The sequence below is a fragment of the Kitasatospora sp. NPDC092948 genome (genome assembly GCF_044754805.1).
In the GTDB taxonomy this organism is placed as follows: domain Bacteria; phylum Actinomycetota; class Actinomycetes; order Streptomycetales; family Streptomycetaceae; genus Kitasatospora.
The window spans coordinates 1-57,671 of the sequence record NZ_JBIVPU010000015.1 but is presented as its reverse complement, the minus strand read 5'-3'; the positions used below and the strand labels follow the sequence as shown (position 1 = coordinate 57,671).

The 57,671-nt window shown below is 72.8% G+C and carries 44 protein-coding genes (1 of these 44 running past the window's edge); 29 read left to right on the top strand and 15 right to left on the bottom strand.

The window, feature by feature from the left end; translation table 11 throughout:
• A protein-coding gene (locus ACIQF6_RS30890; RefSeq protein WP_400900897.1) for a Clp protease N-terminal domain-containing protein crosses the window boundary here: on the bottom strand, window positions 1–129 show its 5' end (the start). It extends 504 nt beyond the left edge of the window; the window shows 129 of its 633 coding nt (coding positions 1–129); the start codon lies at window positions 127–129; its stop codon lies off the left edge, out of view.
• A gap of 79 nt (window positions 130–208) precedes the next feature.
• On the bottom strand, window positions 209–787 hold the full coding sequence (locus tag ACIQF6_RS30885; RefSeq protein ID WP_400900895.1) for an EF-hand domain-containing protein: 579 nt from the start codon (window positions 785–787) through the stop codon (window positions 209–211).
• Window positions 788–1,018: 231 nt separating this feature from the next.
• Here ACIQF6_RS30885 and ACIQF6_RS30880 point away from each other — a divergent pair, with 231 nt between their 5' ends.
• Window positions 1,019–2,068 (top strand): protein kinase family protein, encoded by a 1,050-nt coding sequence (locus ACIQF6_RS30880; protein WP_400900893.1) that lies wholly within the window; start codon window positions 1,019–1,021, stop codon window positions 2,066–2,068.
• Window positions 2,069–2,075: 7 nt separating this feature from the next.
• On the opposite strand, the gene ACIQF6_RS30875 is transcribed toward ACIQF6_RS30880, so the two are convergent.
• Entirely contained in the window at window positions 2,076–2,744 is a 669-nt protein-coding gene (locus ACIQF6_RS30875) for a transglycosylase SLT domain-containing protein (protein ID WP_400900891.1), read from the bottom strand.
• Between the two features lie 602 nt (window positions 2,745–3,346).
• Here ACIQF6_RS30875 and ACIQF6_RS30870 point away from each other — a divergent pair.
• Both ACIQF6_RS30870 and ACIQF6_RS30865 read left to right on the top strand, forming a co-directional pair.
• Window positions 3,347–3,700 (top strand): DUF6542 domain-containing protein, encoded by a 354-nt coding sequence (locus ACIQF6_RS30870; protein ID WP_400900889.1) that lies wholly within the window; start codon window positions 3,347–3,349, stop codon window positions 3,698–3,700.
• On the top strand, window positions 3,693–5,276 hold the full coding sequence (locus ACIQF6_RS30865) for an LCP family protein (protein WP_400900887.1): 1,584 nt from the start codon (window positions 3,693–3,695) through the stop codon (window positions 5,274–5,276). The genes ACIQF6_RS30870 and ACIQF6_RS30865 overlap by 8 nt, the downstream gene beginning before the upstream one ends.
• 116 nt (window positions 5,277–5,392) lie before the next feature.
• Here ACIQF6_RS30865 and ACIQF6_RS30860 read toward each other — a convergent pair whose 3' ends face one another.
• The gene (locus ACIQF6_RS30860; protein WP_400900885.1) at window positions 5,393–6,325 is read right to left on the bottom strand and encodes a M56 family metallopeptidase; all 933 of its coding nucleotides are present in this window, start codon (window positions 6,323–6,325) and stop codon (window positions 5,393–5,395) included.
• A gap of 3 nt (window positions 6,326–6,328) precedes the next feature.
• Window positions 6,329–6,778, bottom strand: coding sequence for a BlaI/MecI/CopY family transcriptional regulator (locus ACIQF6_RS30855; protein WP_400900883.1), 450 nt, complete (start codon window positions 6,776–6,778; stop codon window positions 6,329–6,331).
• A 221-nt stretch (window positions 6,779–6,999) separates the two neighbouring features.
• On the opposite strand from ACIQF6_RS30855, the gene ACIQF6_RS30850 reads away from it, so the two are divergent.
• From ACIQF6_RS30850 to ACIQF6_RS30840, 3 genes are all read left to right on the top strand, one after another.
• Entirely contained in the window at window positions 7,000–8,082 is a 1,083-nt protein-coding gene (locus tag ACIQF6_RS30850; RefSeq protein WP_400900881.1) for a glycoside hydrolase domain-containing protein, read from the top strand.
• A gap of 66 nt (window positions 8,083–8,148) precedes the next feature.
• Window positions 8,149–8,781, top strand: a complete 633-nt coding sequence (locus ACIQF6_RS30845; RefSeq protein WP_400900879.1) for a class I SAM-dependent methyltransferase — start codon at window positions 8,149–8,151, stop codon at window positions 8,779–8,781.
• Window positions 8,782–8,953: 172 nt separating this feature from the next.
• On the top strand, window positions 8,954–9,241 hold the full coding sequence (locus ACIQF6_RS30840; protein ID WP_400900877.1) for a hypothetical protein: 288 nt from the start codon (window positions 8,954–8,956) through the stop codon (window positions 9,239–9,241).
• 46 nt (window positions 9,242–9,287) lie between these two features.
• Here the strand turns inward: ACIQF6_RS30840 and ACIQF6_RS30835 are convergent, their stop codons facing one another.
• Window positions 9,288–11,258: an alkaline phosphatase family protein gene (locus ACIQF6_RS30835; RefSeq protein ID WP_400900875.1), complete on the bottom strand. Its 1,971-nt coding sequence runs from the start codon at window positions 11,256–11,258 to the stop codon at window positions 9,288–9,290.
• 768 nt (window positions 11,259–12,026) lie between these two features.
• Between ACIQF6_RS30835 and ACIQF6_RS30830 the strand changes: the two genes are divergently transcribed.
• The 3 genes from ACIQF6_RS30830 to ACIQF6_RS30820 all read left to right on the top strand — a co-directional run bounded on the left by ACIQF6_RS30830 (window position 12,027) and on the right by ACIQF6_RS30820 (window position 12,959).
• Window positions 12,027–12,320: a hypothetical protein gene (locus tag ACIQF6_RS30830; RefSeq protein WP_400900873.1), complete on the top strand. Its 294-nt coding sequence runs from the start codon at window positions 12,027–12,029 to the stop codon at window positions 12,318–12,320.
• A gap of 163 nt (window positions 12,321–12,483) precedes the next feature.
• On the top strand, window positions 12,484–12,645 hold the full coding sequence (locus ACIQF6_RS30825; RefSeq protein ID WP_400900871.1) for a hypothetical protein: 162 nt from the start codon (window positions 12,484–12,486) through the stop codon (window positions 12,643–12,645).
• Window positions 12,642–12,959, top strand: coding sequence for a hypothetical protein (locus tag ACIQF6_RS30820; RefSeq protein ID WP_400900869.1), 318 nt, complete (start codon window positions 12,642–12,644; stop codon window positions 12,957–12,959). Before ACIQF6_RS30825 ends, ACIQF6_RS30820 begins: the two co-directional genes overlap by 4 nt.
• A 51-nt stretch (window positions 12,960–13,010) precedes the next feature.
• Here the strand turns inward: ACIQF6_RS30820 and ACIQF6_RS30815 are convergent, their stop codons facing one another.
• On the bottom strand, window positions 13,011–13,418 hold the full coding sequence (locus ACIQF6_RS30815) for an NTP pyrophosphohydrolase (protein WP_400900867.1): 408 nt from the start codon (window positions 13,416–13,418) through the stop codon (window positions 13,011–13,013).
• A gap of 171 nt (window positions 13,419–13,589) precedes the next feature.
• Here ACIQF6_RS30815 and ACIQF6_RS30810 point away from each other — a divergent pair, with 171 nt between their 5' ends.
• The gene (locus ACIQF6_RS30810) at window positions 13,590–14,390 is read left to right on the top strand and encodes an MHYT domain-containing protein (protein WP_400900865.1); all 801 of its coding nucleotides are present in this window, start codon (window positions 13,590–13,592) and stop codon (window positions 14,388–14,390) included.
• A gap of 635 nt (window positions 14,391–15,025) precedes the next feature.
• On the opposite strand, the gene ACIQF6_RS30805 is transcribed toward ACIQF6_RS30810, so the two are convergent.
• Both ACIQF6_RS30805 and ACIQF6_RS30800 read right to left on the bottom strand, forming a co-directional pair.
• Window positions 15,026–16,345 carry an MFS transporter gene (locus ACIQF6_RS30805; protein ID WP_400900863.1) on the bottom strand — a complete coding sequence of 440 codons (1,320 nt, stop codon included), beginning with the start codon at window positions 16,343–16,345 and terminating at the stop codon, window positions 15,026–15,028.
• 162 nt (window positions 16,346–16,507) lie between these two features.
• On the bottom strand, window positions 16,508–18,286 hold the full coding sequence (locus ACIQF6_RS30800; RefSeq protein WP_400900861.1) for an oleate hydratase: 1,779 nt from the start codon (window positions 18,284–18,286) through the stop codon (window positions 16,508–16,510).
• Between the two features lie 210 nt (window positions 18,287–18,496).
• Here ACIQF6_RS30800 and ACIQF6_RS30795 point away from each other — a divergent pair, with 210 nt between their 5' ends.
• The 4 genes from ACIQF6_RS30795 (at window position 18,497) to ACIQF6_RS30780 (ending at window position 23,151) form a co-directional block, all read left to right on the top strand.
• Window positions 18,497–19,363: an NUDIX domain-containing protein gene (locus tag ACIQF6_RS30795; RefSeq protein WP_400900859.1), complete on the top strand. Its 867-nt coding sequence runs from the start codon at window positions 18,497–18,499 to the stop codon at window positions 19,361–19,363.
• A 210-nt stretch (window positions 19,364–19,573) separates the two neighbouring features.
• Window positions 19,574–20,143, top strand: coding sequence for a hypothetical protein (locus ACIQF6_RS30790; protein ID WP_400900857.1), 570 nt, complete (start codon window positions 19,574–19,576; stop codon window positions 20,141–20,143).
• Between the two features lie 411 nt (window positions 20,144–20,554).
• Window positions 20,555–22,528: a putative Ig domain-containing protein gene (locus ACIQF6_RS30785; RefSeq protein WP_400900855.1), complete on the top strand. Its 1,974-nt coding sequence runs from the start codon at window positions 20,555–20,557 to the stop codon at window positions 22,526–22,528.
• Between the two features lie 158 nt (window positions 22,529–22,686).
• Entirely contained in the window at window positions 22,687–23,151 is a 465-nt protein-coding gene (locus ACIQF6_RS30780) for a hypothetical protein (RefSeq protein ID WP_400900853.1), read from the top strand.
• Window positions 23,152–23,216: 65 nt separating this feature from the next.
• On the opposite strand, the gene ACIQF6_RS30775 is transcribed toward ACIQF6_RS30780, so the two are convergent.
• Window positions 23,217–24,623 carry an amidase gene (locus tag ACIQF6_RS30775; protein WP_400900851.1) on the bottom strand — a complete coding sequence of 469 codons (1,407 nt, stop codon included), beginning with the start codon at window positions 24,621–24,623 and terminating at the stop codon, window positions 23,217–23,219.
• A 132-nt stretch (window positions 24,624–24,755) separates the two neighbouring features.
• Here ACIQF6_RS30775 and ACIQF6_RS30770 point away from each other — a divergent pair, with 132 nt between their 5' ends.
• Both ACIQF6_RS30770 and ACIQF6_RS30765 read left to right on the top strand, forming a co-directional pair.
• A complete protein-coding gene (locus tag ACIQF6_RS30770) occupies window positions 24,756–25,340 on the top strand; it encodes a TetR/AcrR family transcriptional regulator (protein ID WP_400900849.1) in 585 nt (194 codons plus the stop codon).
• A 357-nt stretch (window positions 25,341–25,697) separates the two neighbouring features.
• Entirely contained in the window at window positions 25,698–26,837 is a 1,140-nt protein-coding gene (locus ACIQF6_RS30765) for a serine hydrolase domain-containing protein (RefSeq protein WP_400900847.1), read from the top strand.
• 228 nt (window positions 26,838–27,065) lie between these two features.
• On the opposite strand, the gene ACIQF6_RS30760 is transcribed toward ACIQF6_RS30765, so the two are convergent.
• A complete protein-coding gene (locus ACIQF6_RS30760) occupies window positions 27,066–27,323 on the bottom strand; it encodes a hypothetical protein (protein ID WP_400900845.1) in 258 nt (85 codons plus the stop codon).
• Between the two features lie 511 nt (window positions 27,324–27,834).
• Between ACIQF6_RS30760 and ACIQF6_RS30755 the strand changes: the two genes are divergently transcribed.
• Together ACIQF6_RS30755 and ACIQF6_RS30750 are read left to right on the top strand one after the other, a co-directional pair.
• Complete coding sequence (locus tag ACIQF6_RS30755; protein ID WP_400900843.1) at window positions 27,835–35,007, top strand: LPXTG cell wall anchor domain-containing protein; 7,173 nt, start codon at window positions 27,835–27,837, stop codon at window positions 35,005–35,007.
• Between the two features lie 214 nt (window positions 35,008–35,221).
• Window positions 35,222–35,722 carry a peptidylprolyl isomerase gene (locus ACIQF6_RS30750; RefSeq protein WP_400900841.1) on the top strand — a complete coding sequence of 167 codons (501 nt, stop codon included), beginning with the start codon at window positions 35,222–35,224 and terminating at the stop codon, window positions 35,720–35,722.
• Between the two features lie 202 nt (window positions 35,723–35,924).
• Here the strand turns inward: ACIQF6_RS30750 and ACIQF6_RS30745 are convergent, their stop codons facing one another.
• Both ACIQF6_RS30745 and ACIQF6_RS30740 read right to left on the bottom strand, forming a co-directional pair.
• A complete protein-coding gene (locus ACIQF6_RS30745; RefSeq protein ID WP_400901065.1) occupies window positions 35,925–36,290 on the bottom strand; it encodes a VOC family protein in 366 nt (121 codons plus the stop codon).
• 229 nt (window positions 36,291–36,519) lie between these two features.
• Window positions 36,520–37,356, bottom strand: coding sequence for a hypothetical protein (locus tag ACIQF6_RS30740; RefSeq protein WP_400900839.1), 837 nt, complete (start codon window positions 37,354–37,356; stop codon window positions 36,520–36,522).
• A 246-nt stretch (window positions 37,357–37,602) separates the two neighbouring features.
• On the opposite strand from ACIQF6_RS30740, the gene ACIQF6_RS30735 reads away from it, so the two are divergent.
• From ACIQF6_RS30735 to ACIQF6_RS30710, 6 genes are all read left to right on the top strand, one after another.
• The gene (locus ACIQF6_RS30735; protein WP_400900837.1) at window positions 37,603–37,950 is read left to right on the top strand and encodes a DoxX family protein; all 348 of its coding nucleotides are present in this window, start codon (window positions 37,603–37,605) and stop codon (window positions 37,948–37,950) included.
• A gap of 444 nt (window positions 37,951–38,394) precedes the next feature.
• On the top strand, window positions 38,395–39,003 hold the full coding sequence (locus ACIQF6_RS30730; RefSeq protein ID WP_400900835.1) for an AAA family ATPase: 609 nt from the start codon (window positions 38,395–38,397) through the stop codon (window positions 39,001–39,003).
• 445 nt (window positions 39,004–39,448) lie between these two features.
• Complete coding sequence (locus ACIQF6_RS30725) at window positions 39,449–41,014, top strand: hypothetical protein (protein WP_400900833.1); 1,566 nt, start codon at window positions 39,449–39,451, stop codon at window positions 41,012–41,014.
• Between the two features lie 383 nt (window positions 41,015–41,397).
• A complete protein-coding gene (locus ACIQF6_RS30720; protein WP_400900831.1) occupies window positions 41,398–41,709 on the top strand; it encodes a hypothetical protein in 312 nt (103 codons plus the stop codon).
• A gap of 160 nt (window positions 41,710–41,869) precedes the next feature.
• A complete protein-coding gene (locus ACIQF6_RS30715) occupies window positions 41,870–42,622 on the top strand; it encodes a phosphotransferase (RefSeq protein ID WP_400900829.1) in 753 nt (250 codons plus the stop codon).
• Window positions 42,623–42,810: 188 nt separating this feature from the next.
• A complete protein-coding gene (locus tag ACIQF6_RS30710; protein WP_400900827.1) occupies window positions 42,811–45,282 on the top strand; it encodes a hypothetical protein in 2,472 nt (823 codons plus the stop codon).
• A 609-nt stretch (window positions 45,283–45,891) separates the two neighbouring features.
• Here ACIQF6_RS30710 and ACIQF6_RS30705 read toward each other — a convergent pair.
• Window positions 45,892–46,824 carry a LysR family transcriptional regulator gene (locus ACIQF6_RS30705; RefSeq protein WP_400900825.1) on the bottom strand — a complete coding sequence of 311 codons (933 nt, stop codon included), beginning with the start codon at window positions 46,822–46,824 and terminating at the stop codon, window positions 45,892–45,894.
• 70 nt (window positions 46,825–46,894) lie between these two features.
• Here ACIQF6_RS30705 and ACIQF6_RS30700 point away from each other — a divergent pair, with 70 nt between their 5' ends.
• From ACIQF6_RS30700 to ACIQF6_RS30680, 5 genes are all read left to right on the top strand, one after another.
• Window positions 46,895–47,782: an SDR family NAD(P)-dependent oxidoreductase gene (locus ACIQF6_RS30700; protein ID WP_400900823.1), complete on the top strand. Its 888-nt coding sequence runs from the start codon at window positions 46,895–46,897 to the stop codon at window positions 47,780–47,782.
• Window positions 47,783–47,821: 39 nt separating this feature from the next.
• Window positions 47,822–48,751, top strand: a complete 930-nt coding sequence (locus ACIQF6_RS30695; protein WP_400900821.1) for an SDR family NAD(P)-dependent oxidoreductase — start codon at window positions 47,822–47,824, stop codon at window positions 48,749–48,751.
• 439 nt (window positions 48,752–49,190) lie between these two features.
• The gene (locus ACIQF6_RS30690; protein ID WP_400900819.1) at window positions 49,191–49,817 is read left to right on the top strand and encodes a hypothetical protein; all 627 of its coding nucleotides are present in this window, start codon (window positions 49,191–49,193) and stop codon (window positions 49,815–49,817) included.
• Window positions 49,818–49,863: 46 nt separating this feature from the next.
• The gene (locus ACIQF6_RS30685) at window positions 49,864–51,873 is read left to right on the top strand and encodes a flotillin family protein (protein WP_400900817.1); all 2,010 of its coding nucleotides are present in this window, start codon (window positions 49,864–49,866) and stop codon (window positions 51,871–51,873) included.
• Between the two features lie 260 nt (window positions 51,874–52,133).
• On the top strand, window positions 52,134–56,882 hold the full coding sequence (locus tag ACIQF6_RS30680) for a DNA repair ATPase (RefSeq protein ID WP_400900815.1): 4,749 nt from the start codon (window positions 52,134–52,136) through the stop codon (window positions 56,880–56,882).
• A gap of 236 nt (window positions 56,883–57,118) precedes the next feature.
• Here ACIQF6_RS30680 and ACIQF6_RS30675 read toward each other — a convergent pair whose 3' ends face one another.
• Complete coding sequence (locus tag ACIQF6_RS30675; protein ID WP_400900813.1) at window positions 57,119–57,418, bottom strand: hypothetical protein; 300 nt, start codon at window positions 57,416–57,418, stop codon at window positions 57,119–57,121.
• Between the last annotated feature and the right edge of the window lie 253 nt (window positions 57,419–57,671).

The window sequence follows — 57,671 nt, the reverse complement described above, 5'->3', positions numbered from 1 at the left end:
CAGCCGGTGGCCCAGCTCGGTCAACTCCTGCGCCAGCCGGTGCGCGTGAGCGATCCGCCCGACGTCCCCGGCCCCGGCCGTCTCGGCGTCGACCCGGGCCACCCACCCCGCAAGATCCAGATCTGTCATGTCCACCAGGCTGCCCGGGCCGCCGCCGCCCGGTCAAACCGGGGTGAGGAAAGGCCAACGGCGCCCCGCCGCAGTGCCATCACAGCGTGGTCGGGTCCGGATTGCCCTGCGGGCTGCCCGTCCACCAGTTCCCCGGCGCCTGCGGATCGCGGCTGCTCCAGTACTCGACGATCGCGGTGACGAACTCCTGCGGGGACAGCGCGCCGTCACCGTCCCGGTCCAGATGCGCGAACGCGGTGTCCGCGTCCACCCGGCGCAGCTGCGGGAAGTGGCCGCGCTGGAAGAGGAAGAACTCGTCCGCGTCCACCAGCCCGTCGCCGTCCGCGTCCGCCACCGCCAGGAACGCCCGGGCCAGCCCGCCGAGCGCCGCCTCGGCCGCCACTGGGTCGTCCGCCAGCGCCGCCGTGGACTCCAGGAACTGCGCCCGCCCCATCGCCTGCGCCCCGCCGGGCAGTTGCGGCAGGTGGACCTCGCGCCAGATCGCCAGATACCCGTCCACGATCCGCCGCTCCTGCGGCGACCCGGCCGGATGCCCGAGCGACCGCGCCACCGACTGGCCCATCAGGACGTGGTCCTGCTCGGTGAGCAGGCCGTCGCCGTCCGCGTCGAGATGGTCGAAACCGTGACTGATCTTGGCAATGAGCAGGTCCTCGGACACTGATGACCCTCCGTTGGCGAAGAATTGACGGAGAGTCAGTTTAGGGGAGCGCCTGCGCGGGCGGGGAGCGAAGGAGCGATCGGCGTTCGACCTCGAGCGACTTCGATTCCCGGGTCGAGGCACCGCCACCGCACCAGTGCCGTCCGGTGTGCGCCCGCCGCCCGCTCGCCGTCCGGTGTGCGCCCGGCGGTAGGGTCGGGCGGACACCGCCACCGCAGCAGGGAGCCGACGATGTGCCGCACCGAGGACCCGACCGGCGCCCGGATCGCGGTCCACGGGCGGGTCGCCACCGCGCTGGCCCTGCTCGGGGACCGGCAGCTGCGCGAACTCCTGGACACCGAAGGCGAGTCGACCGGCTCCGGGATCGGCGGCCGGGCGGGCGCGGTGGAGATCGACGGCACCCGGGTGTTCGTCAAACGGGTGCCGCTCACCGACCTGGAGCTCGAACCGGACCACGTCCGCAGCACCGCCAACCTGTTCGAGCTGCCCGGGTTCTACCAGTACGGCATCGGCTCCACCGGCTTCGGCGCCTGGCGTGAACTCGCCGCCCACGCCCTCACCACCCACTGGGTGCTCGGCCGCGCCCACCACGGCTTCCCGCTGATGCACCACTGGCGCGTGCTGCCCGACACCCCGCCGACCGGGTTCCTGGACGAGTTCGGCGGACTCGACGGCGCCGTCGCGCACTGGGACGGACACCCGGCTGTCCGGCGCCGCCTGGAGGCACTCGCCGGCGCCTCGCACAGCCTGGTGCTGTTCCTCGAACACCTGCCGCACACCCTCGCCGACTGGCTGCACGACCACCCCGACCGCACCGGCGCCCCGCACCTGTGGGCGGCCGGGGAACTCGCCCACGGCGCCCGGTTCATGGACGGACGCGGCTTCCTGCACTTCGACGCGCACTTCAAGAACGTGCTCACCGACGGCCACCGGATCGCCTTCGCCGACTTCGGCCTCGCCCTCGACGGACGCTTCGACCTCACCCCGGCCGAACGCCGCTTCCACGCCGACCACCGGGGCTACGACCGCCACTACACCGCCGCCCACCTGCTCCGGCACCACCTGCTCGACCGCTACCGCGGCGACACCCCGCGCACCGACTTCCTGCACGCCTGGCTCGACGGGCACCGCCCCGCCGCCGTGCCCGCACCCGCCGCCGCCCTGCTCGACCGGCACGCCCGGACCGCCGTGGTGCTCGACGAGTTCCACCGCCGCCTGCTGACCGAGAGCCGACTCACGCCCTACCCGCAGGCCGAACTGGAACGGGCCCTGCATGGCTGACCGACCGTCAGGACGCCACCAGCGCGCCCGACTTCGCCCAGTTGTCGTGCAGCCGGTCCAGGTACGACCGCGCCTCCGGACCCGGATTGGCGCCCCGCGCGAACGCCAGCATGTTCCCGGCGCCCGTGTTGTAGCCGAGCGCCATCAACTCGTTCCGGTTGTACGACCCCGCCCACTTCGCGGGCAGCTGCGCCCCCAGGTCGTGCAGGTGCCAGGCCGCGGCCTGCACTGCCAGCGCCGGATCGTCCGGCAGGTCCTCCCACGGGCGGTCGGCGAACGGCCGGCCCCGGCGGCACTCCTCGTACGCGGCGCGGTGCATGTTGGCGACGCCGAACGAGGCCTCCGGCTTCATCTTCTGCCAGGACCGTTCGACGTCCGGCCCGTGCGGCTTGTACGACTCGTTGAACAGGATCGCCATCAGCAGCTGCGGGTCGATCCCCGCCTCGGCGGCGTACTTGCGCACCTCCGGGACGAAGTGCGGCGGCGAGTAGTCGGCCGAACTGCGCGGCGAGGACGAGGAGTCGGGCGAGGGCGAGACGGCCGCCGGGGGCGAGGAGACGGCGGGCGGGGCGCCCGCCGAGGGCGGCGGGGAGCCGTCGCCGCGCTCGTACGCCCAGATCGCGAGGACCGCCAGGGCCAGTACTGCCCACGGCCACTTCGCGCCGCGTTCCGCCACCGCCGGGTCTCCTTCCGTCCGGGTCCGCCGGCCCGGTCGCCGATCCGTCGCCGACCGGCGGCCGTGTCCTGCCGACGGCCTGCCGCGTTCTGCCAGGTGTCGCCCCGGACGGGCGGCCCGCCGCGACAACCTGGGGGTGAGCTTACGTACCTGAAACGGATTTGTATGCTTCGCTCGAACCTCTACACCGGTGTAGAGGAACCGGACGGCGTCCGGTGTGCGTCTGTCAGCCCGGAAAGGGCCGGCGGTCGCGCCGAGGACGCGGCAGTGGACGAGGGGTGACGATGACGGGGCGAAGGCCAGCGGGCTCGCGCAACGCAGCGCCGTTGTGGCGGGACGAGAACGGGCAGCAGGCGCCGACGCCGACCCCCGAACCGCACGGACAGCCGGTGCCGTCCCAGCGCGGGGGGCGGCGGCGGTCGGAGCACGCCGACCGGGCGGCCGGGCAGCAGACGGACCACGCCCACCGCGAGCCGGGGGAGCGGCGACGCGCGGCCGACGGGCGTTCGGGAGACGGGCGTTCGGGCGACCGCTCCAGGTCGGCGTCGCGGCGGTCCGACCGCCGGCGGTCGGCGGCCGCGGACACGAACCGGATACCCGCGGTGCTGCCCGCGCTCGGCCTGCCCGTGCTCGGGGCGCTCGCCGACGAGATGCTCGGCGGCGGACTCGGCTGGATCTACGCGACGTGCGCGGTGCTCGGCGCCGGCCTGGCCGCCCTGGTGGCCTCCCGGCGCGGCCGGTGGTGGGTCGTCACCGGCGCGCCGGTGGTCACGCTGACGGTCGCCTTCGCCGTCGACTACCTGGCCCGCGGCGACCGCTACCAGGGCGCCGGACTCGCCACCCAGGGCCTGCAACTGATCAGCGGCCGGTTCTGGCCGATGGTCGTCGCCCTCGTCGCGGCGCTGCTCGGCGCCGCCGTCCGTGCCCGCCGTACCCGGAAGGTCCAGCATGGCTGAGCAACGCAGCACCCGACGGGCCGGCACCCGCCAGCCCCGCACCACCCCGGTGGTGATCGCCGGCCGCACCGCCGCCTGCGGCGTCTCGCTGGCCGTGCTCGCCGTCAGCGGCTTCGCCTGGTACACCGTCAACGACCTGAACGGCGTCACTCGTTCGAACGCCCTGGAAGAGGCGAAGAAGGACGCGCCCAAGCACCTGGACAAGTCCATCAACCTGCTGCTGATCGGCCTGGACAGCCGAAAGGACATGGACGGCAACGACCTGCCCAAGGAGTTCGTCCAGGACGAACTGCACGCCGGCTCCAGCGAGATCGGCGGCTACAACACCAACTCGCTGATCGTGCTGCACATCCCGCCCAGCGGAAAGGTGCAGGCGGTGTCCATCCCGCGCGACGACTGGGTGCAGACGTACGGCGCCGACGGCAAGATGCACAAGGTCAAGGAGGCGTACGGGTACGCCAAGGACGCCGCCGAGCAGAAGTTGCGCGCCAAGGGCGTCAAGGGCGCCGACCTGGAGCACCAGAGCCGGGAGGCCGGGCGCTCCGCCACCATCCAGACCGTGCAGAAGCTGCTCGACATCCCGATCGACCACTTCGCCGAGGTCAACCTGCTCGGCTTCTACGACATCGCCAAGGCGGTCGAGCCGATCACCGTCTGCCTGAACAAGCCCGTCAACGACCCGATCACCTCCCGGGTCACCGACAGCAAGGGCAACGTGATCAAGGAAGGCGGCGGCACCGGCCTGAAACTGCCCGCCGGCGAGAGCCAGTTGGACGCCGCGCAGGCGCTGTCCTTCGTCCGCCAGCGGCACTACCTCCTCAACGGCGACCTCGACCGCACCCACCGCCAGCAGGCCTTCATCGCCTCCGTCGAGTACAAGCTCAAGCAGCAGGGCGTCATGGACGACCTCGGCAAGCTGCAGAAGCTGCTCGACGTGGTCAAGAAGGACGTGGTGATAGACAACGACTGGAACATCCTCGACTTCGCCCAGCAGGCGCCCAACCTGACCGGCGGCAACGTCGAGTTCAACACCCTGCCGATCGACAAGTTCGCCAACATCGGCGGCCAGGAGGTCAACCAGGTCGACGCGGCCAAGCTGCGACGCATCGTCAAGCAGCTGTTCGGCCAGGCCGCCCCCGACCCCGCGCCCGCCCCCGCCACCACCACCGAGGCCCCGGAGGCCGGCCCGCCCGCCAACGCCGCCGAGACCACCGTCGACGTGTTCAACGGCTCGCCCGTCGGCGGGGCCGCCGCGGACGAGTCCAAGGCGCTGACCGCGCTCGGCTATAAGGCCGGAAAGGCCACCAACTCCGAGACCAGGCCCAAGACCACCGTCGTCAAGTACGGCGCCGGGGCCAAGGACGCCGCCCAGCAGATCGCCACCCGCTACGGCGCCACCGCGGTCGCCGCGACCGGCGTCCAGGCCGGGCACGTCCAGATCACCCTCGGCACCGAGTACACCGCCCCCGGCGGCGGAGCCCCGGCCGCCAACAACGGCGCCGACCCCAGCCCCACGGCGACGCTCCAGATGCAGGGCCCGGCGGTCAAGGCCGGCGGAGTGCCCTGCGTGGACTGACCCGACGCCGATCCCCCGGCGCGGGACGGAGACCGCCCGACCGGACGGCGAACGGCCCCGCCACCGGAACGACGAACGGCCCCGCCGGATGGCGGGGCCGTTCGGCGTCCCGGCGGCTACCAGGGCGTGGCGGCCTTCACCAGGAGCACCAGCGCCACCATCGCATTCAGGGCGAAGACCGCCGAGGCCGCCGTACCCGCCGCCGCGACCATCGCCGCCAGGCCGGCCGGACTGGCCGGCGGGGGCCAGCACTCGCCGAGCGCCGGGCTGAGCAGGGCCGTCACCCGGCGCGGGACCGGGCCCGGGGCGGCGAACGCCGCGAACGACGGGGCCGGCCCGGCCGAGCGGGTCACCAGAGCCGCCCGGGCCACCGCGCGGGCCGTCAGCCGGCGGTCGCCCACCGAACCCGCGGCCTCCTCGTCCGCCCACCGCTCCGTCGCATAGCCGACCGCCTTCTGCAACGGCCGCAGGAACGGATTCACACAACTCGCCAACTGCGCCGCCAGCAGATACCGGTGGTGACGGTTCGCCAGGTGCGAGCGCTCGTGCGCCAGCAGCGCACGCTGCTCGTCCTCGTCCAGGCTGTCCATCATCGCCGTCGACACCACCACCCGGCCCGGCACCCCCGGCACCGCGTACGCGTACGGCTCCGGGTCCGGCAGCACCACCAGATCCGAATCCGCCGGCATCGGCGCCAGCGCCCGCTGGGCCCGCGCCCGGATCCGCATGTGACGGCGCAACGAACGCGAACACGCCGTCAACACCACCAGCAGGCCGACCACCGCGGCCGTACCGACCTCCTCGTGGAACGGCACCGCCGTCCGGATCTCCGGATCCGACCAGCTGTCGGGCAGCGGGTTGCCCGGAATCTGCGCGGTGCCCACCACGAACAGCAGCACCAGCGCCAGCGTGCTGCACACCGCCATCGACACGCCGATCCAGGTCAGCATCCGCACCGCGCGGCGCGGATGCAGATGGTGCTCCGCCAGCCACGCGATCGGCCACGACGTCAACGGCAGCACCAGTGGAAGGAAGACGAAGAAACCCATTGATCAACCCCCGCTGCCGCGGCCCGAGCCGTCCTCCGGCGAATCCGTCGCATTCAGCAGCGACCGCAGCAACTGCTCGTCCTCCGGTCGCAACGCCGTCACGAAACTCGCCAGCACCGCATCCCGGTCCGGCTCGGTGTCCAACAGCCGACGCATCCGACGGGCCGTCAACCCGGCCGCGTCCGACGCCGCCGACCACACGTACGCCCGCCCCACCCGGCTGCGCGACACCGCCTGCTTCGCCAACAGCCGCGACAGGATCGTCATCACGGTGGTGTACGCCAGCTCACCGCCCAACTGCTCCTGCACCCAGGACGCCGTCACCGGCCCCGGCGCGCCGTGCAGCACCGTGAGCACCTCGGTCGCCAACTCGCCCTGCCCGCGGCGCCGACGGCCGCCCTCCTCGCCGTCACCGGACTCACCGCTCTCCGGATCGGGGCCCACCAGCTCCATCGGAGACTCCCTCCGCCGCGGCCGCCCCGCGCACTCGATTCGGACTGTTCGGACTGTTCACCCCCATCCTAGGGGCCGCCCGCCCGGCCGGAAGGCAGAGGGAAACCGTTTACCGGGGGCCCGGAAGCCGTTGACCTGCGACCCGCTAGGGTGTGCGAAACCTGCGGTGATCGTTCTCGCCGCGGCCTTCCCCCCACCGTGTTCCACCCTGGAGAGCCCCCTTGTCGCACCGCCGCGCCCGCGAAACGTCCCGCCGCCCCCGCGGGCGCCGTGCCGTGCTGCTCTCCGCCGCCACCGTCCTGGTCATCGGCAGCGGCGTCGCCGCCCTCGCCGCCACCACCAAGGACCACCCCGCCCCGCGCGCCGCCGAACCCGCCGCGAGCACCCCCACCGACACCGACGCCGCGCCCGCACCCGAGGACAGCGCCTCGCCGTCCGCGTCGGCGTCCGCCTCCGCCTCGGCCTCCCCGTCGGCCTCCGCCTCCGCGACGCCCTCCGGCTCCGCCTCGCCCCCGGCCTCCCGCCCGGCCGGCGCGAGCGCCCCCGCGCCCGACCGCAACGCCGCGCCCGTCGCCAAGCCCGGCACCGCACCCGCGACCTTCACCGGACTCGCCTTCGACACCTGCACCGCACCCCCGCTCGCCACCATGAACGCCTGGTACGGCACCTCCCCGTACGGCGCCGCCGCCGTCTACATCGGCGGCAAGAACCGCGGCTGCGCCCAGCCCCAACTCACCGCCGGCTGGGTCAAGTCCGTCACCGGCACCGGCTGGAAGCTGATCCCGCTGTACGTCGGCGCGCAGCCCCCGTGCCAGACCGGCAACAGCCCCGAGAAGCTCACCGCCGACACCGCCACCTCGCTCGGCACCGCCGACGGCAACGACGCCGTCGCCAAGGCCTCCGCCCTCGGCATGCGGGCCGGCAGCACCCTCTACCTCGACGTCGAGGCGTACAACACCGCCGACACCGGCTGCGCCGACGCCGTCCTCGCCTACACCCAGTCCTTCAACCGCGCCGTGCACGGCGCCGGCTACTGGGCCGGGTTCTACGGCTTCGCCTCCTCCAGCGCCGCCGGCATCGCGCAGGCCGCCGGGCAGAACGCCCCCGACCTGCCGGACGCCCTCTGGTACGCCCGCTACGACGGCAACGCCGACACCACCGGCAGCTTCCCGTTCGCCGCCGGCCTGTACACCGGCCACCGCCGCGGCCACCAGTACCAGATCAACCAGAAGGAGACCTACGGCGGCGCCGCGCTCACCATCGACCGCAACGCCTGGGACGCGCCCGTCGCCGTCGTCGGCTGACGGCCCCTGCGGACGGCCTTCGGGGGCACGGGAGTTGACGGTTCGCCCGTGCACTAACGTGCCGTCATGAACAGTGACACCACGGACCCCGGCGGCCTGCTGGCCATGGACAGCACCGCCGGGTACACCGACGCCGCCGAAGCCCTGGTCGAGCAGTACGAGAGCGTGAGCTTCGCGGAGGTCCACCGCGAAGTGCTCCACCTGTTCCCGACCCGGCCCGCCGCCGTCCTCGACATCGGCGCCGGCAGCGGCCGCGACGCCGCCGCGCTCGCCGCCGCCGGGCACCGCGTCACCGCCGCCGAACCCACCGCCGCGATGCGCGAACTCGGCCGCGCCCGGCACGCCCACCACCCCATCGACTGGGTCGACGACGCCCTCCCGGAGCTCCCCCGGCTCACCGCCCGCGGCGAGCGCTACGAGCTGATCCTGCTCACCGCCGTCTGGATGCACCTCGACCCCGACCAGCGCGCCGCCGGCATGGCCGCCGTGGCCCGCCTGCTCGCCGACGGCGGCCGGATCGTCCTCGCGCTGCGGCACGGCCCCGTGCCGCCCGGCCGCCGGATGTTCCCGGTCGACGCGCCCGAGACCGTCGCCCTCGCCCGCGCGCACGGGCTCGCGCCGCTGCACCTCGCCCACCGCGAGGACCCGCACGCCCGGGCCGGCGTCAGCTGGACGTACCTCGCGCTGCACGCCGAGTGACCGTCAGGCGCAGCCCCTTGGCGGCAGGGTGAGCGGGGCCTGGTCGGAGAAGGCGCGAGCAGGTCGTAAGGTGGAGACGCCCGGCGCCCGGCGGGTCGGCCGCGCGGCGTCGGCACCCACTGACCGGCACGGCCCTGGACGGCCGAGCACCGAGGGAAGGACGACCTGCGCCATGGCAGCTGACATCCGGGTGGAGCCCCTGGGCGACCGCGAGTACCTGGTCCGGGTCGAGGAGGGCCCGGCGCAGGCCTCCACCCAGATCCGGGTCACCGACACCGTGTTCGACCGGACCGGACTCCCGGCGGGCGAGGAGAGCCGGGTGGTGCACGAGACCGTGGCGTTCCTGATCGAGCGCCAGCCGGTGATCGACATTCCCCCGATGATCGACCTGGACGACCTCGCCGACGCCTACGGCGACAGCTACCTGGAGGAGCTGGACCGCCGCCTCGGCGGCCGCTGACCGCGAGGGGGCGGCGGCCGGCGCCGCCGTTCGGCCGACCGCAGCCTCACCGCTCGCGGTCGGGGCGGCCCAGGCCGATTCGCCGCCCCTTTCGCCGCGCCTTTCGCCGTCGGCGCCGCCGGGGGGCAGCGGCGGCCGGCGGGGGGAGCGGCGGTGCGGCGATGTCCGTCCGGACGCCGACGGCGCGCAGCTGCGAGGTGACTCGGGCCAGGTAGGCGTGGGCCTCCCCGACCGTGCGGAACCGGCCCACCTGCTCGGCGATCCGCTCGCGCTCGGCGGGGTGCAGGCGGGCGTCGTGGAGTGCCGCGACCTGGACGAAGCCCCGCAGCGTGGGAGTGAGCGGCCGGTCGGCGGCCGCCGCGGGGGCGGGAGGCCCGGCCCGCCGGTCATCACCGCAGGTCAGCTCGGGTGGGTGCGGAGCGGGGAGGGTCAGCGGGGCATCGCGCGGCGTGTCCGCGGACAGCAGGTGGCGGAAGTCGTCGGCGCCGGCATCGCGCGCGGTCAGGCTCGGCAGGCCGTAGAGGCGTTCGACCGTCGCCAGCAGCGATGCGTGGTCGTAGCGGGTGTGGTCGACGAGGTTGCAGTTCCGGTCGTCCGGTCCGCCCGGCGGGACGGCGGGGATCCAGGGCGAGACGACGACGGCCGGGACACGGACCCCGAGCCGATCGAACCGGAAGCCGTGGCGGGTGTTGGCCGGGTCGCAGACATCTCCGGGTGGGACCGCGGAGGGCGGCGCCACGTGGTCGTAGAAGCCGCCGTGCTCGTCGTAGGTGACGACCAGCAGACTCGACTCCCAGTGCGGTGACTGCCGAAGCGACTCGTAGACGTACTTGATCAGGGCCTCGCCGCGGGTCACGTCGTCGATCGGATGCTGGCTGTTGCCGCACTGGAAGCTCTGGCCGTGGGTGATCGCATGGCCGTAGCTGGGCTCGACGAAGACGTACGCGGCGGAGAAGTCGGGGTCCCGCAGGTCGGCGGCGAGCTCGTCCACGCCGTGGAAGTGGGCCGCCATGGCGTACCGGTTCATGCCGGCGAGCGCACCGATCTGCGGCAGGGCGTCGCCGTGGTAGACCCGCCAGTCGTACCCCCTGCGGTCGAGCGCGTCGTAGATCGTCCCGTTCTCGAACTTGTAGCCGTCGACCTCCGAGCCGACCGTCTCCGCGACGTCCGGGCTCCGGTCCAGCCCGCCCGAGGTCGCCGCGTGCAGGAAGAGCCGGTTCGGCCACGTCGGCCCCGGCAGGGACGAGAACCAGTTGTCGCACAGGGCGAACTCGCGGGCGAGCGTGCTGAGCACGGGCACCTGGTCGCCGGTGAAACACGCCAGCACCGCCCCCAGGTCCTGCGAGGCGGCCGCGTTGTTCTCGGCCTCGACCTGGTTGGCGTAGCTGTCCACGAACCCGTCCATGGTGAGCGGCGGGTAGCTGCCGGTGCAGTGGCACTTGTCGCCGTGCGGCGTTCCCGTGATCGGCACCGAGGCGAGCTGCAACTGGACGTCGCAGAACTCGTGCGGCGGGTCGACGGGCATCACCAGCGGCGCACCGGCGCGCACCCGGAAGCCCCGGTTGCCGTCGCTCGCCGACGGCCCGTCGACGGTGGTCCGCAGCCCGGTCAGCGCGTCGATCCCGACGCCCGGCCGGAAGCCGAGCCCGGCGTCGGCCGTGCCGGTGGAGAGGCCGAGCATGTGGTCGAACGAACGGTTCTCCATGACGAGCACGAAGACGTGCTTGATCTTTCCGTCCGGCACCTTCGGACCGCCGAAGAGGCGGCACGGAATCCAGAAGACGCACCGGACGACGGACGCCACCGCCGTGAGGACCTGGTAGAGGGCCCAGGCGCACACCCGGCAGACCCGATCGGCCAGCCCGTAGGCCGCCCGGCAGAGCCACGACCACGGCCACCGGTCACCGCACCGGCCGGAGCCCCGGTCCGCCCACCCGGCACCGGCGTGCACGAGCTGCGCGTGCCACCTGTCCCGGGTGCGGACGATCGCGTACCGGACCTCACCGCAGAACGACATCGTCCGGCGCTCCCGCCCGGGACAGGGCCCGCAGAGTCCGATCCCGGCCGCACCGCCACCGGATCCGCGGGACCGCGACGACCACGCCCGCACCTGCCACTTCGACGCGGATGCTGCCGGACACCTCTTCACCGCCTTCCGGCCGGGCCCCCCGCCTCGTGCTGGGACGCTCCCGGCCTGCGGCCCGCACGCCCCGCCGCGGGGCCGATCGTCCGGATCGCCGGCGACCGGCGCCCGCCCGGGGCCGCCCCGGCCTGGGCCTGGGTCTGGGTCTTGGGCACCCCGGGGCAGGAAAATTCAGCCATTCGGCCCTGTTCCTCCATGTAACCGCCGTTCGGCCACCTGCTCAACTCCACGCCCGGCCACGCCCGCCAGCGCGCGGCCGGGCTCCGCGGAGAGGGCTCAGGGCTCCGCGGAGAGGGCTCAGGGCTCCGCGGAGGGGGGCTCCGGGCGACGGGCCCGTCCGCCGTGTGCCCGGGGGCTCCCGCGGTGGGGTGGACACCGGGCCCGGCCGGCCGTCGCCGGATGCCGGCGCCCGCCGCGCATCCGCCTGACACCGGGACAGGCCGGTGACGTGCCCGCGGGCGAGCCGGTCGCAGCGGGTGGTCGCCGACCGCCGCGGCCCGGCACGAGAAGCCCGGAAACGCCTGGCCGCAAGCGAACTGACGGACCGTCGGCACGGGCGCGGGTGTGCCGCGACAGGGGTGCCCGGATCCACCGGCAATGCGGGATTTGCGTAGATACTGGCAGGTCAAGCAGGCTCTACGCATGAGCACACCCGTGTACCGGGGCCCCGCCCTGCTGCTGGCCGACGGACTGGAGATCCCCGTCCAGGTCGAACTGACCGGAAACGTCCCCGAACTCGGCCTGCCCGGCTGGACCGGCGTCCTGGAGAGCGGCGACACCCGGTTCAGCTCGGGCACGGTCCGCAGCGGGCGGCTGCGGCTGCCCGGTGGGTGGGAGGGCGGCTTCGCGGTGATGCGTCGACTGCTCGGCGTCTCCACGGTCTGGGTGCGGGGCAACGACGTCGAGGCGTCCCCGGCGGACTGGCCGACCTGCTGACGGCACGCCAACGGGGGCGCGAAAGAGGCGCGGAGCGGGCGCGAGAGGCGCACGGTGCACGCGGCCGGTGCGCGGCCGAAGCCGCACGTCCGAGTGGTCCGGCGGCGAACGGCTGTCGCTGACCGGGGTCGACACGCTACGGTCTGTGCTCTGGAGGTGGCCGATGACGGATCAGCAGACCTGCCCGGGCTGCGCCGGGACCCGCGGCACGGAGAAGACCGAGCACACCGTGGAGACCGACGGACAGGGATGGCAGCAGCCCGTGCGGCGCACCTTCTGGTCGCCGTGCACGGTGTGCGCGGGCTCCGGGGTGGTGCACCGATGAGGCTGGTCTTCGTCTGTCAGACCTGCGGCTGCCACTACCTGGTGCCACCTGCCCTGCACTACCCCGACGGCGGTCGGGCCAGCGCCGTCTGGTGCTCCGTCTGCCAGGCCGCGGCAGCCCGCCGCGGCGCCCCCGAACCCGCCGGACTCGCCGCCGTCGCCGTGCTGCTCGCCGTCCGCGCCCTCAAGGCCGCCCTCGCCGCCCGCGACCGGCAGCACCGCGACCAGCCGCGCCCCGACCGCCGCCCCACCCGCCCCGGCCGCACCTCCCGCGGCCGCACCCGCCCCACCGGGGCCCGCACCCGGCTGGCCTGAGCCCGCAACCGGCCGGCCCGGGCCCGCCGAGGGCTGCTGAGGATCGGTCAGTCACGGTCGGCGGACGGTGCGCGGGCCCAGCGGAGTGGCGCCGAGAGCGGTGACGCGCTCCCGCAGGCCGCGGTCGGCGGTGACCACCAGGCAGCGCCCGGGCCGCGCCTCGGCGACCAGCTCGACGATCCGGTCGTCACCGCTGCCGGGGGCGGACTCCACCCGGACACCGGGCACCGACTCCACCCCGCGTGCGGCGCCCTCCACCACCAGAACGACCGTCAGCGGGCCCGGCAGCTCCGGGAGCCCGTCGCGGGCGACCGCCAGCAGGGACTCGCGCAGACGCTCCGCCGCGCCGCGCCGATCGCGCCACCAGCCGTCCGGCACCGAGCCGACCACGTTCGCGCCGTCCACGACCAGCAGTGGCGGCGGAAGTTCGGCCTCGGCCGGGCCGTCGAAGTTCTCCATGGGCGTCAAGACTGCCACGCCGCAGGCGGATCGAGGGCAGATGGAGAGTCCGTGGAGGGAAGAGAAAGGTCGCGTGAAGGGGTTGGTACGGACCAGTAACTGCGGGGCGGTATTGTCTGTGCGGCAAATCCCGCACGAGCATTCGCTTTTTTTGATCGGACCCCCCCTCGCATGAATCACGGCACCATGGCCCATCTCGACGGATTCCAGTACGGGTGGGTGAACCCGGTCATCGCCTACGCCATCGCATGCGTGGGCGCGGCCATCGGACTGCGGTGCACGGCCCGGGCCATGACGCTGGCCCCGCGCAAGCGGGCCGGCTGGCTGGCGCTGGCCGCCGGGGCGTTCGGCTGCGGAATCTGGTCGATGCACTTCATTGCGATGCTTGGCTTCACGGTGGACGCCTCCACCCTGGTGTACGACATTCCGCTGACGCTGCTGAGCCTGCTGGTCGCGGTCGTGGTGGTCGGCCTCGGCATCGGCTACGTCGGCTACCGGGGCCCCGGCACCGGCACCCTGCTGACCAGCGGCGTGCTGACCGGCTGCGGCGTCGCCGTGATGCACTACCTCGGCATGGCCGCGATGCAGGTCGAGGGCAAGGTCTCCTACAACACGCCGCTGGTGGTCGCCTCGGTCGCGATCGCGATCGCCGCCGCCACCGCCGCGCTCTGGATGACGCTGCACATCAAGGGCCTGGCGGCGGCGCTCGGCGCGGCGCTGGTCGCCGGCGTCGCCGTGGTCGCCATGCACTACACCGCGATGGCCGCCGTCACCGTCGCCCTGGACGGCCGCGCCGCTGGCACCGGCGTCCCCGCCTCACAGTTCGCGCTGCCGGTGGCCGTCGGCATCGTGGTAGTGCTCGCCGTGGCCGGCCTGGCCGTCGCCTTCTCCCCGCAGGACCCCGAGCCCGGCACCGGCCCGGCCGTCGAACCGATCCGGGTCGACCTGTTCGGCGGCCAGCAGCGCCACTGATCCCGGGCGCCGGGCGCCGGGCGCCGGTTGCCGGTCGTCGGTCGTCAGTCGCCGGGCGGCCGATTCGGCGGGCGGCGTTCGGAGTTCCGGGCGGCCCGCAGGGCGCGGGGGAGGGTGGGCGCGACGGCACGGAGAGCCGTCGTGCGCCGACGCCCCGGTCGGCCGCGCATCGTGATCGCGGGCTTCCCGGACGTCGGGCTGCTCGGCGTCACGGGCCCGCCGAGGGCTTCGCGGGGACCGGTCGGGAGTCCGACGGCCGGTCCGGCTGCCTGGCTGTAGCTCGCCGGTCCGGCCCGTGTCGGCGCAGGTGTCCGGGCTGCGCATGACGTGATGTTCGATCAGGTGGTTGGGCTGCCGGAGGCCGTGCTCGGTGACGTTGGGCTGCTCGGCGTCACCGGCCCGCTGAGGTTTTCGCGGGGACCGGTCGGGAGTCCGACGGTCGGTCCGGCTGCCCGGCTGGAACTAGCCGGGCCGGCCCGCGCCGGCGCACGCAGCCGGACTTCGCACCGACGTGATGTTCGATCAGGTGGTCAGGCCGCCGGACACCGTGCTCGGCACCGTCCGCCGGTTTGCCTTCGGCGGTGCGTTCTCCGCCGTCGGCGACGTGGCCAGTGCGGCGGCTGCGGCGGCTGGGCTCAGCCCGATGCGGCCGACGGCGTGGGGAGTTCGGTGTCCTGTGCGGCCCCCGGCGTGGTCGTGGCGGCAAGGCGGGCGGCGCTGAAGTGTCGCTGGGCGTAGGCTGCGGCGGTGGTCGCCGCGCCCAGGGTGAGCCAGCCGAGCGGGCCGGTGGAGATCACCGCACCCGTCAGCAGCAGTGGGCCCGCCGCCTTCTCGGTGGACTGGGCCATCCCGGCCACCCCGAGGTACTCGGGGCGGGCCCGCTCCGGGGCCAGCGCCACCGACAACTCCCAGGACACCACCGAGCGCACCAGCTCCGCGAAGGTCAGCAGCACCGCCGCCACCAGCAGCAGCAGCGAGGCGAGCAGCGCCCCCCGGCCGTGCGCCGCGGCCGCCGCCGCACAGCAGCCGAGCACCGTGAGGCCGTACATCGGCACCGCGCGCACCGCCTGACGGGGCGTGCGGACCCGGGCGGAGACCCACAGCTGCGCGGCCACCACCAGCACTGTGTTGATCGCCAGGAACGCCGGGACCAGGGCGTGCGGGGCGCGGGTGGAGTGGATCAGCCACAGCGGCAGGCCGACGTTCAGGATCGCGTCGTCGATGGTCAGCGCGCAGTCCAGGGCCACGAACCGCAGGTAGCCGCCGTCCCGCCACGGGCTCGGCCGGGGCGCGGAGCCGGCGTCCGGCGCGGCCTGCCCGGACCCGGCGACCACCCGGCCGCGGTGCCGCGGCTCCCGGAGGCCCGCCACCATCGCGGCCGACAGCAGGTAGGACAGCACGTCCGCGAGCAGCAGCGCCCGGTACGCGGCGGGGCTGCCGACGGCGAGCCCGATCGCGGCCAGGCCCGCGCCTGCCGCGTACCCCGCGTTCATCGCCGTCCGGGACAGCGCCCGGTAGACCGAACGCCGGTCGCCCGCCACGTCGGTGGCGAACAGCATCTCCATCGCGCGCGCCGCCCGGTCGCCCAGCGCGGACACCGCGACCAGGCCCAGCAGTGCGCCGAACGAGGAGCAGAACAGCACCGCCGCCAGCGACGCCGCCCGCAGCAGGTGACACCCGATCAGCACCGGGCGGCTCCCGAGCGACGCGGCCAGCCGCCCGGCGACCGGCGAGCCGGCGATCCCGGCCACCGAGGCCACGCCGAGCAGCAGTCCGACCCGACCCGCCGTCAGGTGGTCCACCTCGGTGAAGTACAGCACGCAGGCCGCCGCCCACACCCCCGACCCGGTCCGGTCCGCGAACACCACCAGCAGCATCGTCCGCCCGGCCGCCCCGCCCGGCGGATTGCGCAGCTGGGACCACAGCCCACCGCCCCCGTGTCCGCCGTTTCCCATCGCCGCCACCCCGTTCCCGCCCCGCTCCGATCCGTACCCGGAGCACTCTGCCGGAGAAATCTCTCGATATCAAGATGCTTGATGTCGAGACGAAACTGCGCGGGGGCGGACAGTCGGGTGCCCCGGACCGGACCGGCCCGGGGCACCCGACTGTCAACAGCCCTACTCGGGAAGCAGGTTGTACTCGTTCAGCAGCTCGCCGATCTCCGAGGTCTCCAGCCGCTTGTTCAGCCGCTTGCGCAGCACGTGCGGGCCGGGCAGCGCCACCGGCTCGCCGTCCCGCAGCCGGCTCGCCGCGTTCAGCAGCGCCCGCACGTCGTACGTCGAGTTGAACACCTCCGGCACGCCGCGCTCCACGCCCAGCAGCCGGTACGCCGCCTCCATGCCGGTGCGCACCGAGTACTCGGTGGTGAAGATGCAGTCCCGAGTGGTCTCCGCGAACTGCCCGATGAAGGCGAAGTTCACCGCACCCGGCGGCACCACGTCCGGACGGTCACCGGCCTTGCGCGGCATGAAGAACGAGGTCACGTACGGCATCATCACCGGCACGCACTTGGCCGCCTCCGACGCCAGCTCGTCGATCTGCTCCACCGGCACGCCCAGGTGGTACAGCCACTCGCGGGTGATCTCCTCGCCCGTGCACTCCTGCATCGGCTTCTTCACGTAGTCGCCGGGCACGTCCACGAACAGCGAGTACAGCCAGACCACGATCTGGTCCTTCGGCTGCTGCTTGAAGTGCGGCTGCCGGTTGACCGTCCAGCTCAGCAGCCACGACGAGTCGCGGACCGTGACGATGCCGCCCGTCACCACGCCGCCCGAGAACGGGTCGCGCTTGCACACCTTCTGGATGTACTCGGGGATGCGGCGGTCCAGCGTCGTCACCGTCGCCGACTCCCACTTGGTCTGCGGAATGTGCGAGCCGAACACGTCCGGACGGCCGAAGTCCGGGTGCTTGGCCGCGATCCGCCGCCACAGGTCCCAGGCCGGCGCCGGGCCCTCGTCCAGCTTCGCCGGGGTGTGCTGGTCGCCGTTGTCGGAGTTCTCGGTCAGCGAGCCGATGGTGGTGAACACCAGGTCGTCCGCGGTCAGTTCGACACCGCCCCGCTCACCGCCGGAGACCCAGTGCAGCGCCGTCACCTGCTTGCGGTCGCCGTCGAAGGCGAAGTCGACGTCGGTGACCTCGGTGTCGTACCGGAACACCACGCCGTGCTCCTTCAGCCACTTCACCAGCGGCAGCACCAGCGACTCGTACTGGTTGTACTTGGTGAACTTCAGCGCCGAGAAGTCCGGCAGCCCGCCGATGTGGTGGACGAAACGGTGCAGGTAGAGCTTCATCTCCAGGGCCGAGTGCCACGGCTCGAAGGCGAACATGGTGCGCCAGTACAGCCAGAAGTTCGACGCCATGAAGTCCTCGCCGAACACTTCGTCGATCCGCCTGCCCTCCATCTCCTCGCGCGTCGCCATGAACACCTTCATCAAGTCCCGCTGTGCTCGCTCGGTCAGCGCGAACAGGCCGTTGGTGCCCGCGTCCCGGCCCTGCTGGTGGGTGACGCGCTGGAGGGAGAAGTTCGGGTCGTCCTTGTTCAGCCAGTAGAACTCGTCGAGGACGCTCGCCCCCTCGATCTCCATCGACGGAACCGAACGGAACAGGTCCCAGAGGCACTCGAAGTGGTTCTCCATCTCGCGGCCGCCGCGCACCACGAACCCGCGCTCCGGCTCCTCGATGCCGTCCAGCGCACCGCCCGGGATCTTCTGCTGCTCCAGAACGGTGATCCGCTCACCGGCCATCTGCCCGTCCCGGACCAGGAACGCCGCACCCGCCAGCGACGCCAGCCCCGAGCCCACGAACCACGCGCGCTTGTCGTCCACTCCTGCGGGCTTGCGGGGCCGTGCGAACGCCTCGTAGTTGCCGCTGCTGTAGTACATCGAGCGCTCCCTCATCCGTCGTTCCACGGACCGACCAAGATCGCCGGCCTCGTGTTCCACCCAACCCGTCCTTATGTCGGCGCGCACGGCGGGATGCCCGCATTGCGCTGTTCGGGTGAATATGCGTGCCGCCGTGTTCAGGCCTATTTCGCACGGGGCATTGGCACCCGTCGTGCCGCTGCCTAGGGTCGGCAACAGGCCCACGCCGACCGGGGAGGACACCCCATGACCGGTCCGATCGCCCACACCACCAGCTACGGCGCGCTCTACTTCACCGACCGCCACGGCCACCCGTTCCAACTGCGTTCCGCCCGCCACCCCGACCGCTGGCAACTCCCCGGCGGCGACAGCGCCCCCGGCGAAACCCCCTGGCAGACCGCCCTGCGCGGCGCCCGTGAACAGCTCCAACTCGACCCCGAGACCGAACAGTTCGCCACCGGACGCCGCCTGCTCGCGGTCCTCCACCACACCCCCGACGCCCACCGGCCGCTCGCCACGACGGGCTTCGTCTTCGACGGCGGCACCCTCGACGACCGCCAGCTCCACCGCATCCGCCTCACCGCCGAACACGCCGACTGGGCCGTCGACACCCTCTGGCGCTGGCGCCACCGGATGCGCCCCCACGACCACCGGCGCCTGATGCTCGTCGACCGCGCCCGCCGCGCCCGCACCACCCTGTACGCCGAACACCCCGACACCGGCGCCGACGCATTCGAAGGCGTCCTCGTCCTGGTCACCACCCCCGCCCGCGACCGCGTCCTGCTCAACCTGCGCGACGAGCGCCCCGGCATCGCCTGGCCCGGCCACTGGGCCCCGATCGCCGGCTGGCGCGAAGGCCACGAGAGCGCCCGCGACTGCGCCGCCCGGGAGATCCGCGAAGAAGCCGGCATCACCGTCACCGGGCTGCACCCCCTGCCCGCCCCGCGCCACCCGCTGATCGCCGGCACCACCACCGTCCTGCACGCCGTCTATGACGGACCCGAACGCGCCCTCGTCCTCGGCGAGGGCCAGGCCGTTCGGCTGGTGCCCCGCGAGGAGATTCCCGCCCTGCGCACCCCGCCGTATCTGGCCCACTACCTGGCCCACCTCTGACCCGCCGTCGGCAGTCGCGCCGCGCGTCCCGGCCTCGCGGACGCCCCGGCCGGCCGCGCCGCGCAGCCCGGTAAGCAGGCCGAACCGAACGTATGACGGAATGTCAATAGTCGGTGCCCGGACGTTCGGTGTGATCGGTGTGCCGAGTGGATAGGCTTGCAGGCAGCACGGCCACAGCGGCCGATTCACCGAGGGGGAATCCACACCACAATGTCGTACCTGCGCACCTTCCTGCCCTGGATCGTCTTCGCGGTGATCCCGTCCGCCCAATGGAAGTGGGCCGCCCTGGCAGGCCTGGTCGTCGCCGCAGCCGTGATCCTCCAGCAGCGCAAGGCCGGCGCGGCCTTCGACGCGCTGATCATCGAGCTCGGCTCCGCGCTGTTCTTCGCCGCACTCGCCGTCATCGCCTTCGCCGACCCGCACTCCGGCGTCCGCGACTACTCCGCCGCGCTCTCCTCCGGCTGCCTCGCCGCCGTCACCGGCATCTCGCTGCTGATCGGCAAGCCCTTCACGCTCGGCATCGCCAAGCGCACCACCCCGCCCGAGATCTGGCCGCTCAAGCCGTTCATCCGGGTCAACGTCGTCATCACCACGGTGTGGACCGCCGCGTTCGCGGTCACCGCCGTCGTCCTGGCGGTGCTCGCCCACGGCGGCCACGGCCACTCGCTCACCACCCTGCTGGTGCAGATCGCCGGCTTCGTCGTCCCGATGGTGTTCACCGTCCGCTACGTCGCCCTGGTCCAGTCCCGCCGGCCCGACGCCCCGTCGACGTCGACCTGACGGGCCGGCAATTCGCCCACCACGCCCGGCCGCCGGAGATCTCCGGCGGCCGGGCCGTTTTTTGCCCGGAATTCAAAAGTCTCGCAAAGCGGCGGTAGCGAATTCCACCCGAAGTACCAAGAACAGGGATGCCAAGTTGAAAACTGTTGATGCGCAGAGGAGTTGGCAACCTGCCCGGACATGCAGCACCACCTGCGCAGATGTGAATCCTGAAGATTTCCTTAACCTGCTCCATTGACTGTCCGTCAGCGGCTCTGCTTTGCTTCTGGCCGCGGACAGTCAGGAAATGCAGGCGGGCCGAATTCCGGCGCCCGGTATGCGTTTTCCGCTGTCCGGTTCCCGCCCCAGGTATATCGGCCGCACTGCGCCCCACCGAGGTTCGGGCGGCCGGAGGAGAGAGGCCCCCCACCCATGGGAATGTCCCCCACCGCCATGCGGTCGAGGCTTGCGGCGCTGACCGGCGCCGCCTCGCTCGTGATCGCCGCCGCCGGACTGGCCGTCTCGGCCGCCCCGGCGAACGCCGCCACCGCGGCCCAGCCGGCTGCCGCCGCCCCGTCGGTATCCGGTCAGGCCCACCACGGATCCGCCGGGACCGGCGGCATCTCGAACGAGTTCAACCCGTTCGCCCCGGCGCTCACCGACAGCAGCATCCCGGGCATGAAGCAGTACGCCAAGCAGAAGCAGGACCGCATCGCCCACCAACCGCAGGCCGCGGCCACCGGCCAGCAGACCCTGTCGTACGGCGGCGGCGTGGACGGCATAGGCGTGCAGAGCGGCCACTCCAAGGTGTACCTGGTGTTCTACGGCTCCCAGTGGGGCACCCAGGGCACCGACGCCAACGGCAACCTGACGTTCTCCAACGACACGGCGGGCGCCGCGCAGGCCGCGCAGAACATGTTCAAGGGCATCGGCACCAACGGCGAGACCTGGTCCGCCGACCTCACCCAGTGGTGCGACGGCCCCAACGTCGCCGCCGGCGCGGTCAGCTGCCCGTCCAACGCCGCGTTCGTCCCCTACCAGACCGGCGGCGTGCTCTCCGGCGTCTGGTACGACAACGCGGGCGCCGAGCCGACCAACCCCACCGGCCACCAGCTCGGAGTGGAGGCCGTCAACGCGGCCGGCCACTTCGGCAACACCACCGCCGCGGCCAACCGCGACTCGTACTACGTGGTGCTGTCGCCGAAGGGCGCCGACCCGGACAACTACCAGAGCCCGACCCAGGGTTACTGCGCCTGGCACGACTGGAACGGCGACACCACCCTCACCGGCGGCGCGGTCACGTCCAACTACGGCGACATCGCGTTCTCCAACCAGCCGTACAACATGGACATGGGCGCCTCCTGCGGCGTCGGCTTCGTCAACTCGCCCGGAACGCTCGACGGTTGGACGATGACCCTCGGCCACGAGTGGCACGAGATGATGTCCGACCAGAACCCGGCCGGCGGCTGGACCAACCAGGTCTCGGGCTCCTCGTACAACGGCCAGGAGAACTCCGACGAGTGCGCCTGGCTCCAGCCCGGCACCGCCGGCGGCGCCGCCAACGTCAGCTTCGGCTCCTACGGCACCTTCGCCGAGCAGGCCAGCTGGTCGAACGACACCAACTCCTGCGCCATTTCGCACGCCATCCTCACCCACGGCGGCGGCACCACCAACACCGTCACGGTGACCAACCCCGGCACCCAGAGCGGCACCGTCGGCACCGCCGCCAGCCTGCAGATCAAGGCCACCGACTCGGCGTCCGGCCAGACCCTGACCTACGCGGCCACCGGCCTGCCGGCCGGCCTGACCGTCAACTCCTCGACCGGCCTGATCTCCGGCACCCCGACCGCCGCGGGCACCTCCTCCGTCACGGTCACCGCCACCGACACCACCGGCGCGGCCGGCTCCACCAGCTTCAGCTGGACCGAGGCCGGCAGCGGCAGCAGCACCTGCACCGCCGGCCAGCTGCTCGGCAACGCCGGCTTCGAGACCGGCACCGCCGCCCCGTGGAGCACCAGCACCGGCGTGGTCGACAACTCCACCTCCGAGGCCGCCCACAGCGGCTCCTGGAAGGCCTGGCTGGACGGCTACGGCTCCGCCCACACCGACACCCTCTCGCAGACGGTGACCATCCCGACCGGCTGCAAGGCCACCTTCAGCTTCTGGCTGCACGTCGACACCGCGGAGACCAGCACCACCACCGCCTACGACAAGCTGACCGTCCAGGCCAACTCCGCCACCCTGGCCACCTACTCCAACCTGAACGCCGCCACCGGCTACGTCCAGAAGTCCTTCGACCTCTCGTCCTACGCGGGCCAGAGCGTCACCCTGAAGTTCACCGGCGTCGAGGACGCCTCGCTGCAGACCAGCTTCGTCATCGACGACACCGCGCTCAACGTCTCCTGACGCGGCATCACCCCTCCGGGGCGCCGGGGCGGACCCACCACGGGCCCGCCCCGGCGCCGTCGCACGCGCCGGGATCCGAACGGGCCGCCGCCGCGTCCCATCCGCACACGCCCGCCGGCCCGGGCCGCGCCCGACCCGCGAAGAGACGGAGCACCGCCATGACACCGAAGCCCGGCAGAGCCGCCGCCCGCGCCGCCGCCCTGCTCGCCCTCGCCGCGCTGACCGGCTGCGGCACGACGACGACGACCACCGCCGCCGGCCCCGCGACCGGCCCCACCGCGTCCGCGACGGCCGCCGGCTCCGTCGTGCTCGACGAGTCCGCCGACCGCACCCGGATCACCGTCGCCCCCGGCACCGTCATCCGCACCGAACTCCACAGCACCTACTGGTCGCCCGCCACCAGCACCGACCCCGGCCTGCTCGCCCCCACCGGACAGCCCTCCACCGCCGCCGCGCCCTCCTGCCGCCCGGGCAGCGGCTGCGGCACCGTCACCACCGCGTTCACCGCCCGCACCGCCGGCACGGCCCGGCTGACCGCCCACCGCAGCAGCTGCGGCGAGGCCAGGCCCTGCGCGCCCGCCCAGCAGGACTTCACCGTCGACGTGGACATCGCCGCCGGGTGACGGTCCCGCCCGCCGCGCCCGGGTGACGGACCGTCGGCGGCGCGGGTGCGGACGGCGGAAGACCGTCAGCAGCGCGGGTCGACGGGGGAGAGGGTGCCGAGCCGGTCCTCCAGGTGCTGGGCGGCGGCGAGGCAGAGGTCCTCGCAGAACGGCCGGCCCACCAGCTGCACGCCCGTCGGCAGGCCGTCGTCCGCCGGGCCGGTGGGCACCGCCACCGCCGGGACGCCGACGAAGCTGGTCACCGAGCACAGCCGCATGGCGGTGGTGACCCGGTCCCGGCCCTCCTGGTCCCGCGACTCCAGGCCGGGTTCGACCGGCGGCTCGGTGAAGACCGGGCCGAGCAGCAGCGGATACTCCTGAAGGAACTCCGCCCAGCTGCGGCGGATGTTCATCCAGGTGCCCATCAGGGCGATCAGCCCGGCCGCGTCGACCTGCGGGGTGGCGCGCATCGCGAAGCCGATGAAGCGGTCGCCGCCCTCGCCGAGGATCTGCCGCACCGCCGGCCAGGAGGGCGTGAACTCCGCGACGGTGAGCCGGTGGAAGGAGTCGAACGCCTCGTCGAAGCGGGGCACGTCCGCCACCTCGCGGACGTCGTACCCCGCGTCGGCCAGCGCCCCGGCGGCCCGCTCGACGGCCCGTCGGACGGTCGGGTGCACGCCGCGCCCGCCCGGGTCGGCGACCACGGCGACCTTCGGCGGGCCGTCGAGCGGACGGCCGTACAGCGGTACGGGCACGGCCCGCGGATCCCGCGGGTCGGGCCCGGCCAGGGACTCGAACGCCAGCCGCAGATCGCCCACCGTGCGGGCCAACGGGCCGTCCACGACCAGGACCTGGGAGGCCGGTCCCGGGTCGTTCGGGCCCAGCAGGCGCTGGTCGGCGGCGAACCGCCCGGCGGTCGGGTTCAGCGCCGCGACGCCGCAGAACGCGGCGGGGATGCGGACCGAGCCGCCCGAGTCGTCGCCCAGCCCGAGCGCGGCCATGCCGGTGGCGACCGCCACCCCGTCCCCGCCGCTGGTGCCGCCCGGAGTCAGCCCGGCGTCCCACGGGTTGAGGGTGTCGCCGTAGAGCTCGCTGCGGGTGTGCATGCCCGACAGGATCATCGTCGGCATGTTGCTGTGGCCGATCGGGATCGCCCCTGCGGCGCGCAGCCGGGCCACCGGGATCGCGTCGGCCGGGGCCGTCATGCCCGCGAACCGCGGCGTGCCGAAGGTGGTCGCGAAACCCTCGACCCGGATGCACTCCTTGACCGAGAACGGCACCCCGGCGAGCGGCCCGAGCACCTCGCCCGCGGCCCGGCGCCGGTCGGTCCGCCGGGCCTCGGACCGGGCCCGGTCGGCGAACAGCTGGGTGACGGCGTTGACCCGGGGATTCACCTCGGCGATCCGGGCGAGATGGGCGTCCACCACATCGAGCGCGGACACCTCGCCGGCCCGGACGGCGGCGGCGAGAGCGCCGGCGGAGAGCTTCCACATGGTTCGGTCCTCCTGAGTTTTTCCGATGCGATTGCATCGGAACCGAGCGGCACCCTAGCCGACGAACCGATACACTCGCATCGAATAAAACGTCGCGGGATCGAATGGAACGTCGCGGGGAGGCCGCAGCAGATGCCCAAGCAGGTGGACCACGAGGAACGCCGCCGTCACATCGCCGACGCCGTCTGCGCCCTGATCGACGAACAGGGCCTGGAAGCCGCCACCCTCCGCGACGTCGCCGCCCGCGCCGGCGTCTCCATGGGCGCCGTCCAGCGCTGCTTCCGCACCAAGGACGAGATGCTGGAGTTCGCCCTCGCCCACATCGGCCACCAGGTCACCGCCCGGGCCCACGCCCGGCTGCGCGCCGCCCCCGCCCAGTCCCCGGCCAGCACCGTCGGCCACCTCGCCCACGAGGTCGCCCTGCTGCAGACCCGGCACCGCGCCCAGGCCCGCACCTGGCTGGCCTTCCTCGCCGCCGCCGCCGTCAACCCCGCCCTCGCCGCCGGCCTCCGGGCAAGCTACACCGACCTGGAAACCCTGCTCGCCGACCTGATCGCCGCCGCCGACATCCCCGACCCCGCCCGCCAGGCCCGCACCCTGCTCGCCCTCACCGACGGCCTCACCGCCCACGTCCTGATCGGCCACCGCACCCCCGAGGAGGCCGAACACCTCCTGCACGCCCACCTGTCCCAGCTCTGGGGCGACACCGCGGAGTGACCCCGACACCCCGCGCCGGCCGGGAAGAACGGCCGCGCCGCCCCCGGAGACCGTCCGCGGACCCCGAGCCCCTGCCGAGCCGAAGGACGCCACCGTGGCGCTCGCCGGAAAGGCGCTCGCCAGGAAAGGGGCCGCCAGGAAAGGGGCCCGCCGCATCCCCGTCGACGGTGCCGCCCACCGCCCGTGCCCGTCAGGGTTCCTGATACATCGTCAGGACGGCATCCCCGGCCCGGATCCCCGGCGGGCGGCGGGCGGCGCTCCTCCTCGGCGGCGACGGCGGCCCGCCGGGGCGCGTGGTGTTCTGGAGCGGCCGGCGCGGCCGGCCCCGTGTCCGCCCCGCCAGAGGAGCGCTGTCCCGTGAACTCGCCACCCCCGTACCGACGTCACCTCCGCCGCAGCGCCGTCCTCGCCGCCGGCTGCGCGCTGCTGCTCGGCGGGACCGCCCCGTCGGCGCTCGCCGATGCCAAGGCGCCGGACGTCGTCCAGCAGCGGCTGAACACCCTGGTCGCCGGCGACCGACTGCCCGGCGCGCTGGCGGCCGTGCAGGGCAGGGACGGCCGGACCCGCGGCTACACGGCCGGGGTCGGCGACCTGGCCACCGGCGCGAAGGTCCCGGCCGACGGGCAGGTGCGGATAGGCAGCAACACCAAGACGTTCGTGGCGGTGGTCGTCCTCCAGCTGGTGGCGGAGGGCAAGGTGAGCCTGGACGCCTCCCTCGACACCTACCTGCCCGGCCTGATCCACGGCGACGGCATCGACGGGCGGGCCATCACGGTCCGCCAAGTCCTCCAGCACACCAGCGGGTTGGCGGACTACACCGACTTCCTCGACCTCGCCGACCCGGGTCAGTACATCGAGCCGCGCGACCTGCTCGACATCGCCCTCGCGCACCGGCCGGACTTCGCGCCCGGCACCGACTGGAAGTACAGCAACACCGGCTACCTGATCGCCGGACTGATCGTCCAGAAGGTCACCGGACGACCCGTCGGCGAGGAGATCACCAGGCGCGTGATCGACCGGATCGGCCTGCGCCACACCTACTTCCCCGCCCAGGGCGACATGACCGTCCGCGAGCGCCACCCGCACGGCTACGTGATGCCCGAGGAGCCCGGCGACCGGGCGTTCGACATCACCGAGATGGACCCCTCGTGGGCCTGGGCGGCCGGTGCCATGATCTCCACCAACTCCGACCTGAACCGCTTCTTCGCCGCGCTGATCGGCGGTCAACTGCTGCCCCCGGCCCAACTCGCACAGATGCGGACCACCGTCCCGGCCGCCTACATGGGCCCCGGCGCGCGCTACGGGCTGGGCATCGCCAGCCGCCCGCTGTCCTGCGGCGGCCTGTACTGGGGCCACGGCGGCACCATCCCCGGCTACGTCACCCGCGGCGGCGTCACCGAGGACGGCCGCGCCGCGAACATCGCGGTCACCGCGGTCCCCGACCCGGAGGCCAAGCAGCGGGTGGCCGACGCCGTCGACGCGGCGCTGTGCCGCTGAGCCGCTGTGCCGCTGAGCCGCGCTCTGTGCTCTGTGCTGCTGTGCCTCGCTGCGCCGAGTCGGTGAGCCGCGGCGCCGGGCGGTGAGCCGGCTGCGCCCCGAGACGCACATCGACCCGCGGCCGGCCGCAGGGGCCGTGGCACGCGGGTCGAGAGGTGTGGGCGGTGGGCGGTGGGCGGTGTCCGGCGGGCGGGGGAGTCCGCCGGACGCCTGGCCCGGAGTCGGTTCTCAGAAGTGGGCGCCGGCCTCGGTGAAGGAGCCCGAGACGCCGTTGTCGTCCGCCCAGATCCAGAAGTCGTGGTGCTCGACCCCGTGCTCGTCGACGTAGGAGCACTTCTCGGCGAGACCGGCGCCGGACTCGTTGGCGACGAACTGGGTCTTGCCGAAGTGGGCGTCGAAGTCGTCGGCGGAGGCGAGTCCGGCGCAGCCGATCACGAGGGGAGCGGTGAGGGCGCCGACGGCCAGGACACGCTTGAGAGCACGCATGGGAAATCTCCTCCGAGTGGGTGGATCAATGGCAGGGCGCGATGGTGGCCCGCCGATCCCAGGACGACATGGGCCGCACGGGCCCGCAATGCGGCCGTGCGCCCATGTGGTCCTGACGGAGCGTCACCGATCCCTGCGCGGGCACGGCGGGGACGGCGCGAAGCTTCACCCCTGGGTGGCTGCTCGACCGGCTCACCCGGGTCGGCTGCGGCGCCGGCCGGGAGTCGCCCTTCGCGGCCGGCGGGATCCGCCCTTCGCCGCTGGTCTGACGATCGGTCAGTCGTTCTGATGTTCTGTCGCCAAGTCAGATCCATGGCGGCCGGTACGGCATCCCGGGTTAGCGCATCCGAGCGATTCTCTAGGTCCACTGATAGTACAAACTGATAACCGTCGGTAGTGGCTGCGCATAGTCAAGGGCATGACGAGACATCTCCGCGGATCGGGGCGACCGCGACCGCGACTGCGATCGCGAGCGGCCCGCTTCATCAGCGCCGCAGCCACTCTCGGCCTGGTGGGCGCCGGCCTGACGGCCTCCATGGCCGCCCAGGCCGCCGCACCCACCCGCCACCACGTCGCGGCGCCGGCGCCGGAGCGGGTCCGGGCCCTCGGATCCACCCTGCTCCAGGAGGACTTCACCGGCGCGACCGCGGACCCGAGATTCGTCGCCGTCGACGCGGCCTGCCTGACCGGTGCGCCGATCTCACCCCTCGGTCCGGGCGACCACCCGCTGGGCGGCTGCCCGGTCCCGGAGACGGGTCCGGTGCCGCCGCTGGACAGCTCGCCGTTCGGCTACCTGCGGATCACCGACTCCAACTTCGACCAGGACGGCGCGGTCCTGTTCGACCAGGCGCTGCCGGCCGGCGCCGGTCTGGACGTGTCCTTCGACCAGTGGCAGTACGGCAGCACCACGCCCGCCACCCCGGCCGACGGCATTTCGTTCTTCCTGGTCAACGGCGATGTCTCGCTCGCACACCCCGGCGCCTACGGCGGCAGCCTCGGCTACGCGCAGAAGCTGCCCGGCGACGACTCGAACCTGACCTTCCTGCCCGGCGTCGACTCCGGCTACCTCGGCGTCGGCCTCGACGTGCTCGGCAACTACTTCGGCGACTGGGAGCACCGCGGCAACGGCTGCGCCACCCGCTCCCCGGCCGGCACCGGTTTCCGCATCCCGGCGCCGGGCGCCAACATGGTCACCCTCCGGGGCCCCGGTGACGGCCTCGACGGCTACTGCTTCATGACCGCGACGACCAGCAACTTCAGCACCACCGGCCCCTGGCCGTCGACGCTTCCGGGCCTGCTCCAGGGCCCGTTGACCTCGTTGCCGCCCGGTGTGACGCCGGCTCAGGCCCAGGCCCTGCTGGAGCCCTCGCGCCGCCGGGTGCACGTGCACATGACCCCCGCGCCGGCCCCGGTGCTGACCGTCGGCGTCGACTTCAACGACGGCACCGGCGAGCACCAGGTCCTCCAGACCGCGGCGCCGCAACCCGTCCCCCCGACCTACAAGTTCGGCTTCGCCGGCTCGACCGGCTCGTTCACCGACGTGCACCTGATCCGCAACGTGGTGATCGCCACCGACGAGCCGCTGCCCGAACTCAACCTGGTCAAGCAGGCCCACCGGCCGCTGCCCGCCGACCTTACGGTCGGCACCCCCGTCCCGTACGACTTCGTCGTCACCAACTCGGGGAACGTGCCCATCGACAACCTCGCGGTCAACGACCCGAAGATCGGGCCGGTCAGCTGCCCGGTGAGCGTCCTGCAACCCGGCGAGACCGTCACCTGCACGGCGACGTACCTGGTCACCTCGGCGGACGGGGCCGCGGGCCACGTCGCCAACACCGCCCAGGCCACCGGCACGGCGGACGGCAACCCGGTCGTCTCGCCCCCGTCGTCCGAGGACATCCCGGTGATCCAACAGCCGGGCCTCGACATCACCAAGCACGTTGACAGCCCCGGCCCGTTCCACGTCGGCGACACCGTCCCCTACACGTACGTGGTGAGCAACACCGGCGGCACCACGATCACGAACGTCGCCGTGACGGACGACCGGGTCACCGGCATCACCTGCGACACCACGACCCTCGCCCCCCGAGGCAGCCCCGGCGACAGCACCCAGTGCCACGGCAGCTACGTGATCACCGCAGCCGACGCGCTGGCGGGACAGGTGACCAACACCGTCCACGCGAGCGGCACCGCCGACGGCCAGCCGGTCACCTCCCCCGAGACCCAGGCCACCGTCCCGGTCATCGGCCCCAGCTCGATCGACCTGACCAAGCAGGCGGACACCGCGGGCCCCGTCCACGTCGGCGACACCGTCCACTACACGTACGTCGTGACCAACACCGGCCAGACGGTGCTCAACGACGTCCTCGTCACCGATGACCACGCGGACCCGGTCACCTGCGACAGCACCGTCCTCGCCCCCGGTGAGACCACCAAGTGCCACGCCAGCTACGTCGTCACCGACGCCGATCTGGCACTCGGCCACCTCACCAACCGGGCCCAAGCCGCCGGCACCAACCCCGAGGGCGACGTGGTCCTGAGCCCCCCGGCGGAAGTGACCCTCCCCGTCGCCGGCGTCGCCGAACTGGCCCTCCAGAAGACCCCCGACAGCGTGGGCCCGTTCCACGTCGGTGACACCGTCACCTACACCTACACCGTCACCAACGTCGGCAACGCGCCCGTCCACAACCTCACGGTGGCGGACGACCACGTCGCCTCGGTGACGTGCGACACGACGACCGTGGACCCGGGCAACAGCGTCCTGTGCCACGGCTCGTACGTGGTGACGCCCGCCGACGTCACGGCCGGCCACGTCACCAACACCGCCCACGCGGACGGCAACGACCCGGACGGCCAGCCGGTGCAGAGCCCGCCGGCCGAGGCCACCGTCTCCGTCGCGGGCATCGCCGAACTCGCCCTCCAGAAGGCGGCGGACAGTGCGGGCCCGTTCCATGTCGGTGACACCGTTTCCTACACGTACACGGTGACCAACACCGGTACGGCGGTGGTGAGCAACCTCAGCGTCGCGGACGATCACGTTGCCTCGGTGACGTGTTCCGCCACCTCGTTGAATCCCGGTGCCAGCACCGCTTGCCACGGTTCGTACGTGGTGACGGCGGCCGATGTGACGGCCGGTCATGTGACCAACACCGCCCATGCTTCGGGGACGGATCCCGAGGGCCAGACGGTGCAGAGTCCGCCCGGCGAGGCGACTGTCCCGGTCGTGGGCGAGGCGGTGTTGTCGCTGGAGAAGGCGGCCGATGGCACTGGGCCGTTCCATGTCGGTGACACGGTTTCGTACACGTACACGGTGACCAACACCGGTACCGCCGCTGTACATGGCCTCACGGTGACCGATGACCACGTCACGTCGGTGACGTGTGACTCGACGACGCTGAACGCCGGTGCGAGCACGCTGTGCCACGGCTCGTACGTGGTGACGGCCGCCGATGTGACGGCCGGTCATGTGACTAACACCGCGCACGCGAACGGCACCGACCCCGAGGGTCAGCCGGTGCAGAGCCCGCCCGGCGAGGCGACGGTGCCGGTGGCGGGCGAGGGCGTGCTGTCACTTCAGAAGGCGGCGGACAGCGCGGGCCCGTTCCATGTCGGTGACACCGTCTCCTACACGTACACGGTGACCAACACCGGTACGGCGGTGGTGAGCAACCTCAGCGTCGCGGACGATCACGTTGCCTCGGTGACGTGCTCGGCCACTTCGCTGAATCCCGGTGCCAGCACGACCTGTCACGGTTCGTACGTGGTGACGGCCGCCGATGTGACGGCCGGTCACGTGACCAACACCGCGCACGCTGAGGGGACGGACCCCGAGGGCCAGACGGTGCAGAGCCCGCCGGCCGAGGCCACGGTTCCGGTGCTGGGTGAGGCCGTGTTGGCACTTCAGAAGACGGCGGACAGTGCCGGTCCGTTCCACGTGGGCGACACCGTCACCTACACCTACACGGTGACCAACACGGGCACCGCCGCCGTTAACAGCCTCACCGTGACGGACGACCATGTCGCTTCGGTGACGTGTGACTCGACGACGCTGAACGCCGGTGCGAGCACGCTGTGCCACGGCTCGTACGTGGTGACGGCCGCCGATGTGACGGCCGGTCATGTGACCAACACCGCGCACGCGAACGGCACCGACCCCGAGGGTCAGCCGGTGCAGAGCCCGCCCGGCGAGGCGACGGTGCCGGTGGCGGGCGAGGCCGTGTTGGCACTTCAGAAGGCGGCGGACAGCGCCGGTCCGTTCCACGTCGGCGACACGGTCAACTACACGTACACGGTGACCAACACCGGTACGGCGGCGGTGAACAACCTCAGCGTCGCGGACGATCACGTTGCCTCGGTGACGTGTTTTGCTACCTCGTTGAACCCCGGCGCCAGCACCACCTGTCACGGTTCGTACGTGGTGACGGCGGCGGATGTGACGGCCGGTCACGTGACGAACACGGCCCACGCCTCGGGTACCGATCCCGAGGGCCAGACCGTGCAGAGCCCTCCTGGTGAGGCCACTGTCCCGGTCCTGGGCGAGGCCGCGTTGGTCATCCAGAAGGCGGCGGACAGCGCCGGCCCGTTCCACGTCGGGGACACCGTCCCCTACACCTACACCGTCACCAACACCGGTACGGCGGCCGTGCACAGCCTCACCGTCACCGACGACCACATCACCTCGGTGACGTGCGACTCGACGACGCTGAACCCGGGCGACAGCACCTTCTGCCACGGGACCTACGTCATCACGGCGGCGGACGTCACGGCCGGTTCGGTCACCAACACCGCGCACGCGAACGGCACCGATCCCGAAGGCCAGCCCGTGCAGAGCCCGCCCGGTGAAGCCACCATCGAGATCGCGGGCGACGCCGCGCTCACCATCGCGAAAACCGCGGACAGCGGCGGCCCGTTCCACCTCGGCGACACCGTGACGTACACCTACACGGTGACCAACGCGGGCACGGCCGCCGTGCACAACCTGGTGGTGACCGATGACCACGTCGCCTCGGTGACGTGCGACTCGACCACGCTGAACCCGGGCGCGAACACGCTCTGCCACGGTTCGTACGTGGTGACGGCCGCCGATGTGACGGCCGGTCACGTGACCAACACTGCCCACGCGGACGGCACGGACCCGTTGGGACAGCAGATCGAGAGCCGGCCGACCGAGGCCACCGTCCCCGTGGTGGGCGAGGGCGCGCTGACGATCGAGAAGGCGGCTGACAGCGCCGGTCCGTTCCACGTCGGCGACACCGTCTCCTATACGTACACGGTGGCCAACACCGGTACGGCGGCGGTGAACAACCTCACGGTCGCGGACGATCACGTTGCCTCGGTGACGTGTTCCGCCACCTCGTTGAACCCCGGTGCCAGCACGACCTGCCACGGTTCGTACGTGGTGACGGCGGCGGATGTGACGGCCGGTCATGTGACGAACACCGCGCACGCGGAGGGGACGGACCCCGAGGGCCAGACGGTGCAGAGTCCGCCCGGCGAGGCGACTGTCCCGGTGGTGGGCGAGGCGGTGTTGTCGCTGGAGAAGGCGGCCGACGGCACTGGGCCGTTCCATGTCGGTGACACGGTTTCGTACACGTACACGGTGACCAACACCGGTACCGCCGCTGTTCACAGCCTCACGGTGACGGACGACCATGTCGCCTCGGTGACGTGCGACTCGACCACGCTGGATCCGGGCAGCAGCGTCCTGTGCCACGGTTCGTACGTGATCACGGCGGCGGATGTGACGGCCGGCCACGTGACGAACTCCGCGCACGCGAACGGTACCGATCCGCAGGGCGAACCGGTGCAGAGCCCTCCGGGTGAGGCCACTGTTCCGGTGGCGGGCGAGGGCGCACTGACGATCCAGAAGACGGCCGACAGCGCGGGTCCGTTCCACGTGGGCGACACCGTGAACTACACGTACACGGTGACCAATACGGGCACGGCAGCGGTGAGCAACCTCACGGTCGCGGACGATCACGTTGCCTCGGTGACGTGTTCGGCGACCTCGCTGAACCCCGGTGCGAGCACGCTGTGCCATGGTTCGTATGTGGTGACGGCGGCCGATGTGACGGCCGGTCACGTGACCAACACCGCCCGCGCCGAAGGGACGGATCCCGAGGGCCAGACGGTACAGAGTCCTCCTGGTGAGGCGACTGTTCCGGTGGCGGGAGAGGGCGCGCTGACGATCCAGAAGGCGGCGGACAGCGCGGGTCCGTTCCACGTCGGTGACACCGTGAACTACACGTACACGGTGACCAGCACCGGAACGGCGGCGGTGAACAACCTGACCGTGACGGACGACCACGTTGCCTCGGTGACGTGCGCGGTGACCTCGTTGAGCCCGGGTGCGAGCACGCTGTGCCATGGTTCGTATGTGGTGACGGCTGCGGATGTGGCGGCTGGTCATGTGACGAACACGGCTCACGCGAGCGGCACGGACCCGCAGGGGCAGCCGGTGCAGAGTCCGCCTGGTGAGGCGACTGTTCCGGTGGCCGGCGAGGGCGGGCTGACGATCCAGAAGGCTGCTGACAGCGCGGGTCCGTTCCACGTCGGCGACACGGTCAACTACACGTACACCGTGGCCAACACGGGCACGGCGGTCGTCAGCAATGTGACCGTGACGGACGACCACGTCACCTCGGTGACGTGCGGCGCGACGTTGTTGAGCCCGGGCGCGAGCACGCTGTGTCACGGTTCGTATGTGGTGACGGCTGCGGATGTGGCGGCTGGTCATGTGACGAACACGGCTCACGCGAGCGGCACCGATCCCGAGGGGCAGCCGGTGCAGAGTCCGCCCGGTGAGGCGACCGTCACTGTGGTGGGCGAGGCCGCGCTGTCGATGGTGAAGAAGGCCGATGCGGCCGGTCCGTTCCGTCTGGGTGAGACCGTCAACTACACCTACACGGTGACGAATACGGGTACCGCGGCCGTCAGCAGTGTGGTGGTCAGTGACGACCGTGTCGCGTCGGTGACGTGCGGTGCGTCGTCGTTGAACCCGGGGCAGAGCACGACGTGCCACGGCAGTTACACGATCACGGAGGAGGATGTTCAGGCCGGGCACGTGACGAATACGGCTCGTGCGTCGGGTACCGATCCGGAGGGGCGGCCGGTGGAGAGTGCGCCGGGTGAGGCGACGGTGGAGACGACGTCGAGTGCCTCGTCGCTGTCGATCACGAAGCGGGCGGATGTGAAGGGTTCCGCGCGGGTGGGTGACACGGTGACGTACACGTACACGGTGACGAACACCGGGGCGACGGTGCTGACGGGCGTGACGGTCCGTGACGACCGGGTGGCGTCGGTGGTGTGCGAGGCGACGACGCTGAACCCGGGTCAGAGCACCACGTGCCGTGGGACGTACACGGTGACGGAGGCGGATGCGAAGGCCGGTCATGTGACGAACACGGCGACGGCTTCGGCCCGTGATCCGCAGGGTCAGGTGGTCGAGAGTGCGCCGGTGGAGCTGTGCGTGACGGTGTCCGCGTGCCCGGAGAAGGAGGAGTGCGGGAAGCCGCAGCGTCCGTCGGAGCCGCCGCACGGCGGTGGGAAGGGCCATCTGCCGGACACGGGTTCGCCCGAGGGTCTGGTGGGGGCCGGTCTGGCCGGCGGTGGGTTGCTGACGCTGGGCGGTGTGCTGCTGTACCGGGCACGGCGTCGTGCGAACGCGGACCGGTTCGTGGGGTAACTCCCTTAGTTTCACCGTTCGTTCGGTGAATCGGACCGCCTTCGGGGCCTTCGGGCTCCGGGGGCGGTCCGCTGCTGTGCGGGTGGGGTGGGGTGGGGCCGGGTTGCGGGGCGTGGGCCGCGGGGCGGGTGGTCGGCGTGTTCGCCGGTCGGTCGGCTGGGAGGATGGTGGGCGTTCCGCACCGGATCGATACAGCGTCAGAAATGAGATGGTCTTGTCCAAGGTCAAGCTGCACACCAACCACGGCGACATCGTGATCCTCCTGAACGCGCAGAAGGCGCCCGAGACCGTGAAGAACTTTCTCCAGTACGTCGCGGACGGCTTCTACGACGGCACGGTGTTCCACCGGGTGATCGACGGTTTCATGGTTCAGGGCGGCGGGATGGAGCCGGGCCTGCGGCGCAAGGAGACCCGTGCGCCGATCAACAACGAGGCCGACAACGGTCTGAAGAACACGCGGTACTCGGTGGCGATGGCCCGGACGTCGGACCCGCACTCCGCCACCGCCCAGTTCTTCGTGAACGTCGCCGACAACGCTTTCCTGGACCACACCGCGAAGTCCGGCCCGGGCTGGGGCTACGCCGTGTTCGGCGAGGTCGTCGAGGGTCAGGACGTGGTCGACGAGATCAAGTCCGTTCCGACCACTTCCAAGGGCGGGCACGCGGACGTTCCCAAGGATGACGTCGTTCTGGTGAGCGCCGAGGTCGTGGAGTGACCTGCCCGGCCGTGGCCGTCTGCCCGATTGTGGCGGCCCGCCCGGTTCCGCCGGGCTGCGCCCGGGGGCCGGTGGGTCTGCCGGTCTGACGGCCGGCCGGGTTCCGACCGTGCCTCGGCGGGCCGCCCCGCCCCGCTGTCCGGCGGGGCGGCCCGCCGGGGGCGATCGTCGGTGATTGCTCCGGTGTCCCGCCCCGGGGGTGTCACCACTCCGCCGCGGAGCCGTCGGGTTGCAGGAACTCCAGCCGGTTTCCCGAGTTGTCGAGGGCGTGGAAGCGGCGGTGGCCGGGGAAGTTCCCGTCCCACACCACCTCCACCCCGGCAGCGGCGAGCCGCTCGGCCAGGGCGTCGATGTCCGTCACCCGGATGCCGGGGTGGGCCCTGCGGGCCGGTCGGAAGTCCTCCTCCACACCCAGGTGGATCTCCAGGTCGTCCGCACGCACCCACAGGCCGCCACGGGCCGCCAGCACCGGCGGCTTCGTCAGCTCCGTCATGCCGAGCACTCCGACGTAGAACGCGCGACACGCGTCCTCGCTGCCCGGTGCGATGGAGAGCTGCACGTGGTGCAGTCCGAAACCCGTCCCGGTCGGGCACGCCGTGCTGTAGTCCCGCCCCCGCTGCTCACTGTGCTCGTCCAAGACCCCTCCGCCCTCCGCAGGCCCGACTTCGCGGCCCGCACTCCGGGACCCGAGCCGGCCCCCCGACCCGGTGCGTCCCCTGTCGGGCTCATCCTGCTCACGCGGCCCCCGTCCGATCAAGAGCCACTCGCCGTTCGCCGACTCTGCCCCGGCCGGGTGGTCAGGCGGCTGTTCCGTCGTGCAGCAGGTGGCGGATCGAGGCGGTCATTGAGGCGACGAACTTGTCCCGTTGTTCCTGCGGGACGATGTCCAGCGACAGGTAGGGGTTGAGATCTTCCAGCTCGACCAGGAGCAGGTGCCCCTCCGTGGTTCGGCAGGCGTCCACGCGCTGGATGCCGTGGTCGAGGGTGTTCCAGTCGATGAAGCGGCGGGCGAAGGCGAGGTCCTCGGGAGTCGCCGGATAGGACGTCAAGTCCCAGCGGCGGGACGGGTCCGGGGCGTGGAGGGCGTACTGGAAGGCGTCGTCGACGAAGTAGAACGACACCTCGTAGCGGAAGTCGACCAGCGGCTGGACGAGCACACCGCCGTGCGCCGTCCCGGCGAGCGCATCGCGGTCCAGCACGGCCAGGCCGATCGAGTCCGCGCCGGCCCTCGGCTTCACCACGTACCGCCGGGCCCGCGGCAGCAGATCGACGTCGGCCGGGTCGCCGACGGTGGGTATGACCGGATACCCGGCGGCCGTCAGTTCGAGCAGGTAGTCCTTGCCGGCCATGTCTCCGCGGCCCGTCAACGGGTTGTAGACGCGAGTCCCGCGGGCGAGGGCCTGGCGGCGGAACTCGTCGAACTGCTCCTGGTAGTACAGCACCGGCCCGCTGTTGCGGATCACGACCGCGTCGAAACGGTCCATCAACGCGACCGCGTCCCGCGGGTGACACAGCGCCACATCGAACTCCTCGCGCAGCCGCGACGTCAGGAAGACGTCCTCGTCGCCGTACCGGCGCCCCTGCGCGGGGTACGCGAGATCGGTGACGAACAGGATGCTGGAACGCTTGCGCACGACGCAGTCCTTTCCCGGGGCGGGCGGCCACTCTACGCGGTGCCTGCGCACCGGCCCGGGGGAGTGGGGACGTCGCCAGGACGGCCCGGGCGGGGACTTTTTTTGGGGAGGGGTGTCACATCCGGTGCAGGCGCGGGGTCAGGGGAGTGTTCGAGCAAACGCGGCGGAGCGCGGGAGCCGCGAAGCGGGGTAACGGCCCCGGTCTTCGGTCTCTCGTGCCCCGCCGCCTCACCCCTGGAGTGCCTTGTGTCTGTCGCCCATGTCGTTCTTGCCGTCGTCACTGCCGTGTGGGTCGGGTTCTCGGGCGTGTCGCTGGCGCGTCGTGCCGGGTTCGTGACTCAGCCGCTCGTCCAGTACGGCGTTCCGCGCTCGTGGTGGGGCCCGCTGGCGTTCGCGAAGCTCGCCGGCGCGATCGGTCTGCTGGTCGGTCTTGCTGTGTCCGCCCTCGGCGTCGCTGCCGCGGTGGGCCTGGTCCTGTACTTCCTCGGCGCGGTGGTCACCGTTCTGCGGGCCCGCTCCTACAAGACCGTCGTCTTCCCGCTGCTCTACCTGGCCCCGGTCGCGGTCACCCTCGGCCTCGGCGTCGCCGCCTGAACTCCGCTCGCGGCCGTGACAGGCCCGTGCGGACAGCGCCGGCGTTCGCGGGTGCGGGTGCGGGTGCGGGTGCGGGTGCGGGTGCGGGTGCGGGTCTGGGTTCGGGGCCGGGTTCGGGTGCTGCTCGGTGGTGATGCTGCCGGCGCCGGGCGTGGTGAGGACGTCACAGCTGCCGCGCGGCCGGGTCCACGGTGCTGACCGCCGGAGCCGGTCCGTTCCCGACCGGCGCGCGACGGCCCGGACGCGGCCGCTGCCGACGGATCGGACGCCCGGCATCGCATCGGGAGAGCGCCTGTGGCAGACGGGCCGTCTGCCACACCTGTGAGCACAGGCGTTGGCCGTGCCCGGTGGGGCGGCACCCCCGCCGCCCCGCCCACCCGGGGCCCCGGCACCGTACCCGCCCCCGCTCGTTGTCGGGCGTCCTGCGCCCTCTACGGTGGCCGTATGCGTACCGGCCGCCACCCCTGGGACATCCTGCTGATCGGCGGCGCCTCCGGCGTCGGCAAGAGCCGCCTCGCCGCTCGCGTCGCGGCCGACCGTCACGCGTTCACCGTCGAGTTCGACGACGTCGTCGCGGCCCTCGAAGCGGCCACCACCCCGGCCACCCACCCGGCGCTGCACCAGTTCACGGCTCGTCCCGCCTCGGCGGAAGGGGAGCGGGACACCGATCGCATCCTGGAACTCCAGATCGCCACCGCCCAGGCCCTGGACAACGCCCTGCTCGGCGTCGTACGCAACCGGCTGAGCGTCGACATGCCGGCCGTCGTCGAGGGCGACTACCTCACCCCCCGCGCCGCCGCCCAGGCCGCCGAGGAAGCCGCGGCCCTTGGACGACGCCTGCACACGGTCTTCCTCCACGAGGGCGACCCGGCGCGCATCGCCGCCAACTACGCGCACCGCGAGCCCGACCTGGGCCCCCAGACCGCCCGCGCCACGGTCAGCGCCGCCTACTCCCACTGGCTCGCCGCCCAAGCCCGCGCCCACCGCCTGCCCGTACTCGACTGCCACCCCTACGACACGCTCCCGCAGCGCCTGGCTGCCGCCCTGGCCTGAACGCCCCCGTGCCCGGCCCGGAGCGCCGTCCGCCAGATCGGCACCTCCGGCGGCGTCCTGTTCGGCAACGGCAACCGCCCAGGCCAGGTCCTCGCCGACGAAGCCGCCGTCCTGCGCGCCAAGACCTTCTTCAACCGGACCCCGCCCCTGGCGCAGGTCCCCTGGAACTCCTGACCCGCCGTCACCCGGTCCCGCCCGAAGCACCCGAGCACCCGAGAACCCGAGCACCCGAGCATCCGAGTGGCCGAGTGCCGATCCCCGGCCGACCTCGCCGGAATCCCACCGGCGCGTCAACCCGCTGGCTACACTTCCCACGGGCGTCCCGGGACGCCTCCCGTCCGCGGACAGGGCCGAGCCCACCCGGTCGTGCGCCCAGCACCGGCACCGCCCCCGTACCTCCTTTCAGCCCGGCGCAGCGGACCGCGGGCCATGGAAGGAGGCCGCCATGGCGACCGTCATCCGGCTCCCCGACGACCCGAACTTCGAGCAACTGCGCAAGCAGGCGAAGGACTTGCGCGAGCGGGCCGGATCCGGCGCACCGGACGCCCTCGCACTGATCGCCGCCCATCAGCCCACGGGCCCGCACCCGCCGTCCCTGGCCGGCGCACAGCTGGCCGTCGCCCGCCGCTACGGCTTCCCGTCGTGGGCCGCACTCAAGCGGCACGTCCACACCATCCAGCGCCACCGCCGAACCCCGGACCGGATCGACAGCGCGACGTCACCCGCCGACCGGTTCCTCCTGCTGGCCTGCCTCCGCTACAGCCCCGACGACAATCCCGAGCGCTGGACACAGGCCGCCGCGCTCCTCGCCACCCACCCCCATCTCACTGCCACGTCGATCCACGCCGCGGCTGCCGCCGCCGACACCGCCGCACTCACCACGCTGCTCACCGACGATCCGACCCTGGCGGTCACCGAAGGCGGCCCGTTCGCCTGGGAGCCGCTCCTCTACCTCGCCTACGCCCGGCACGACCCCGCCGTCCCGGAAGACGCCGTCGCCGAAACCGCACGTCTGCTCCTCCACCACGGCGCCGACCCGAACGCCGGCTATCTCTGGCACGGCCTGACCACGCCCTTCACCGCACTCGCCGGCGCACTCGGCGGCGGCGAGCACGGCCAACCCCCGCACCCCGCAGCCGACGTCCTCGCCACCGCACTCCTGACCGCCGGCGCCGACCCCAACGACGGACAAGCCCTCTACAACCGCCAGTTCGGCACCGACGACACCCACCTGCGCCTGCTCATCGACCACGGCCTCGGGCGCGACGACGGGCGCGACGACGGACGCGAAGCCAGACGTGGCGACGGGCGCGGCGACAGGCGTGGTGCCGGACGCCGCAGCAATCCATGGCGCACACGTCTGGGCACGGCAATCCCCTCGCCCGCCGACCTGATCGCCGACCAACTCTGGTGGGCCGTCACCCACGACCTCCCCGACCGCGTCCGGCTGCTCGCCGAATGCGCAGACCTGCACGCCCCGTTCCACTTCCCCGACCACCGTCCGGTCCGGCTGCGCGCCTGGAACGGCACCACACCCACCCGCCTGGCCGCCCAGTGCGGCAGCACACGCGTCCTGCGGTACCTGGCCGTTCACGGCGCCCCCTGGTCACCGGCCGACGGCGCGGACTCACTTGTCGCCGCAGCCCTGGCAGGAGAGCGCGCCACCGTCCAACGGCTTCGCCCGCATGCCGACGCCGCACGCCGACGACGGCCCGCCCTGATCGTCTGGGCGGCAGCCCGCAGCGTCTGGCACGCCGTCCCGCTCCTGGTGGAACTCGGATTCGACGTCAACGCTCGCGGTCGCGGCGACATCCCCCTCGAACAACCCTGGGAAACCGCCCTCCACCAGGCCGCGGCCGCCGACGACCTGACCGGCGCACACCTGCTGATCGGCCTGGGCGCCGACCCGAACATCCGTGACACCCGCTTCGACGACACCCCACTCGGCTGGGCCGAACACCTCCGCCACACCCAGGTCGCCCACTACCTTCGCCCCCTGACCGACAGGTGACCCCACACCCCCGGCTCACCGTCACAGCCCGGCGCTGCTCCGTACCCTTCTGCCGCGCTCCAGGAGCGGGTTGATCGGACGCCGGACGGATCCACCGGCTCGTCGTCCACAGCCGGCCGCACCTTGGGCCGCCCATGCTGGTCACCGCCTCCCCGGTGTCACTCCGGGCGGAGCCGGCCCCGGGGGAGCGGTCGCAGGGCTCCCGGAGGCGGGTGAACCCCGACCACCGGTACGGCCGGTCCCGATGTCCGGCGACCGGGAGGAGCCCCGCTGGCAGGATTTCGAGGCAATCAGTCATTTCTGCCAGGTCCGCCGGCCGGGCTTCCCGACACAGAATGCAGAGGAGAGCCGACGGTACGGCTCCTGGACGGAAAGAACCCCCTGTGCGCTTCCTCGACGCCGCCTCCTTCACCGCCGAACGCCCTTGGGGCGCCCTCGATCTCGCCGAGCTCGACGACGCGACCGTCCGGCTGCACTGGACCGACCGGCCCTACCGATGGCACATCAACGACGGCCCGGAGGTCTTCGTCGTCCTCGACGGCGCCGTCGACATGCACTACCGCACCGGCGGCACCGAACAGGTCGAGCGCCTCACCCCCGGCCGGGTCTGCTGCGTGGAGCCCGGCGACGAGCACATGGCCCATCCCGCCCCCGAGGCCCGCATCCTCGTCATCGAGAAGCGCGACAGCGACTGACCCCCGCACCAGCACCTCCACCAGCACCCCGCACGAGCACCCTGCACCAGCACCCCGCAGCGGAGTCTGCCGGTGGCGCCCCCGATGACCCGGCCGACCGGGCAGCCGTGCCCTACGAACCCGGGGACGTCGCCGCCCGTCGCCGCCATACTGGTCGGCCATGGACAAGGTCGAAGTCGTCGTGGCCCACTCCGAGCGCGCAACCCTGCGGGTGGGTGACGTGTTCCTGAAGGTCGACGCGGACCAGGCGCGCATCGATGCCGAGCTCGAAGCGATGTCCCTGGCCCCGGTCCCCACCGCGAGAGTCCTCTGGCGTCGGCCGCCCGTACTCGCGCTCGCCGCCGTGCCCGGAGCGCCTCTCGGACGTCTCGGCGGCCCGTCGACCGGAACGCCCGCGGCGTGGGCCGCAGCGGGCGCCGCCATTCGAACACTCCACGACGCGCCCCTCCCGCCCCGACTCGGCCGGGCCGGCCGCAGCACCGCCGTGCTGGCCGCCGAACTCGACGACGAATGCCGGCTGCTCGTGACGGACGGCCTCCTCCCCGCCGGCCTCGTCGCCCGCAGCCGGCGGGTCGCCGATGCCGCACTGCGCCCGTGGAGCCCGGCCTTCACCCACGGCGACCTCCAGATCGCCCACATCTTCCTCGACGGCGACCACGTCACCGGCATCATCGACTGGTCCGAGGCGGGCCGGGGCGACCCGCTCTACGATCTCGCCACCTTCACCCTCGGCCACACCGACCGCCTCGACGACCTCCTCGCCGGCTACGGCGCCGACATCGACCTCGACCTCGACCTCGTCCGGGCCTGGTGGTCGCTGCGAACCCTGCTCGCCGTCCGCTGGCTCACCGAGCACGGCTTCGACCCCTACGCGCCGGGATGCGAGGTCGACGTCCTGAAGTCCCTGGCGTGAGCCCGCCCGGGCCCCGCACGCCGACAGACCGGTGCCGGGCCGCGGCCGCCGGGCCGGCCCTGATCCTGAGCTGACTCCACCTCAACTTCCGTTGCCGGCATGTCAGGTGCCCGACACCAAGAGGACCGGCAGGTGGGCTACGCTGGCCCACCTCAACCGCCCGACCAGGGCGAATTCGGGGGGACGTCGTGCGCGATGTTCCCCGCTGCTTCGAGGAGAGCACGATTAACCGACACTGGAGAACCGCTGCGGGCGCCCTGCTGTCCGCGGTACTCGGCCTCGGGTCGCTGACGCTGCCCGCGGCCGCGCCGGCGTTCGCGGACAGCTCGATGAGCACCCCGTCGTACGAGAGCCTGAGTTCCGCCACGGCCGGCTCGGACTGGATGAGGCGCGTTCCCGACAGCACGAATCTGGGCGCCATGTCCATCCCCGGGACGCACGAGTCGCTCTCCACCTTCGGCGGCGACTTGACGCAGACCCAGGAGGGCGACTCCACCCAGGCCGGCAACCTGGCCGGCCAACTGGCCGCCGGCGTCCGGGCGTTCGACATCCGGGTCCGGGTCGTCGGCGGGCAGAGCAAGTCGAACGGCGACTACCTCGCCGGCTCGTACGCCGTCCACCACGGAGTCGTCTACCAGCACGCGATGCTGGGCGACGCCCTCGACCAGTTCCAGGCGTTCCTGACCGGTCACCCCGGCGAGACGCTGCTGCTCCGCCTGAAGGCCGAGTGCAGCGGCTCCGGCACCTCGTGCACCGATGACCTGATAGACGCCGAGGCGCCGCCCTCCTACGACCCCGACGGGGGCCTCGTCCCCGCCAGCCCCTCCGACAACGCCAAAACCATCTACCGGCAGAACCTCTTCAGCCACTACCTGGCGCAGTACCCCAACCTGTTCTACGGCCCGTCGGTCGCCTCGACGGCCACCACGGTCAGTCAGGGCGAGGTTCCGACGCTCGGCGCCGTCCGCGGGAAGCTGGTGCTGACGGCCTTCTACGGCCCGGGCGGCGGCGACTACCAGTGGGGCCTGAAGCAGGACTCCGACCTGCAGAACAACGCGGGCGCCAGCCTCGCCGGCGGGGACTGCGGCGACAACACCGACTCCGGCAACCACAGCTGCTTCGTCCAGGACGAGTACGACGTCCCCAACATGATGGCCATCGCCAGCAAGCGCAACTACGTGCGGCGGCAGCTGGACCGGCAGAACAGCGACCCCGACCAGGACCGGAAGCTGTACATCAACTACACCAGCGGAGCATCGGCCTTCGCCTACCCCTACTCGGTCGCCAGCGGCTGCGCCGCCCAGATCTGCACGAGCCAGGGCGTCAACGAGTTCCTGCTGACGTATCTCAACCAGGCCACGGGCACGCACGCCCCGGTGGTCCGCACCGGCGTCGTGATGATGGACTTCCCCGGCGGCGCCCTCATCGACAAGATCGTCGGCTACAACTTCTTCAACCCCGGCACGGGCGGCACGGGCAGTACCACGTCCCCGAGCCCCTCGACGCGCAAGGCCGACTCCTTCCTGCTGAACGCCATCGACCAGTACGGCTCCCAGGACGCGCTCCGCGTCCCGCAGAGCTACAAGGGCGGCTTCTTCGGGCCCGGGGACAAGTTCGGCCCGACCGGGTACCAGGCGTCGTTCACCTACGACAACGCCGTGACCGTCATGGCGCTCCTGACGAACCACTCCGGCACCGACTTCACGCACGCCATCGCCCTCGGCGACAGCCTGCTGTACGCCCAGGACCACGATCCGGTGAACGACGGCCGGATCCGGGCCTCCTACCTGCCGGACCCGTTCATCACCACCCTCGGCCGGGACTACCCGGTCGGCACCCCCTACATCGCCGGCTGGTCCGTCTACACCGGGAACATGGCCTGGGCCGGCATGGCCTTCGCCCACCTCTACAAGGCCACCGGCGACAGCAAGTACCTCAACGGCGCGCTGCGGGCCGCGAACTGGATCCAGGCCAACTCCGCCGACACCCGCGGCGCCGGCGGCTACACCGGCGGCTACGCCGACACCTCCGCGGCGGAGGACGGCAGCGGCCTGGTCCAGCGGACCTGGAAGGCCACCGAGCACAACATCGACGTCGGCGCCTTCTTCGCCATGCTCCACCAGCTCACCGGCGACCAGACCTGGAAGAACCGGTCCGACAACGCCTTCGCGTTCGTCAGGACCATGCAGGCCCCCAACAAGTCCCTGTGGACCGGCACCGGCCTCGACGGGGTCACCACCAACGAGGACGCCGTCCCCGAGGACGTCCAGACCTGGAGCTACCTGGCCACCCTGGACCCGGCCTACGCGCCCTCGGTCGACTTCGCCGCGGGCCGGATGGCCGCCACCGACGGCGGCTTCACCGGCGTCAGCTTCAGCGCCGTCGACACCAGCGGCGTCTGGTTCGAGGGCACCGCCCACCTCCTGGCCGCCTACCAGGCCCGCAACGCCCCCGGTGACGCGGGCCGGGCCGCGGCGCTGATCGCCACCCTGCAGAAGGCCCAGAACGAAGCCCCGCACACCGACGGGTCGGGAATCGTCGCCTCCTCGCACGACGGCCTCGACACCGGACAGGGCGACTACTACTACTCCTCGCTGCACACCGGCGCGACCGCCTGGTACCTCATCGGAGCCCTGGGCGGAAACCCCTTCCGGCTCTGACCCGAGCATCTCCACCCCGCGCGTGCCCGGCCCCGGACCCGTTCCGGGGCCGGGCACGCGCCCGTATACGGGCACGGGAGCGGGGGGCCGGCAGGAACGGACCGGAGAACCGGCGTTGCTGTCAGAAGTTTTGACAGCGAGTGATGAGGGCCGCCGGGGTGCGCGGGTGAGCGATGCCCCGAGGATCGGCTTCCTGAAGGCGGACGTGGCCCGGTCCTGCGACGGCCTTGCGGAGCGGGCCCCCGCGATCCGGCTCCGGCCGGTGGTTCAGCTGCGGGGGCGCCGGGCGAGGTGACGGACGCGGCGTTGGAGGAGGGGACGGCCGCGGCGAAGGCGGACGGCTGGGGGCTGGGGGCTGCGGCAGATCGGCACCCGATGATCGGAGCCAGGACCAGCAGGTCACCGAGTGTCGGCGACAGCCGCACCCGCTCTCGAGGGGTCTGGTGGTGGGCTACGGGGTGTCCCCGGTCAGGTTCTGCCCGGCGGCGATCGGCGTGTGCGCGGCCTCGTGCAGGCGCAGGAAGCCGGTGGGGACCCGGCCGGACAGGGCTGTGCCCGGCGTGTCCCCGGCCCGTCGCCGGCGGTGCGGTTGGGCGTGCGGGCTCGTCGTCAGGAGGGGAACGCGGCGGGGGTGGTGGCGAGGGCCTCGGCGCGCAGTACGGCTGCCACGCGGGCGACGGACTGTTCCGGCGGGTGGGGGAGGCGGGCCAGTAGCAGGCGCCGTTGTTCCTGGGGGCCGCCTCGGACGGGCAGGACGCGCACCCCGGGCGGCGCGACGGACGCGAGTGTGGCCGGCACGGTGGTCAGTCCGCAGCCGGCGGCGACGAGGTGGAGCTTGGCCAGCCAGTCGCGGGCGGTGAGGACGATCTCGGGCCGTTCGTCCAGGCCCGGCCAGACGCCCATCAGCCGGTCCTCGCCCGAGGAGGAGCCGGCGATCCACCGCTGTCCGCGCAGGTCGGCCACATCCACGTAGTCGCCGCGGGCCAGCGGGTGGGCGGCCGGTACCGCGAGGCGCAGAGCGCGTTCGGTCAGCGTCTGCAGGGCGAGCGGGGGCGATTCGGTGTCCGGCGCGCGAAACGGCGGCGCGGAGGCGAGCAGGGCCAGGTCGATGCTGCCGGCCCGCAGGGCGCGCGCCAGCGCGGGAGTGCCGCCCTCGCGGCCGACGACATGCAGATCGGGGTCGGTGCGGCGCAGCTCGGCAAGGGCCCGGGGCACCAGAACGGCGCCCGCGCTGGGCACCCATCCCAGACGTACCGTCCCGCCCTGTCCCGGCAGGCCGGACAGCGCGCGCGCGGTGGCCTCGATCTCGTCGAGCACGGTCGTGGCGCGGCGCATGACGATGCGGCCGGCGTCGGTGAGCCGGACGCCGTCGCGCCGCCGCTCCAGCAGTTCCGCGCCCGCCGCACGCTCGATCGCGGCGATCTGCCGGGAGACCGCCGACTGGGTGTACCCGAGCGATGCGGCGGCCGCGGTGAAGGTTCCTTGTTCGGCCACGGCGCGCAGCACGCGCAGCGCGGTCAGCGACACATCAGCGAAGTCCATGACGTTTACGCATACTACAAGTGCTGAACTTTCGTTGGACTCATGGATGCGGCGTTCCTAGCGTGGAGCCATGAACGCTTCCCGCATCGCCCTGGTCACGGGCGCCAACCAAGGGCTCGGCCGCGCCCTCGTCGAAGGGCTCGCCACCCGCATGCACGAGGACGACCTGGTCCTGCTCACCGGCCGCAGCCAGCAGCGTGTGGCGGCCGCGGCCCGCGAGGTCGCGCAGGCGCCCTCGGCCCGGGCCCGCGTCGAGGGCCAGGTCCTGGACGTCACGGACACCGACGCCGTCGCCCGCCTCGCCGAGGACCTGCGGGTCCGCCACGGCGGCGTCGACATCGTCGTATCCAACGCGGTCGCCCGCCTGCTGCCCGGTGAGTCGCAGGCCGAGCGGGCCGACGAGTTCATCGACGTCTCCAACACCGCCACCCACGCGGTCCTGCGCTCCTTCGGCCCCGTCCTGCGCCCTGGCGGCCGGCTCCTCGTGGTGGCCAGCAGCCTGGGCACTCTCGGCCACCTCACCCCGCGCCTTCAGCACCTCTTCGACGGCGCGAGCCTCGATCAGGTCGAGTGGGCCGTCGAGTCCTGGCGCAGTGCCATCCACCACAGGACGGCCGCCGAGGAAGGCTGGCCACTGTGGTTGAACGTGCCCTCGAAGGTGGCCCAGGTGGCCGCGGTGCGCGCGATCGCCGCCGACCGCCGCGACCGCGACCTGTCCACCGGCACCCTGGTCGCCGCCGTATGCCCCGGCATGGTCGACACCCCCACCTCACGCCCGTGGTTCGACGACTACAGCCAGGCCCAGTCCCCCGCCCGAGCCGCCACAGCCGTACTCGATCTGCTCCTCGCCGAGCACGTCGACCCCGCCCTCTACGGCGAACTGATCCGCTTCGGCCGGGCACTGGACTGGCACTCCGGCACACCGCCGACGGAACAGGACCGCCTGCTCACCCCCTGACCACACCGCAACCACGCACTTCCCCGAGGAGTTCTCCCAATGACCACCATCACCACTCCCTTCGGCTTCAGCACCACCGCTGCCGAAGCCGCGGACGGGATCGACCTCACCGGCCGCCGCGCCGTCGTCACCGGCGCCTCCTCCGGACTGGGCACGGAGACAGCCCGCGCCCTGGCCTCCACCGGCGCGGAGGTCACCCTCGCGGTACGGGACGCGGCGGCGGGCGAACGCGTCGCCGAGGAGATCGCGGCCTCCACCGGGAACCACGAGGTGCGCGTCGCACCCCTCGACCTGACCGATCTCGCGTCGGTCACCGCGTTCGTCGACGCCTGGCAGGGGCCGCTGCACGTCCTGGTCAACAACGCCGGCGTCATGGCCTGCCCCGAGCAGTACACCGAGCAGGGCTGGGAGTGGCAGTTCGCCACCAATCACCTCGGTCACTTCGCCCTCGCCACCGGCCTGCACCACGCACTCGCCGCCGACGGCAACGCCCGCGTGGTGGCCGTCAGCTCCACCGGGCACCAACAGTCGCCGATCGTGTGGGACGACATCAACTTCGCCTTCCGCCCCTACGACCCCTGGCTCGCCTACGGCCAGTCCAAGACCGCCAACGCCCTCTTCGCGGTGGAAGCGAGCCGCCGCTGGGCCGACGACAACATCACCGCCAACGCACTCATGCCCGGCGCCATCTACACGAACCTGCAACGCCACACCGGCGGCCGGGGCAGCGGCCGTGTCCCCGCCGAACTGATCAAGACCGTCCAACAGGGCGCCGCGACCTCCGTCCTCCTTGCGACCTCACCGCTCCTGGAAGGCATCGGGGGCCGCTACTTCGTCGACTGCAACGAGACCGAGGTCGTCGACCGCCGCTCCGGCACCCTGCACGGCGTCGCCCGCTACGCCGTCGACCCGGCGGGCGCGCGCCGTTTGTGGGACCTCTCGCACGACCTGCTCGCGCAAGCGCGCTGACACTGCCCCCTCACCCTGCCTGTCGGCAGACGAGCCCAGGGCTTCCCGGCGGTCCCGGCCCGGCGCAAGGCCCGCCGCGAGTACGAGAGCCGCGTCAACGCGCTCGGGCCCAACAGCTGAAATCGCACGCGGTCGAAATTTCTGACAGCAACACCGGTTCTCTGCTCCGTTCCTGCCGGACCCCCGAGTGCGGGATGCGGGCACGGGAGCGGGGGAGGAGGTCGATACGTCGGGCAGCGGGGCCGAGGGCGGAGACGGGAGTCCTGCCGGAGCGCGGTCGGGCACCCGCGGCGAGGGCCAAACCGTCCTGCCGTTTCAGGTGTAAATGCGGCGTAAAGATTGCCGGATCCTGGCAATGTGGGAGCCGCTCCCCAACTGCGATGATCGCCCTGCGCCCGGATGCGGGAGCGATCAGCGTGAGGCAAGGGGGCGGGGCCGGATGCACGGATTCTTCGAAGCCGCGCTGGGATTCCCGGCGGCCCTGTTCAGCTTCGCGCTGGTGGTGGTCGTCGCGTACTGGGGGCTGGCGCTGCTCGGCGGCCTGGGCGTCGACGTCCTGGACGGGGGCCACGACATCGACGTCCACGGGGGCGTCGATGTCGACGCCCACGGGGGCGTCCTCGCCGGACTCCGACTGGGCGGGGTGCCGGTGACAGTGGCCGGCTCACTGCTGATCGCCATTGCCTGGTTCGTGAGCCTGGCGGGGTCGGCGCTGACCACCGGCCTACCGGCCCGCAGCGCCGTCCTGGCCGCAGCGCTGATCTCGGCATGGGCGGGGACGAAAGCGCTGCTGCGCCCGCTGGCGAAGCTGCTGCGGCAGGAACGTCCGGCCCGGCGGCACGACTTCGTGGGCCGGATCTGCGTGGTGCGCACCGGCCGGGTGACCGGCGACTTCGGGCAGGCCGAAGTCGCCGCCGAGGACGGGTCGACCGCCGTCGTGCAGATCCGCTCCCGCACCGAGGAGGCGGGGCTGACCGCCGGCCGCACCGCCCTGATCTTCGACTACGACTCCGAGGGCGAGTACTTCCTCGTCGCCCCGTTCGACCCCGCGCTGCTCGGCAGCTGACCGCGCCGCCGCGCCGCCGCGACTTCTCTTCATTCAAAGGACCGTGATGAACACCATCGCTGTGGGCTTCGGCGTGCTCGTCGCCGTCGCGCTGCTCATCGTGCTCGCGCTGCTGCTGCTCACCAGCCGCCTGTACCGGAAGGTCGAGCAGGGCAAGGCGCTGATCATCTCCAAGACGAAGAAGGTCGACGTCACCTTCACCGGCGCGATCGTCCTGCCGGTGCTGCACAAGGCCGAGCTGATGGACATCTCGGTGAAGACCATCGAGATCTCCCGGACCGGACGCGACGGCCTGATCTGCCGGGACAACATCCGTGCCGACATCCGGATCTCGTTCTTCGTGCGGGTGAACAAGACCGTCGAGGACGTCATCAAGGTCGCCCAGGCGATCGGCACCGCCCGGGCCAGCGACCAGGGGGCGGTGCAGGACTTCTTCTCCGCCAAGTTCTCCGAGGCGCTGAAGACCGTCGGCAAGCAGCTGGACTTCACAGACCTCTACACGCACCGGCACGAGTTCCGCGACCAGATCATCGCGGTCATCGGCACCGACCTCAACGGCTACAGCCTGGAGGACGCGGCGATCGACCACCTGGAGCAGACCCCGATCACGTCGCTGGACGCCGACAACATCCTCGACGCGCAGGGCATCCGCAAGATCACCGAGCTGACGGCGATCGAGCACGTGCGCACCAACGAGTACCAGCGCACCGAGGAGAAGGAGATCACCCGGCAGAACGTCGACGCCCGCGAGGCCGTCCTCGAACTGGAACGCCGTCAGGCGGACGCGGAGATCCGTCAGCGCCGCGAGATCGAGACCCTGCGCGCCAAGGAGGAAGCGGCGATCGCCTGCGTCCAGGAGGAGGAGCGGCTCAGTGCCCAGGGCGCGTTCCTGAAGACCGAGGAGCAGCTCGGCATCCAGCGCGAGAACCAGGCCCGTGAGGTGGCCGTCGCGCAGAAGAACCGCGAGCGGGTGATCGCCGTGGAGACCGAGCGGATCGAGAAGGACCGGCTGCTGGAGGTAATCGGCCGGGACCGGGAGACGGAGCTCGCGCGGATCGCCAAGGACAAGGAGGTCGAGACGCAGAAGCGGGAGATCGCCGACGTGATCCGCGAGCGGGTCGCGGTGGACCGCACCGTCGCCGAGCAGGAGGAGTCGATCAAGACGCTGCGCGCGGTCGAGGAGGCGGAGCGGCTGCGCAAGTCGATGGTCATCCAGGCCGAGGCCGAGGCGCAGGAGAAGCTGGTCAAGGACATCAAGGCCGCCGAGGCCGCCGAGCAGGCGTCCGCGCACAAGGCCCGTGAGTCGCTGGTCCTCGCGGAGGCGCGCCGGCAGGCGGCGGACCTCGACTCGGCCGCGAAGATCCGCCTCGCCGAGGGCGTCCAGGCGGAGGCCGCCGCCGAGGGCCTGGCGAAGGTGCAGGTGCGCGAGCAGGAAGCGGCGGCGATCGAGAAGATCGGCCGGGCGGAGGCCGTGGTCCTCACCGAGAAGGCGCAGGCCACCGCGTTGGAGATCGGCGCGAAGCTCAAGGCGGAGGCCGAGGGCCTGACCGAGAAGGCCGCCGCGATGGCCGCCCTCGACGAGGCGAGCCGCGGTCACGAGGAGTACCGGCTGCGGCTGGCCGCCGAGAAGGACATCCGCCTGGCGGGCCTGGACGTGCAGCGGCAGATCGCCGAGGCGCAGGCGACGCTGGTCGCCGCCGGGCTGGAGAAGGCGAACATCGACATCGTCGGCGGTGACAGCGTCTTCTTCGACCGCCTGGTGCAGTCCGTGACCGCGGGCAAGGCCGTGGACGCCTTCGTCGCCCACTCCGACACCGCCCGCACCCTCGCCGGCCCGTGGCTGGACGGCGACGCGAGCTTCACCGAGGACCTCACCCGGGTGCTGTCCTCCGTCTCGACCGCGGACGTGCAGAACCTCACCGTCTCCGCACTGCTGATGAAGCTCATCGGCCAGGGCGGCGACCAGAGCGGCCCGCTCACCCAACTGCTCGCGTCCGCACGCAAGTTGGGCATCGCCGAGACGCCGCTCGCGGCCCTCAACGGCACGAAGAAGTAGCCCCCGGCCCGCGGCGGCGCGGGGGAGCGGCTCGCAGGCCGCGGCGGGACGAGGAAGTTGTTCGCGGGCTGCGGCGGTGCGAGGGAGTAGCTCGCAGCTCGTGGCCGGCGACGCGGTACGGGGAAGTGGCTCGTGGCCCGGGTGGCGCGAGGAAGTGGCTCGTGGCCCGGGTGGCGCGAGGAAGTAGCTCGCGGCCCGGGTGGCGCGAGGAAGTGGCTCGCGGCCCGCAACGGCGCGAAGAACCAGAAGGAGCAGCCACGGTGACCGAGGATGTCGTCGACACGGGCACGTACGAGGTGCTGCGCGCGCGGCTGGCCGGGGCCGCGGCCGAGCTGACCGAGCGGGCCGCCGCGCTCAACGCCCGCCGGGTGGCGGAGTTCGGCGCGGGAGAGCTCCAGCTGGTACGCACCGGCCGGCTGGCCACGGCCGGCGCGTGCACGCTGCAGGACGCGGTGGGCCTCGGCGGGCTGCTGCTGGTCGGCCGCAACCCGGCCGCCGCCGACGCGGGCCGCCGCGGCGGCGACATCCTCTCGCTCCACCGTCCGGACCTCACCGACGCCGGCCCGCAGGAGCTGCCCGGCCTGCTCGACGACCCCCGGTTCGTCCAGGACCTCGCCGAGTTGTACCGGTACTTCCGCGACACGCGCCTGGAGCAGCTGCGGCTGGTCGACGGCAGGCTGCTGGCCGTTTTCCGGACCGGCCCGGCGGCCGGGGACCTGCGGGTGCTGCGCTGGCAGCTCGGCCCGGACGGCAGCGTGTCCTACCTGGACGCGCGCGGCGAGCGCAGTCATGTCCCCAGCGGCGGGCAGGAGGTGCAGTGGCGGGCGGTGACCCGTGACGACCACCTCGCCGGCCCGCACCCGCAGGCCGCGCTCGGCGGCGAGCTGCTGCTCGCCACCGCCGGCGGCATTCTCACCCTGAGCACCCCGGCGGGGGTCGTGGTGCACCGGGAGCCGCTGGCCGAGTCGTTGCAGACGCTCGCCGACGCCGATGTCGCCCATGCCCGGCTGGACACGCTGCTGCTGGTCCGGATCCGTCCGTACCAGGAGCAGACGGTCCGTCATCTGGTGTGTCACCTGCCGACCGGCAGGGTCAGCAGGATCGACGCGCTCGGTCAGGCCTGTCTGCTCCTTCCGGGCGGGCAGGGGCTGGCGTTCCCGGGCGGCTACCACCTCACCGACGGCACCGTCCGGATCTTCGACCACCCCACGGCGGGCCTCGGCCACGAGCGGACGGTGCGCTCGCCCAACGGCGAGGACGTCCTGTTCGTGTTCCGGGACCCGGCGGACGGCCGTACGCTGCTGCTGCCGTACAACACGGTCCGTCAGGAGGCGTCGGCCCCGCTCGCCTGCCGGGGCCACGCGCTGCTCGACGACGGCACGCTGATCGCGCTGCGGGGCGGCGACGACGGACCGGCGCTGCTCCACACCGCCCAGGTGTGGCGGACGCCGTTCACCGGCGAGCGGTACCAGGCCGAGCAGCCGGCCGGCAGCGGTCCGCTGGCGCGGATCGGCAATCCGGACCTCGTCCGGGGCCTCGCCGACTGTCTCGCCGTGGCCCGGTTGGCCGCGGCGCCCACCGACACCGCCGTCGGCCACAGCGCCGTCCTCGACGCCTGTGCCCGCGCCGCCGACCGCCACCACTGGCTCGGCGAGCCCGGCCTGGGCGATCTGCACGAGCCGCTGCGGACGATCCGCGACACCGCGCGGCAGGTCCTCGCCGAGTACGAGACGGTGGCCCGTCTCGCCGCGGCGGCCGCGGCAGCCGTCGACCGGGCCGCGCAGCAGGTCGAGACCCTGCTGCGGCTGGCCCGCGGGGAGAGCCCGGACTCGGCGGCCGGCTGGGTCGGCCGGCTCGCCGAACTGCGCCGGGCCCAGGGGCAGGTGGAGGCGCTGCGGGAGGTGCGCCGCGTGGATGCCGGGGACGTCGACCGCCTGGCCGGCCTGCTGCGTGACGGTGTCGCCGACGCGGCGGTCCGCGCGGTCGGCTTCCTCGCCCGGCCCGACGCGTTCACCGACCTGCTCGGGGAGGCCGCCGCGCTCACGGCGGCCGCGGAGTCCCTGGCGACCAGCGCGGAGGGCGGACCGCTCGCCGAGCAGGTCGAGGCGCAGGGCGAGACCGTGCGGGTGGTCGGCGACCTGGTCACCGATCTCGACCTGGCGGACCCTTCGGTCCGTACCGGCATCCTCGACCGGCTCGCCGACGTCCTCGCCGAGACCAACCGGGCCCGTGCCGCGCTCGCCCGGCGCGGCCGCGAGCTGCGTACCCGGGAGGCCGCCGCGGAGTTCGCCGCGGAGGCGTCCCTGCTGGCCCTGGCCGCCGCCGCCGCGCTGGCCGCCGCCGACACGCCGGAGGCGTGCGACGAGCAGCTCGACCGTCTGCTGCTGCGCGTGGAGCAGCTGGAGACCCGTTTCGCGGACGCCGATCCGGTGTTCACCGAACAGCTCGCGGCGCGCCGTACCGAGATCCACGACACGCTCACCGATCGGCGCCAGGCCCTCCTCGACGAACGCGCCCAGCACGCCGAGCGCCTGGCCCGGTCCGCGGACCGCGTCCTCGAAGCCCTGCGCGGCCAGCTGGCGTCGCTGACCGCCGCGGGCGACATCGACGCGGCCGTTGCGGCGGGCCCGACCGCCGCGAAGGTCCGCCAACTCGCCGACCGCCTGCGTGAACTGGGCGACCCGGTGCGTGCCGACGAACTGGCGGGTCGGCTGGAGGCGGCCGGGGAGCAGGCCCGGCGTGCGCTGCGCGACCGTGCGGAGCTGTACACGGGCGACGGCAGGGCGCTGCGGTTGGGCCGTCACCTGTTCACCGTCACCGCGCGGCGCCCCGAACTCACCCTCCTCGCCGGGCCGACGGCCCCCGCGTTCGTCCTCACCGGCACCGACTACCGCTCCCCGGTCACCGATCCCGCCTTCCACGCGGCCCGCCGCTACTGGGACCAGCACCTGGTCTCCGAGACCGCGCGCATCTACCGCGCCGAGTACCTCGCGGCGAGTGTCCTCCTCGCCGCCGAGCCGGGCGGACTCGACGCCCTCCACGAGGCGGACGCCTCCGGGGGGCTGCTCGAGGTGGTCCGCGGGGCCGTCGAGTCGCGGGCGGAGGAGGGCTACCGGCGCGGCGTCCACGACCACGACGCCGCCGCCGTGCTGTCCGCCCTGCTGCGCCTGCACGCCGGCGCCGGGGCGCTGCGCCACCCTGCCGCGGCCCGCAGCGCGGCGCGGTTGTTCTGGGCGCACGGGGCGGAGGAGGCGTCCCGGGCGGCGTGGGCGGCCCGGGCCCGTTCGCTGGTGCTCGCCCGTGACGCCTACGGTCCCGTGCCGGCGCTCGGCGACCTGGCTCTGGAACTCGACGGGGCGGTCGGGGACTTCGCCCGGGCGGCGGCCCTGCCAGTCCCGCCCCAGGGCGCGGCCGGCCGCTACCTGGTCGAGGAGCTCGCCCGGCGCCCGATCGGGTTCGCCGGCCGCCCGGCGGTCCTGGCGCTGCTGGACAAGTTCCGTGCCGCGCCCGACACGGCGGGCCTGACCGACGCCCTGCGCGCCCTGCCCGACGGGCGTGCCGCGCTCCCCGCCCGCCACCAGCTCGCCTCCGCCTGGCTGACCGCGTTCACCGCGGCGGGCGGCCACGACGCCGGGGCGGACGACCTCGCCGAGGCCGCCGCCCTGGTCTGCACCCCCGCGCTCCCGCACTACGCCGCGACCGGCGCCGTCGAGACCACCGTCACCGGCCTGCGCGGCGACCACCCCCGCCTGGAGTCGGGCTCCCTCACCGTCGGCCTCGCCGAACTCCTCACCCGCGCGGCCGACTTCGCCGCGCACGAGGTGCCGGCGTTCCGCGCCCACCGGCGGCTGCGGGCCGAGCTCCTCGACGCGGAGCGGGTCCGGCTGCGCCTGGACCAGTACCGTCCGGCGCCGCTCGACGGCTTCGTCCGCAACCGGCTCGTCGACGAGGTGTACCTCCCGCTGCTGGGCGACAGCCTCGCCAAGCAGCTCGGCACGGCGGACCCCGGCGCCGGCACGGATCGCAGCGGCCTGCTGCTGCTCCTGTCCCCGCCGGGCTACGGCAAGACGACCCTGGTGGAGTACCTGGCCGACCGGCTCGGTCTGCTCCTGGTCAAGGTCGGCGGTCCGGCGCTCGGCCGCCGGGTCACCTCGCTCGATCCCGCCGAGGCTCCCGACGCGACTGCCCGTCAGGAGATCGAGAAGATCAACTTCGCGCTGCACGCGGGCAGCAACGTCCTGCTGTACCTGGACGACGTCCAGCACACCTCGCCCGAATTCCTCCAGTGGTTCATCCCGCTGTGCGACGCGCAGCGCCGCGTCGACGGGGTGTGGGACGGCGGGGCGCGCGAGTGGGACCTGCGCGGCAAGCGCTTCGCCGTCGTCATGGCCGCCAACCCCTACACCGAGTCCGGCCGGCACTTCCGCATCCCCGACATGCTCGCCAACCGCGCCGACGTGTGGAACCTCGGCGACGTCCTGACCGGCCGCGAGGAGCTCTTCGCCCTCAGCTTCGTCGAGAACGCCCTCGCGGCCAATCCCCACCTCGCGCCGCTCGCCGACCGGATCCGCGCCGACCTCCCGGCCCTGCTGCACCGCGCCGGGGGCGGCCCGGACACCGCGCCGCTGTCCCACCCCTGGCCGGCGGACGAACTCGACCGGATCCTTGCCGTCCTTCGCGGCCTCCTGCGCGTGCGCCGCACCGTCCTGGACGTCAACCGCGCCTACATCGCCTCCGCGGCCCAGGCCGACGACACCCGCACCGAGCCGCCGTTCCTCCTCCAGGGCTCCTACCGGAACATGAACAAGATCGCCGGGCGGGTCGCCCCCGTCATGGACGACACCGAACTCGACGCACTGGTCACCGACCACTACCGCGCCGAGGCCCAGGCCCTCGGCGCGGCGGCCGAGGCACAGCTCCTGAAACTCGCCGAACTCCGCGGCACGCTCACCCCCGTCCTCGCCGAGCGGTGGGCCGCCCTCAAGTCCGGCCTCCGACGGACGGGCTGAGGCCGTTGCGGTGCGCGTGCCCTGCCGGCGGGGGGCTGGTCGGCGGTCGGCGGGCACGGGGCGGGGCGGAGGACGCCTTCGCGGCCCGGCAGTCGGCCGCGGGGGCTCTGCCGGGCGACGGGTGACGGGCGGGGCGGGGGATCCGTGGGCGGTGGTGGCGGTCTTCCCGCCGAGCGGGGCGCGGGCGCGCGCTTTCGGGTCGGGCCCGGGGGTGCGCCCCGTGCGGGTGGGGGGATTCAGCAGACCACCGTCTTGTGGTAGGTCCCGACCTTCAGGACGAGTTCACGGCTCGCGCGGTCGGCGAGCCGCAGGCAGCTGCTGTCGTACCAGCCGTCCACGATGACTTTGACGTGCATCGTCTTTCCGCAGTTGTTCTCCAGCCACACGTGCTGGCCGTCCGGCATCTCGTCCACCACCCGGGCGATGCACGCCGGGGCGGTGCCGCCCGCGGCGTACGCGGCGGGCGCGGCGGCGAGGGCGGCGCCGAGAACGGTCAGCGCGGCGGCGGCCGCGGTGACGTGCTTGCGGGAGGGCATCGGGTGCTCCTTTCGGCGGCACGGGCCGCTCGGCGGCGCGGGGTGCGGGAGCCCGTGCCGGCGATCCGCGCCGCTTCGAGCATCGGGCCCGGCACGGAGCACGGTCAATCACTCACAGCGATGACGCGGGTGTTCTCCGTGCCCGATCGGGGCAGTCGCCCGGCGCGCGAACACCGGTCCGCGCCGCCCCGGGGGTGGGCGATGGTGGTGGGTTCCCCGGTGTTCGGGCCACTGGGTGCTCGGCCACAGCGGC

Coding starts and splice junctions, on each gene's coding strand:
- ACIQF6_RS30860 (WP_400900885.1), bottom strand. CDS start 6,325: ATGGGTTTCTTCGTCTTCCTTCCACTGGTGCTGCCGTTGACGTCGTGG.
- ACIQF6_RS30800 (WP_400900861.1), bottom strand. CDS start 18,286: ATGAGGGAGCGCTCGATGTACTACAGCAGCGGCAACTACGAGGCGTTC.
- ACIQF6_RS30810 (WP_400900865.1), top strand. CDS start 13,590: ATGAATCACGGCACCATGGCCCATCTCGACGGATTCCAGTACGGGTGG.
- ACIQF6_RS30770 (WP_400900849.1), top strand. CDS start 24,756: ATGCCCAAGCAGGTGGACCACGAGGAACGCCGCCGTCACATCGCCGAC.
- ACIQF6_RS30760 (WP_400900845.1), bottom strand. CDS start 27,323: ATGCGTGCTCTCAAGCGTGTCCTGGCCGTCGGCGCCCTCACCGCTCCC.
- ACIQF6_RS30695 (WP_400900821.1), top strand. CDS start 47,822: ATGACCACCATCACCACTCCCTTCGGCTTCAGCACCACCGCTGCCGAA.
- ACIQF6_RS30815 (WP_400900867.1), bottom strand. CDS start 13,418: ATGGAGAACTTCGACGGCCCGGCCGAGGCCGAACTTCCGCCGCCACTG.
- ACIQF6_RS30775 (WP_400900851.1), bottom strand. CDS start 24,623: ATGTGGAAGCTCTCCGCCGGCGCTCTCGCCGCCGCCGTCCGGGCCGGC.
- ACIQF6_RS30845 (WP_400900879.1), top strand. CDS start 8,149: ATGAACAGTGACACCACGGACCCCGGCGGCCTGCTGGCCATGGACAGC.
- ACIQF6_RS30840 (WP_400900877.1), top strand. CDS start 8,954: ATGGCAGCTGACATCCGGGTGGAGCCCCTGGGCGACCGCGAGTACCTG.
- ACIQF6_RS30795 (WP_400900859.1), top strand. CDS start 18,497: ATGACCGGTCCGATCGCCCACACCACCAGCTACGGCGCGCTCTACTTC.
- ACIQF6_RS30700 (WP_400900823.1), top strand. CDS start 46,895: ATGAACGCTTCCCGCATCGCCCTGGTCACGGGCGCCAACCAAGGGCTC.
- ACIQF6_RS30790 (WP_400900857.1), top strand. CDS start 19,574: ATGTCGTACCTGCGCACCTTCCTGCCCTGGATCGTCTTCGCGGTGATC.
- ACIQF6_RS30820 (WP_400900869.1), top strand. CDS start 12,642: ATGAGGCTGGTCTTCGTCTGTCAGACCTGCGGCTGCCACTACCTGGTG.
- ACIQF6_RS30725 (WP_400900833.1), top strand. CDS start 39,449: ATGGCGACCGTCATCCGGCTCCCCGACGACCCGAACTTCGAGCAACTG.
- ACIQF6_RS30865 (WP_400900887.1), top strand. CDS start 3,693: ATGGCTGAGCAACGCAGCACCCGACGGGCCGGCACCCGCCAGCCCCGC.
- ACIQF6_RS30730 (WP_400900835.1), top strand. CDS start 38,395: ATGCGTACCGGCCGCCACCCCTGGGACATCCTGCTGATCGGCGGCGCC.
- ACIQF6_RS30690 (WP_400900819.1), top strand. CDS start 49,191: ATGCACGGATTCTTCGAAGCCGCGCTGGGATTCCCGGCGGCCCTGTTC.
- ACIQF6_RS30705 (WP_400900825.1), bottom strand. CDS start 46,824: ATGGACTTCGCTGATGTGTCGCTGACCGCGCTGCGCGTGCTGCGCGCC.
- ACIQF6_RS30780 (WP_400900853.1), top strand. CDS start 22,687: ATGACACCGAAGCCCGGCAGAGCCGCCGCCCGCGCCGCCGCCCTGCTC.
- ACIQF6_RS30830 (WP_400900873.1), top strand. CDS start 12,027: ATGAGCACACCCGTGTACCGGGGCCCCGCCCTGCTGCTGGCCGACGGA.
- ACIQF6_RS30835 (WP_400900875.1), bottom strand. CDS start 11,258: ATGTCGTTCTGCGGTGAGGTCCGGTACGCGATCGTCCGCACCCGGGAC.
- ACIQF6_RS30855 (WP_400900883.1), bottom strand. CDS start 6,778: ATGGAGCTGGTGGGCCCCGATCCGGAGAGCGGTGAGTCCGGTGACGGC.
- ACIQF6_RS30685 (WP_400900817.1), top strand. CDS start 49,864: ATGAACACCATCGCTGTGGGCTTCGGCGTGCTCGTCGCCGTCGCGCTG.
- ACIQF6_RS30825 (WP_400900871.1), top strand. CDS start 12,484: ATGACGGATCAGCAGACCTGCCCGGGCTGCGCCGGGACCCGCGGCACG.
- ACIQF6_RS30785 (WP_400900855.1), top strand. CDS start 20,555: ATGGGAATGTCCCCCACCGCCATGCGGTCGAGGCTTGCGGCGCTGACC.
- ACIQF6_RS30715 (WP_400900829.1), top strand. CDS start 41,870: ATGGACAAGGTCGAAGTCGTCGTGGCCCACTCCGAGCGCGCAACCCTG.
- ACIQF6_RS30880 (WP_400900893.1), top strand. CDS start 1,019: ATGTGCCGCACCGAGGACCCGACCGGCGCCCGGATCGCGGTCCACGGG.
- ACIQF6_RS30675 (WP_400900813.1), bottom strand. CDS start 57,418: ATGCCCTCCCGCAAGCACGTCACCGCGGCCGCCGCCGCGCTGACCGTT.
- ACIQF6_RS30805 (WP_400900863.1), bottom strand. CDS start 16,345: ATGGGAAACGGCGGACACGGGGGCGGTGGGCTGTGGTCCCAGCTGCGC.